General features: G+C 71.9%; 62 protein-coding genes and 1 tRNA gene (2 of these 63 running past the window's edge). 39 read left to right on the plus strand and 24 right to left on the minus strand.

Annotated features, from left to right (window positions below; all coding sequences use genetic code 11):
- On the minus strand, positions 1-669 hold the 5' portion of the coding sequence (gene nucS / locus ACGFK0_RS24250) for an endonuclease NucS (protein WP_358465711.1). The gene continues 12 nt to the left of window position 1, outside the view; 669 of the gene's 681 nt are visible here — the first part of the coding sequence; the start codon lies at positions 667-669; the stop codon falls past the left edge of the window.
- Positions 670-866: 197 nt separating this feature from the next.
- Here nucS and ACGFK0_RS24255 point away from each other — a divergent pair, with 197 nt between their 5' ends.
- A complete protein-coding gene (locus ACGFK0_RS24255) occupies positions 867-1058 on the plus strand; it encodes a hypothetical protein (RefSeq protein WP_392908419.1) in 192 nt (63 codons plus the stop codon).
- Positions 1059-1194: 136 nt separating this feature from the next.
- Positions 1195-1581, plus strand: a complete 387-nt coding sequence (locus ACGFK0_RS24260) for an SCO5389 family protein (protein ID WP_392908421.1) — start codon at positions 1195-1197, stop codon at positions 1579-1581.
- A 64-nt stretch (positions 1582-1645) separates the two neighbouring features.
- Here ACGFK0_RS24260 and ACGFK0_RS24265 read toward each other — a convergent pair whose 3' ends face one another.
- Positions 1646-2656, minus strand: coding sequence for an LLM class flavin-dependent oxidoreductase (locus ACGFK0_RS24265; RefSeq protein WP_392908424.1), 1011 nt, complete (start codon positions 2654-2656; stop codon positions 1646-1648).
- Positions 2657-2710: 54 nt separating this feature from the next.
- Between ACGFK0_RS24265 and ACGFK0_RS24270 the strand changes: the two genes are divergently transcribed.
- The 4 genes from ACGFK0_RS24270 (at position 2711) to ACGFK0_RS24285 (ending at position 6287) form a co-directional block, all read left to right on the plus strand.
- Complete coding sequence (locus tag ACGFK0_RS24270; protein WP_392908426.1) at positions 2711-4285, plus strand: 3-hydroxyacyl-CoA dehydrogenase family protein; 1575 nt, start codon at positions 2711-2713, stop codon at positions 4283-4285.
- A gap of 14 nt (positions 4286-4299) precedes the next feature.
- Entirely contained in the window at positions 4300-4614 is a 315-nt protein-coding gene (locus ACGFK0_RS24275; RefSeq protein WP_392908428.1) for an ATP/GTP-binding protein, read from the plus strand.
- Positions 4615-4656: 42 nt separating this feature from the next.
- Positions 4657-5379 carry an alpha/beta hydrolase gene (locus ACGFK0_RS24280; RefSeq protein WP_392908430.1) on the plus strand — a complete coding sequence of 241 codons (723 nt, stop codon included), beginning with the start codon at positions 4657-4659 and terminating at the stop codon, positions 5377-5379.
- A gap of 116 nt (positions 5380-5495) precedes the next feature.
- On the plus strand, positions 5496-6287 hold the full coding sequence (locus ACGFK0_RS24285) for an alpha/beta fold hydrolase (protein WP_392908433.1): 792 nt from the start codon (positions 5496-5498) through the stop codon (positions 6285-6287).
- A 15-nt stretch (positions 6288-6302) separates the two neighbouring features.
- Here the strand turns inward: ACGFK0_RS24285 and ACGFK0_RS24290 are convergent, their stop codons facing one another.
- The 3 genes from ACGFK0_RS24290 to mce form a co-directional block, all read right to left on the minus strand.
- Complete coding sequence (locus ACGFK0_RS24290) at positions 6303-7754, minus strand: AI-2E family transporter (protein WP_392908435.1); 1452 nt, start codon at positions 7752-7754, stop codon at positions 6303-6305.
- 148 nt (positions 7755-7902) lie between these two features.
- Positions 7903-9237: a DivIVA domain-containing protein gene (locus tag ACGFK0_RS24295; protein WP_392908438.1), complete on the minus strand. Its 1335-nt coding sequence runs from the start codon at positions 9235-9237 to the stop codon at positions 7903-7905.
- A gap of 341 nt (positions 9238-9578) precedes the next feature.
- Complete coding sequence (gene mce, locus ACGFK0_RS24300; protein WP_392908441.1) at positions 9579-10001, minus strand: methylmalonyl-CoA epimerase; 423 nt, start codon at positions 9999-10001, stop codon at positions 9579-9581.
- 107 nt (positions 10002-10108) lie between these two features.
- On the opposite strand from mce, the gene ACGFK0_RS24305 reads away from it, so the two are divergent.
- Complete coding sequence (locus ACGFK0_RS24305; protein ID WP_392908444.1) at positions 10109-11308, plus strand: acetyl-CoA C-acetyltransferase; 1200 nt, start codon at positions 10109-10111, stop codon at positions 11306-11308.
- Positions 11309-11332: 24 nt separating this feature from the next.
- On the opposite strand, the gene ACGFK0_RS24310 is transcribed toward ACGFK0_RS24305, so the two are convergent.
- Complete coding sequence (locus ACGFK0_RS24310; RefSeq protein ID WP_392908447.1) at positions 11333-12037, minus strand: DUF4230 domain-containing protein; 705 nt, start codon at positions 12035-12037, stop codon at positions 11333-11335.
- Positions 12038-12159: 122 nt separating this feature from the next.
- On the opposite strand from ACGFK0_RS24310, the gene ACGFK0_RS24315 reads away from it, so the two are divergent.
- Positions 12160-12474: a DUF3817 domain-containing protein gene (locus ACGFK0_RS24315; protein ID WP_392908449.1), complete on the plus strand. Its 315-nt coding sequence runs from the start codon at positions 12160-12162 to the stop codon at positions 12472-12474.
- Here ACGFK0_RS24315 and ACGFK0_RS24320 read toward each other — a convergent pair.
- Positions 12417-13940 carry a hypothetical protein gene (locus ACGFK0_RS24320; protein ID WP_392908451.1) on the minus strand — a complete coding sequence of 508 codons (1524 nt, stop codon included), beginning with the start codon at positions 13938-13940 and terminating at the stop codon, positions 12417-12419. The two genes, ACGFK0_RS24315 and ACGFK0_RS24320, sit on opposite strands and share 58 nt — an antisense overlap.
- Positions 13933-14877 (minus strand): ATP-binding cassette domain-containing protein, encoded by a 945-nt coding sequence (locus ACGFK0_RS24325; protein WP_392908454.1) that lies wholly within the window; start codon positions 14875-14877, stop codon positions 13933-13935. The genes ACGFK0_RS24320 and ACGFK0_RS24325 overlap by 8 nt, the downstream gene beginning before the upstream one ends.
- A 375-nt stretch (positions 14878-15252) precedes the next feature.
- Here ACGFK0_RS24325 and ACGFK0_RS24330 point away from each other — a divergent pair, with 375 nt between their 5' ends.
- The 3 genes from ACGFK0_RS24330 to ACGFK0_RS24340 all read left to right on the plus strand — a co-directional run bounded on the left by ACGFK0_RS24330 (position 15253) and on the right by ACGFK0_RS24340 (position 18010).
- Positions 15253-16209 carry a tetratricopeptide repeat protein gene (locus tag ACGFK0_RS24330; protein ID WP_392908457.1) on the plus strand — a complete coding sequence of 319 codons (957 nt, stop codon included), beginning with the start codon at positions 15253-15255 and terminating at the stop codon, positions 16207-16209.
- Between the two features lie 96 nt (positions 16210-16305).
- Complete coding sequence (locus ACGFK0_RS24335; protein ID WP_392908833.1) at positions 16306-16494, plus strand: cytidylate kinase family protein; 189 nt, start codon at positions 16306-16308, stop codon at positions 16492-16494.
- A gap of 112 nt (positions 16495-16606) precedes the next feature.
- On the plus strand, positions 16607-18010 hold the full coding sequence (locus tag ACGFK0_RS24340; RefSeq protein ID WP_392908460.1) for an NAD-dependent malic enzyme: 1404 nt from the start codon (positions 16607-16609) through the stop codon (positions 18008-18010).
- 69 nt (positions 18011-18079) lie between these two features.
- On the opposite strand, the gene ACGFK0_RS24345 is transcribed toward ACGFK0_RS24340, so the two are convergent.
- Complete coding sequence (locus tag ACGFK0_RS24345; protein WP_392908462.1) at positions 18080-18721, minus strand: hypothetical protein; 642 nt, start codon at positions 18719-18721, stop codon at positions 18080-18082.
- Between the two features lie 169 nt (positions 18722-18890).
- On the opposite strand from ACGFK0_RS24345, the gene ACGFK0_RS24350 reads away from it, so the two are divergent.
- The 4 genes from ACGFK0_RS24350 (at position 18891) to ACGFK0_RS24365 (ending at position 22690) form a co-directional block, all read left to right on the plus strand.
- Positions 18891-19466: a YqgE/AlgH family protein gene (locus tag ACGFK0_RS24350; protein ID WP_392908465.1), complete on the plus strand. Its 576-nt coding sequence runs from the start codon at positions 18891-18893 to the stop codon at positions 19464-19466.
- A 10-nt stretch (positions 19467-19476) separates the two neighbouring features.
- Positions 19477-19737, plus strand: coding sequence for a DUF3039 domain-containing protein (locus ACGFK0_RS24355; protein ID WP_392908468.1), 261 nt, complete (start codon positions 19477-19479; stop codon positions 19735-19737).
- Between the two features lie 349 nt (positions 19738-20086).
- On the plus strand, positions 20087-20911 hold the full coding sequence (locus ACGFK0_RS24360) for a zinc metalloprotease (protein WP_392908471.1): 825 nt from the start codon (positions 20087-20089) through the stop codon (positions 20909-20911).
- Between the two features lie 36 nt (positions 20912-20947).
- Positions 20948-22690, plus strand: a complete 1743-nt coding sequence (locus ACGFK0_RS24365; protein WP_392908835.1) for a DEAD/DEAH box helicase — start codon at positions 20948-20950, stop codon at positions 22688-22690.
- An 81-nt stretch (positions 22691-22771) separates the two neighbouring features.
- Here ACGFK0_RS24365 and ACGFK0_RS24370 read toward each other — a convergent pair whose 3' ends face one another.
- The 3 genes from ACGFK0_RS24370 to ACGFK0_RS24380 all read right to left on the minus strand — a co-directional run bounded on the left by ACGFK0_RS24370 (position 22772) and on the right by ACGFK0_RS24380 (position 25289).
- A complete protein-coding gene (locus ACGFK0_RS24370) occupies positions 22772-23293 on the minus strand; it encodes a gluconokinase (RefSeq protein ID WP_392908474.1) in 522 nt (173 codons plus the stop codon).
- Between the two features lie 2 nt (positions 23294-23295).
- A complete protein-coding gene (locus ACGFK0_RS24375) occupies positions 23296-23877 on the minus strand; it encodes an isochorismatase family protein (RefSeq protein WP_392908477.1) in 582 nt (193 codons plus the stop codon).
- A 92-nt stretch (positions 23878-23969) separates the two neighbouring features.
- Positions 23970-25289 carry a nicotinate phosphoribosyltransferase gene (locus ACGFK0_RS24380; protein WP_392908479.1) on the minus strand — a complete coding sequence of 440 codons (1320 nt, stop codon included), beginning with the start codon at positions 25287-25289 and terminating at the stop codon, positions 23970-23972.
- 134 nt (positions 25290-25423) lie between these two features.
- On the opposite strand from ACGFK0_RS24380, the gene clpS reads away from it, so the two are divergent.
- From clpS to ACGFK0_RS24450, 14 genes are all read left to right on the plus strand, one after another.
- On the plus strand, positions 25424-25720 hold the full coding sequence (clpS, locus tag ACGFK0_RS24385; protein ID WP_131979896.1) for an ATP-dependent Clp protease adapter ClpS: 297 nt from the start codon (positions 25424-25426) through the stop codon (positions 25718-25720).
- A 21-nt stretch (positions 25721-25741) separates the two neighbouring features.
- Positions 25742-26269 (plus strand): DUF2017 domain-containing protein, encoded by a 528-nt coding sequence (locus ACGFK0_RS24390; protein ID WP_392908481.1) that lies wholly within the window; start codon positions 25742-25744, stop codon positions 26267-26269.
- A gap of 134 nt (positions 26270-26403) precedes the next feature.
- A complete protein-coding gene (locus tag ACGFK0_RS24395) occupies positions 26404-27324 on the plus strand; it encodes an MEDS domain-containing protein (protein WP_392908483.1) in 921 nt (306 codons plus the stop codon).
- Positions 27325-27351: 27 nt separating this feature from the next.
- The gene (locus ACGFK0_RS24400) at positions 27352-28203 is read left to right on the plus strand and encodes an MEDS domain-containing protein (RefSeq protein WP_392908485.1); all 852 of its coding nucleotides are present in this window, start codon (positions 27352-27354) and stop codon (positions 28201-28203) included.
- The gene (locus tag ACGFK0_RS24405) at positions 28200-29177 is read left to right on the plus strand and encodes an anti-sigma factor RsbA family regulatory protein (protein WP_392908487.1); all 978 of its coding nucleotides are present in this window, start codon (positions 28200-28202) and stop codon (positions 29175-29177) included. The genes ACGFK0_RS24400 and ACGFK0_RS24405 overlap by 4 nt, the downstream gene beginning before the upstream one ends.
- A 44-nt stretch (positions 29178-29221) precedes the next feature.
- Positions 29222-29641: a Mov34/MPN/PAD-1 family protein gene (locus ACGFK0_RS24410; RefSeq protein ID WP_392908489.1), complete on the plus strand. Its 420-nt coding sequence runs from the start codon at positions 29222-29224 to the stop codon at positions 29639-29641.
- A gap of 65 nt (positions 29642-29706) precedes the next feature.
- Positions 29707-29841, plus strand: coding sequence for a hypothetical protein (locus ACGFK0_RS24415; RefSeq protein ID WP_392908491.1), 135 nt, complete (start codon positions 29707-29709; stop codon positions 29839-29841).
- Positions 29842-29934: 93 nt separating this feature from the next.
- Positions 29935-30207: a MoaD/ThiS family protein gene (locus ACGFK0_RS24420; protein ID WP_392908493.1), complete on the plus strand. Its 273-nt coding sequence runs from the start codon at positions 29935-29937 to the stop codon at positions 30205-30207.
- A gap of 21 nt (positions 30208-30228) precedes the next feature.
- Positions 30229-31176: a PLP-dependent cysteine synthase family protein gene (locus ACGFK0_RS24425; RefSeq protein WP_392908495.1), complete on the plus strand. Its 948-nt coding sequence runs from the start codon at positions 30229-30231 to the stop codon at positions 31174-31176.
- Positions 31177-31302: 126 nt separating this feature from the next.
- On the plus strand, positions 31303-32094 hold the full coding sequence (locus tag ACGFK0_RS24430; RefSeq protein WP_392908497.1) for a thioesterase family protein: 792 nt from the start codon (positions 31303-31305) through the stop codon (positions 32092-32094).
- Between the two features lie 153 nt (positions 32095-32247).
- Positions 32248-33087 (plus strand): glutamate racemase, encoded by an 840-nt coding sequence (gene murI, locus ACGFK0_RS24435; protein ID WP_392908499.1) that lies wholly within the window; start codon positions 32248-32250, stop codon positions 33085-33087.
- A gap of 30 nt (positions 33088-33117) precedes the next feature.
- On the plus strand, positions 33118-33867 hold the full coding sequence (locus ACGFK0_RS24440; protein WP_392908501.1) for an MBL fold metallo-hydrolase: 750 nt from the start codon (positions 33118-33120) through the stop codon (positions 33865-33867).
- A 133-nt stretch (positions 33868-34000) separates the two neighbouring features.
- Positions 34001-35776, plus strand: a complete 1776-nt coding sequence (locus ACGFK0_RS24445) for a prenyltransferase/squalene oxidase repeat-containing protein (protein WP_392908503.1) — start codon at positions 34001-34003, stop codon at positions 35774-35776.
- A 5-nt stretch (positions 35777-35781) separates the two neighbouring features.
- Entirely contained in the window at positions 35782-36609 is an 828-nt protein-coding gene (locus tag ACGFK0_RS24450) for an inositol monophosphatase family protein (RefSeq protein WP_392908505.1), read from the plus strand.
- Here ACGFK0_RS24450 and ACGFK0_RS24455 read toward each other — a convergent pair.
- Both ACGFK0_RS24455 and ACGFK0_RS24460 read right to left on the minus strand, forming a co-directional pair.
- On the minus strand, positions 36606-37322 hold the full coding sequence (locus ACGFK0_RS24455; protein WP_392908507.1) for a hypothetical protein: 717 nt from the start codon (positions 37320-37322) through the stop codon (positions 36606-36608). The genes ACGFK0_RS24450 and ACGFK0_RS24455 overlap by 4 nt on opposite strands.
- A gap of 27 nt (positions 37323-37349) precedes the next feature.
- Complete coding sequence (locus tag ACGFK0_RS24460) at positions 37350-37865, minus strand: hypothetical protein (RefSeq protein ID WP_392908509.1); 516 nt, start codon at positions 37863-37865, stop codon at positions 37350-37352.
- A gap of 90 nt (positions 37866-37955) precedes the next feature.
- On the opposite strand from ACGFK0_RS24460, the gene rph reads away from it, so the two are divergent.
- The gene (gene rph, locus ACGFK0_RS24465) at positions 37956-38675 is read left to right on the plus strand and encodes a ribonuclease PH (RefSeq protein WP_392908511.1); all 720 of its coding nucleotides are present in this window, start codon (positions 37956-37958) and stop codon (positions 38673-38675) included.
- The gene (rdgB, locus tag ACGFK0_RS24470) at positions 38672-39283 is read left to right on the plus strand and encodes an RdgB/HAM1 family non-canonical purine NTP pyrophosphatase (protein WP_392908513.1); all 612 of its coding nucleotides are present in this window, start codon (positions 38672-38674) and stop codon (positions 39281-39283) included. Before rph ends, rdgB begins: the two co-directional genes overlap by 4 nt.
- Before the next feature lie 8 nt (positions 39284-39291).
- Here the strand turns inward: rdgB and ACGFK0_RS24475 are convergent, their stop codons facing one another.
- The 4 genes from ACGFK0_RS24475 to ACGFK0_RS24490 form a co-directional block, all read right to left on the minus strand.
- Positions 39292-40206 carry an anti-sigma factor RsbA family regulatory protein gene (locus ACGFK0_RS24475; protein WP_392908515.1) on the minus strand — a complete coding sequence of 305 codons (915 nt, stop codon included), beginning with the start codon at positions 40204-40206 and terminating at the stop codon, positions 39292-39294.
- Positions 40206-41132 (minus strand): MEDS domain-containing protein, encoded by a 927-nt coding sequence (locus tag ACGFK0_RS24480; protein WP_392908517.1) that lies wholly within the window; start codon positions 41130-41132, stop codon positions 40206-40208. The genes ACGFK0_RS24475 and ACGFK0_RS24480 overlap by 1 nt, the downstream gene beginning before the upstream one ends.
- Before the next feature lie 79 nt (positions 41133-41211).
- Complete coding sequence (locus ACGFK0_RS24485; protein ID WP_392908519.1) at positions 41212-42180, minus strand: anti-sigma factor RsbA family regulatory protein; 969 nt, start codon at positions 42178-42180, stop codon at positions 41212-41214.
- Positions 42181-42341: 161 nt separating this feature from the next.
- Positions 42342-43001, minus strand: a complete 660-nt coding sequence (locus ACGFK0_RS24490) for a TetR/AcrR family transcriptional regulator (RefSeq protein ID WP_392908521.1) — start codon at positions 42999-43001, stop codon at positions 42342-42344.
- Positions 43002-43077: 76 nt separating this feature from the next.
- Between ACGFK0_RS24490 and ACGFK0_RS24495 the strand changes: the two genes are divergently transcribed.
- Entirely contained in the window at positions 43078-44661 is a 1584-nt protein-coding gene (locus ACGFK0_RS24495; RefSeq protein ID WP_392908523.1) for an MFS transporter, read from the plus strand.
- Positions 44624-44708, plus strand: a tRNA-Leu gene (locus ACGFK0_RS24500). Before ACGFK0_RS24495 ends, ACGFK0_RS24500 begins: the two co-directional genes overlap by 38 nt.
- 55 nt (positions 44709-44763) lie before the next feature.
- Here ACGFK0_RS24500 and bcp read toward each other — a convergent pair.
- Complete coding sequence (bcp, locus tag ACGFK0_RS24505; protein ID WP_392908525.1) at positions 44764-45231, minus strand: thioredoxin-dependent thiol peroxidase; 468 nt, start codon at positions 45229-45231, stop codon at positions 44764-44766.
- Positions 45232-45369: 138 nt separating this feature from the next.
- On the opposite strand from bcp, the gene ACGFK0_RS24510 reads away from it, so the two are divergent.
- Positions 45370-45693 (plus strand): DUF3618 domain-containing protein, encoded by a 324-nt coding sequence (locus tag ACGFK0_RS24510; protein ID WP_392908527.1) that lies wholly within the window; start codon positions 45370-45372, stop codon positions 45691-45693.
- Here ACGFK0_RS24510 and ACGFK0_RS24515 read toward each other — a convergent pair.
- The 5 genes from ACGFK0_RS24515 to ACGFK0_RS24535 all read right to left on the minus strand — a co-directional run bounded on the left by ACGFK0_RS24515 (position 45644) and on the right by ACGFK0_RS24535 (position 50199).
- Positions 45644-45964, minus strand: a complete 321-nt coding sequence (locus ACGFK0_RS24515; protein WP_392908529.1) for an anti-sigma factor family protein — start codon at positions 45962-45964, stop codon at positions 45644-45646. The two genes, ACGFK0_RS24510 and ACGFK0_RS24515, sit on opposite strands and share 50 nt — an antisense overlap.
- 15 nt (positions 45965-45979) lie before the next feature.
- Positions 45980-47272, minus strand: a complete 1293-nt coding sequence (locus ACGFK0_RS24520; protein WP_392908531.1) for a glycoside hydrolase family 4 — start codon at positions 47270-47272, stop codon at positions 45980-45982.
- Positions 47269-47946 carry an SIMPL domain-containing protein gene (locus tag ACGFK0_RS24525; RefSeq protein ID WP_392908533.1) on the minus strand — a complete coding sequence of 226 codons (678 nt, stop codon included), beginning with the start codon at positions 47944-47946 and terminating at the stop codon, positions 47269-47271. The genes ACGFK0_RS24520 and ACGFK0_RS24525 overlap by 4 nt, the downstream gene beginning before the upstream one ends.
- Positions 47947-48023: 77 nt before the next feature.
- Positions 48024-49208, minus strand: a complete 1185-nt coding sequence (locus ACGFK0_RS24530; RefSeq protein WP_392908535.1) for an amino acid deaminase/aldolase — start codon at positions 49206-49208, stop codon at positions 48024-48026.
- Positions 49209-49263: 55 nt separating this feature from the next.
- Positions 49264-50199 carry an alpha/beta hydrolase family esterase gene (locus ACGFK0_RS24535; RefSeq protein WP_392908537.1) on the minus strand — a complete coding sequence of 312 codons (936 nt, stop codon included), beginning with the start codon at positions 50197-50199 and terminating at the stop codon, positions 49264-49266.
- Between the two features lie 225 nt (positions 50200-50424).
- Here ACGFK0_RS24535 and purU point away from each other — a divergent pair, with 225 nt between their 5' ends.
- The 5 genes from purU to ACGFK0_RS24560 form a co-directional block, all read left to right on the plus strand.
- The gene (gene purU / locus ACGFK0_RS24540; RefSeq protein ID WP_392908539.1) at positions 50425-51273 is read left to right on the plus strand and encodes a formyltetrahydrofolate deformylase; all 849 of its coding nucleotides are present in this window, start codon (positions 50425-50427) and stop codon (positions 51271-51273) included.
- Positions 51274-51418: 145 nt separating this feature from the next.
- Positions 51419-52033 carry a DUF6286 domain-containing protein gene (locus ACGFK0_RS24545; RefSeq protein ID WP_392908541.1) on the plus strand — a complete coding sequence of 205 codons (615 nt, stop codon included), beginning with the start codon at positions 51419-51421 and terminating at the stop codon, positions 52031-52033.
- 1 nt (position 52034) lies between these two features.
- Positions 52035-52592, plus strand: a complete 558-nt coding sequence (locus ACGFK0_RS24550; RefSeq protein ID WP_392908543.1) for a hypothetical protein — start codon at positions 52035-52037, stop codon at positions 52590-52592.
- A 454-nt stretch (positions 52593-53046) separates the two neighbouring features.
- A complete protein-coding gene (locus ACGFK0_RS24555; protein WP_392908545.1) occupies positions 53047-54663 on the plus strand; it encodes an ATP-binding protein in 1617 nt (538 codons plus the stop codon).
- Positions 54660-54955: the 5' end (the start) of a response regulator gene (locus tag ACGFK0_RS24560; RefSeq protein WP_392908547.1), read on the plus strand. Its footprint extends 376 nt past the window's final position; the window shows 296 of its 672 coding nt (coding positions 1-296); it begins with the start codon at positions 54660-54662; its stop codon lies beyond the right edge, outside the window. Before ACGFK0_RS24555 ends, ACGFK0_RS24560 begins: the two co-directional genes overlap by 4 nt.

A 54955-nucleotide genomic window follows, 5' to 3' on the forward strand; every position in this document is an offset into this window, starting at 1 on the left:
GCCCTCGTGTTCGATGCCGCGCAGCGCGTCGTAGTCGAGGGTGACGCAGTCGATGCCGCGGTCGGTGGCGAGGACGCGGGCCTGCGGCCTGATCTCCTGCGCCGCGAACACGCCGCGGACGGGCGCGAGGTGCGGGTCGCGGTTGAGCAGCTCCAGGTAGCGGGTGAGCTGCTCGACGCCGTCGATCTCGCCGCGCCGCTTGATCTCGATGGCGACCGTGGCACTGCCCTCGTCCCGGCAGAGGATGTCGACGGGGCCGATCGCGGTGGGGAACTCCCGGCGGATCAGCGACCATCCGTCCCCGAGCGTGGTGATGTGCTCGGCGAGCAGCTCCTGCAGGTGCGCCTCCACGCCGTCCTTCTGCAGGCCCGGGTCCACGCCGAGTTCGTGGCTGGTGTCGTGCAGGATCTCCTCGATGGTGAGGATGAGCCGCTCACCGGACTTGCCGTGCGTGACCGTCCAGCGGGCGATGGCGCCGTTGTCCTCGTAGCTCTCCTCGCGCAGCGAGCAGGGCGGGTTCATCCAGTTGAGGGGCTTGTAGGCGCGGTCGTCGGCGTGGACGCTGACGCTCCCGTCCGACTTGATCAGGATCAGGCGGGGGGCCATCGGCAGGTGGGCGGTGAGCTTGCCGGCGTAGTCGACGCTGCACCGGGCGATAACGAGACGCACGCCGCCCAACTTTAGCGGCGCGGCCGGGCGCGCGGGCCGGATCGGCCGCGGACGGCGAGGGCGGCGACGGTGGCGGGTCGCTAAGGCGGGACGGCCGCGGATCTAAGGCGTCGTGCCGATGTGGGGGCGGACGCCTTAGGACGAACCTCTTGGATGTCGGGCCCGTCCGTGGGCCCGGAATCCAAAGAGGAGGGGCCGTGTACCACCACGACATCATGCAGTCGATCATGCGGGAGCGGGCCCGTGAGATGCGGGCGGAGGCGCGGGCCGCAAGGGCCGGCCGGCTGGCGCGCCTGGCCCGCGAGTTCTGGGCCGACCAGGCCGAGCGCGGCGCGGCCCGCCCGGCCCGGCGGCGGCCGTCCGAGCACGGTGCGGCGCCCGCACGGTGACCCGCCCCCGGCCGGAGTGTCCGGCCGGGGGCGGCGCGTAGCGAAATGAAAATCTTTGTCAAGCCTGGAATTCTCCGGGCGTCGTGATTAGCGTCGCGTGTGGGAGTCATCCTCCGTCTGGCGAAAGGACCCCCGCATGTCTCTTGACGTGACCCCGGAACTCCTGGAGACGGCGCAGAAGGGCGAGGTCGGCGACGCGGCGTTCGTCGAATGCATCAGAACGTCCCTCCCGTACGCGTGGGACATGATCAGCGGGCTGGTGGCGCGGCTGCAGGTGGACGGCGGAGACTTCGCCGACAACCTGACGCCGCCGCCGGACGAGCAGGCCCGCGGTCAGCTGCTCCGCGTCCTCGCGAGCGACGCCATGCGCGGCACCCTGGAACGCTACTTCGGCGTCAGGCTCGCCTTCCAGAACTGCCACCGCGTGGCGGTCTTCCCGGCCGGCGAGTCGGACGCCCACCGGACGTTCGTGACGGCCCGCGAACAGATCCTCAACCAGTCCCCCGAACTCCGCGACTGCTGACCGCTTCGCCGACCTGCGGCGTGCCGCCCTTGAGAACGGCCTCATCAGGGCGACACGCCGCAGGTCAGCGTGTGGCGGCGCGGACCTTGGGGAGGACGTCGGCGCCCAGGCGGGCGATGTTGTCCAGGGTGGCGGCGCGGGAGCCGGCGGCTTCGACCAGCAGGATCAGGTGCCGGATTCCGGTGCGTTCGACGGTGGTCACGAGCGATTCCACGCAGTCGTCCGGTGAGCCGACGGGATGCAGATCGCACATGAGGCGCGTGTAGGCGACGGGGTCACGGGACGGCCGTGGACGGTCGTCGATGGGAACGTATCCCTCCAGCCCTGGGCCCAGCCAGCGCGGCATCTCGTCCATGAGGGTCTTCACGGCTTCTTCGCGTGTGTCGGCGACCTGGGCGACATGGGTGGAGATGTGCGGAGCCTCCGGGCGGCCGTGGCGGGCGACGGCGGCGGCCTTCTCGTCGGGTCCGACATGCATTCCCAGCAGCATCGGCAGGCCGCGTTCTGCGGCGAGCGCCTCGGTGGCGGGGGATGTGCACGCGACCGCCACCGGGGGCGGGGCAAGCGCGCGCGGGACGACCGGAACCTCGCGGAAGCGAAAGTGCTCGCCGGACCATGCGACCCGGTCCGAGCGCAGCCAGGACAGAAGAAGGTCGAGGGACTCGGCGAAGCCCTCCTCATAACGGGGGAGACCGGTGCCGAACACCTCCAGGTCCCGCCACGGCCCGCCGCGTCCGACGCCCAGGCGGAAACGGCCGCCGGACAGCAGCGACAGCATCGCCGCCTCCTCGGCCAGTGCCACCGGGTGCCGGGTGGACAGCACGCTGACCGCCGTCCCGACATGGACGCGGCCGGTGAGCGCCAGGATGTGCCCGGCGAGGACGGTCGCCGACGGGACGACCCCGTAGGACATGAAGTGGTGTTCGGCCAGCCAGACGTCGTCGAACCCGGCCCGTTCGGCGGCGGCGGCGGCTTCGACGGTCCGGGCCAGGGCGGCGGCGTCCCGCTGGGGACCCGAGCGGGAAGTTTCGTTGGGCGGGTGGCGGGTGGCGAGGAGGAAGATTCCGAGGCGCACGTCCCCGTCGTACCCGCCCTCGTGGGCGCGCGAGCGTTTTGGGAGACTGCCGTCATGACTGGTGGTTCGTTCAGCAGAGTCGGAGTCGTCGGACTGGGCACGATGGGCGCGGGCATCGCCGAGGTGCTGGCGCGCGGCGGCCTCGCGGTCGTCGGCATCGAGGTGAACCAGGACGCGCTGGAACGCGGGCGCGGGCACCTGGAAAGCTCGACCGGACGGGCCGTCAAGCGCGGCAGGCTCACCGAGGACGCGCAGCGCGAGATCCTCGGCCGGGTCGCGCTGTCGACCGACTTCGCCGACCTCGGCGACTGCGACCTCGTCATCGAGGCCGTCCCGGAGCGGCTCGACCTGAAGCGCAAGGTCTTCGCCGAACTGGACCGGGTGTGCCGGGACGACGCCGTCCTCGCCACCAACACCTCGTCGCTGTCGGTCACCGACATCGCGGTCACCACCGGACGTCCCACCAAGATCGTCGGGGTGCACTTCTTCAACCCGGCGCCCGTGATGAAGCTCGTCGAGGTCATCGCGACCGTCCTGACCGAGCCGGACGCCGTGACCCGCGTCGCCGGCCTCGTGGCGGGCCTCGGCAAGACCCCGGTGACGATCGGGGACCGCGCCGGCTTCGTCGCGAACCGGCTGCTGTTCGGATACCTGAACCAGGCCGCGTCCATGCTGGAGTCGGGGCACGCGACCCGCGACGACATCGACACCGCGATGAAGGTGGGCGCGGGCCTGCCGATGGGCCCGTTCACCCTCATGGACCTGATCGGCCTCGACACCTGCCTGGAGGTGCTCGAAGCGATCTACGCCGAGTCGCGCGACCGGCGCCACGCCGCATCCCCGCTGCTGCGCGAACTCGTCACCGCCGGGCTCCTCGGCCGCAAGACGGGCCGCGGCTTCTACACCTACGACACGTCCGCCGCCGAACCCGCGGCGGAGGCGGCCGGCGGCCCGAAGCCGGTCGTGGGCATCGTCGGCGTCGGCCCCCTCGCGGACGCGATCGCCGCGCTGTGCGACCGGGCGGGCGCCGAGGTCCGCGACTCCGCCGCCCGGTTCGCCGACTGCGACCTGATCGTCGAGGCCGCGGAGGACGCCGAGGCGGGGCGTGCGCTGCTGTCCGCCGCCGCCCAGGCCGCCAAGCCCGGTGCCGTGCTGGCCGTGACGTCGGTGTCCGGCCCGGTGATCGAGCAGGCGATGGCGACCGGCCGTCCCGCCGACGTCGTCGGCCTGCACCTGCCCGACCCGGCGGGCACGCTCGCCGAGGTCGCCGCCACGGTCGCGACCGACCCGCGGATCGCCGACCGGGCCGCGGACCTCGCCGGACGCCTCGGCCTCACCGTCGTGCGCTGCCGCGACCGCGCCGGCTTCATCGTGGACGCCCTGCGCTTCCCGTACCTGAACGACGCCGCGGCGATGCTCGGCGCCGGATACGCCGACGCCGACTCGATCGATGCCGCGATGACGCTCGGCTGCGGCTACCCGACGGGCCCGATCGCCGACCTCGACCGGCTCGGCCTGGACCGCGCGGTCACCGTCCTGCGCGCCCTGCACGCCGAGACCCGGGACCCGGCCCTGGCCCCCACCCCGCTCCTCACGGAACACGTGACCGCCGGAAGCCCGCTGTACTGAATATCCTCGAAGGCATGAGCCCCCGGAAGAATCGTCGTGCGCTGTCCGGACGTCCCTCGCGGGGCGGCGGGGGAGTGTGGGCGCAGGAGACCGAGGAGGGCCCGGACGGCGCATGGATCGTCCGGGCGATCTCCGGGGCCGCCGCGACGAAGGCGTACCGGTGCCCGGGGTGCGACCAGGAGATCCCGCCGGGCGTCGCGCACGTCGTCGCGTGGCCGGCGGACGACCGGGGCGGCGAGGACCGCCGGCACTGGCATCGCCCCTGCTGGCAGGCCCGCGGCCGGCGTTCGCCCCGCATCATGCGTTCGCGTGACGCGCCGCGCTTTTAGCCCTTGACCGGGGTTCGTCCCCGAAATGAACAGAGGAGAGCCATGGCGGAGATCAGGGCGGCGACGGTGCTGCCGGCGCGGCGCGAGGAGATCACGCTGCACACCTCCGACGGGCTGAAGCTGGTCGGTGAGATGGCGCTTCCCCTGGACCGGCCGCCGGTGGCGACGCTGGTGTGCCTGCATCCGCTGCCCACTGCTCAGGGCATGATGGACAGCCACGTCCTGCGCAAGGCGTCCTACCGGCTGCCCGCGCTCGCCGGTGTCGCCGTGCTGCGGTTCAACACACGCGGGACGACGTCGGCGCGCGGCACGAGCCAGGGCGAGTTCGGCGAGGGGGAGACCGAACGGTTCGACGTGGCGGCGGCGCTGGAGTACGCCGAGTACCACGATCTGCCGCACCCGTGGCTGCTCGGCTGGTCGTTCGGCACCGAACTGGCTTTGAAGTGGGGGCGTGACCCGCTGGTCGAGGGCGCGATCCTGCTGTCCCCGCCGCTGAGACGGGCGGGTGACGCGGACCTGGACGCCTGGGGCGCCGACGGACGGCCCGTCGTGGCGCTGGTCCCGGAGTTCGACGACTTTCTGCGTCCGGCGGAGGCGCGGGAGCGGTTCAAGCGCGTCCCGCAGGCCGAGGTGGTCGCGGTGGAGAACGCCAAGCACCTCTGGGTGGGCGAGCCGTACGTCCGGATCGTCCTGAACGAGATCGTCAAGCGGGTCGCTCCGACGGCGGCCCCGCTCCCCACTGAATGGGACGAACCGGGCGAATAACCTCATGCGGCCGATCGCGGCCACTCTCGTAACGCATGACCCGATAGCGGGTAACGATGGGCTTAGTGATCGCGTTCACGGCGGCCCGACCGGGACGCCGTGAGGAGGGACCGCCCATGACCGTGCAGCTGTACGCCAGGGATGTCGGAACCGGCACGCCACTCGTCCTGCTGCACGCCTTCCCGCTCTCCTCGGCGATGTGGCTCGGCCAGCGGGAGGGCCTCGCGAACCGGTTCCGCGTCATCACCCCCGACCTGCGCGGCTTCGGCGGTTCCGTGCTCGGCGACGACGAGCCGTCGATCGACGCGATGGCCGACGACGTCGCCGGTATGTTCCGGCGCCTCGGCGTCGGCCGGGCCGTCGTCTGCGGGCTGTCGATGGGCGGCTACGTGGCGATGGCGCTGTGCCGGCGGCACCCCGACCTCGTCCTCGGCCTGGTGCTGGCCGCCACCCGCGCCGCCGCCGACGCCGACGCCGTCCGGGAGGCCCGGCTGCGGCAGGCGGGCCGGCTCGAACACGACGGCACCACGCAGATCCTGGTGGACGAGGTCCTGCCCGGCCTCGTCGGACCCACCACGCTGCGCCAGCGCGCGCTCATCTACGGGCGCGTGCGCGGACTCGTCCAGGCCACCCCGCCGCACGCCGCCGCGTGGGCGCAGCGCGCCATGGCCGGACGCCCGGAGGCGTTCGGCACACTCCGCGGCATGCGGGTGCCCGCCCTCGTCATGATCGGAGACGAGGACGCGCTGGCCACCGAGGACGAGGCCCGCGCCATGTCCGACGCGCTGCCCAACGCGGAACTGCTGGTCATGCCGCGCGCCGGGCACCTGTGCGCGGTGGAGCAGCCGGACCTGTTCAACCAGGCCGTGGCGGAGTTCGCCGCCGCCCTGGCCCGCACCAGCCGCTGAGCGTTCGGCGGGTGGCTAGATCACCTCTTGCCGGGGCATGACGACCTCGCGGATCAGCAGTGAGATCGCCGCCGCCGTCGGGATCGCCAGCAGCGCCCCGACGACACCGAGCAGCGCCGCGCCGACCAGCGCCGCCACGATCGTCACCGCCGGCTGCACGTCCACCGTCCGTTTCATGACGCGCGGATACACCACGTAGTTCTCCACCTGCTGGTAGAGCACATAGAAGATCACGCAGGCGATGAGGTCCGTGGTGTCGCCGGTCAGGAACGTCACCAGGGACACCACCACCGCGCCGATCGTCGCGCCGACCAGCGGGATCAGGTCGGTCACCGCGACGATCAGCGCCAGCGCCAGGGCGTACTTCACCCCGAGGACCGACAGGAAGATGTACGACGTGACGCCCGCGATGAACGCGATCGTGAACTGCCCGGCGACGTACCCGCCGATCCGGTCGAGTATCTCGTCGCCCAGCAGCGCGACGCGCGCTCTTCGGGAGCGCGGGGCGAGCTGGTAGAAGAACGTCTTGATCTGCGGCAGCGAGCTGAGGAAGTACAGCGTCAGGATCAGGATCGTGATCGTCTGGAAGACGCCGCTGACCGCGACCTTGCCGATGCCGGTGGCGGTGTCGGTGAGGCTGTTCTGGAAGTCCGGGCTGTTGACGGCCTTCTCGGCGCGGTCCAGGAGCCCGTAGCGCTTGTCCCACTCGGCCAGCGTCTTGTTGTTCTGCAGCTGCTCGACGTACTCGGGGATGCTCTTGCGCAGCTCGGTGACCTGCTCGGTGACCGGCTGGACGAGTGAGGCGACGAAGCCCGCGAAGAAGAGGATCACGACGAGGAACACCGTCGCGACCGCCGCGCCGCGCGGGAACCCGAACTTGCGGAGCCGGTCGACCGCCGGGTTCAGGCCGACCGCGAGGAACATCGCCACCACGATCATCACGATCACGGACTTGGCGTTCGTCGCGGCCCGCACCAGCAGCCACGCGGTGATGACGCCGAGCGCGGCGGTGAACCCGAACACGAACGGGTGGGCCCGGCCGAGCGGCTGGCCGGGCCGCCCGAACGGGAACAGGTGGTCGACGCCGGCCTCGCGCCTGCGCTGCTCCACGTCGTGCGCCGGGTCGGGCGCGTCCGAGGCCGGTGGCGCCTTTCCCGGCGCCGGTACCGGAGCCGGGAGGTTGACGGGCGTGCCGGTGGCCGGGTCCCGCTCCCCGGACGGCTCGTCGATCTTCTCGGGCTTCAGCGCACCGCTGGGCGCGACGGCGTCCTTGCCCGGTTCTTCTGGTTCCCCCGGCCCGCCGGCCGTCGTGTCGTCGTCCGCGGTGTCGTCGTCCGCGGCGGTGTCGTCCGTCGTCGTGTCGTCGTCGGCGGGCGGGGTGGGAGCGGGGACCTTGCGGCCGGTCGCGGGACCGCCCTCGCCGGGTATCGCCTCCGGCCCGTCCTCGTGGGGGGTCTCGTTGGACACGCCGCTCTCCTCTTCCATCCTGCCGTGGTCATGCCGCACGCCGCGTCGCGGGCCTGGGCCGCGCTACAGGGTGAGACGACGGAAAGCCTAGAGGCGTTTCCGCTGCCTCTAGGCTTTCCGTCACGTTCGGGCCATTGTCAGATGACGGTCACTCCTGCCACCAGTCCTCGTCGTCCTCCTCGGACTTGGCGGCGGGGGCGGCCTGCTTGGCGGGCGCGGCCTTGCCCGCGGGCTGCTGCTGTCTGGGCTGCTCGGCCTGCTGCGCCGGGGCCGGCTTGGGCTCGGCCGCGGGGATCGCGGCCTTCTCCGGGGGCGCGGCCAGCTCGGCGTCGCCGCCCAGGTTCGGCGCGACACCGCCGATCAGCTGACGCAGCTGGTTGAGGTGGCTGGTGATGCTGTCGCGCTGGCGGGTGAGCTCGTCGACCTGCCGCTGCGCCGCCGTCCGGACGCGGTCGGACTCGGCCTTGGTCTCGGCGAGCAGCTGCTCGGCCTGCGCCTTGGCCTCGGCGATCACATTGTCGGAGTTCTTGCGCGCGTTGGCCATGAGCTGCTTGGCGTGCGAGTCGGCCTCACGCCGTGTCTGCTCGGCCTGCTGGGTGGCCTTGGCGGCCCGCTGCTCGGCGGACGCGGCGCGCTGCTCGGCCTCGGCGACGAGCTTCTGCGTGGCGGCCTGGGCATTGGAGTGCCGCTCGGCGTCCTGCCGGTCGGCCTCCTCGCGCCGGGCGGCCAGCTGGATCTCGAACTCGGCCTCGGCCTGGGCGCGCTGGGCCTCGCTCTCCTCCAGAATGCGCTGGGCCTGGGCCCGCATCTCGTCGGCCTGCCGCTTGGCCGTCGTGAGGATCTCGTCCCGCTCGCGCTTGGTGGACGCGCGCAGCTGCGCGACCTCGCGCTCGGTCGTGGTCCGCAGCTTGGCGATCTCGCGCTCGGCGCCGGCGCGCTTCTCGGCGACCTCGTGGTCGGCGGTGGCGCGCAGCTTGGCGACCTCGCGCTCGGTCGTGGAGGTCAGCTCGTCCGCCTCGCGGCGGGCGGAGGTTCGCACCTCCTCGGCCTCGCGCTCCGCCGCGCCGCGCATGTCGTCGCCCTCGCGCTGGGCGTTCGCGCGCAGTTCGGCGGCGTCGTTCTCGGCGGTGGCGCGCTGCTCGGCGGCATCGACCTTGGCCGCGGCCTTGATCTCGTTCGCCTCGGAGCGTGCGGCCTGCACGAGCTCGGTGGCCTGCTCCTCGGCGAGCCTGAGCAGCTGCTCGATGCGCGCGCCGAGACCGGAGTAGGTGGGACGTTCCTGCTCCTGCAGCTGACGATGGGCGTCCGACAGCTCTCGCTGCATGGCCTGTGTCTGCTCGCGGGTCTGCCGGACCTCGTTGTCGAGCGTCTTGATGTGCTCGTCGACCTGGTGCCGGTCGTAGCCGCGGAGCACCACGTCGAATTCGCGCGGGGGCGTGTCTTCAAAGAAGTTGCTGAGCTGGGCGTCGATGTCGGACTGCATGTGGCTCAATCCTGATGTGACGGGGCTACGGGTAGTTCCGGGGACCGGTTGATCGCCTGACATGACGGGCGCAGTGCCCCAGACCTCTTCCGGCGACTGAAGCGTACTCCGGACGCTGCCGTGTTGGGGGCTCATCTTGACGCGCTGCGTATTTTGTCCCTTTTGTGTACCTGACCTCCGCGTGGGTCGCCGCCCAGGTGCGGGCACCACAAATGCACCAGATGTGGCGCAACGGTCACACAGCGGCGGTCAGTACCCCGTCGTCGGCGACAGTGATATCGAACACGTCACGATCCGATCGCGCCCCTGCGGCGCCGCCGCTCGAAGATCACGCGCGTCCGTCAGCGCTTCTGGACGAGCTCGGTCAGGACGCCGTGGCAGTCCTTGGGGTGCAAAAAGTTGATCAAGGATCCCATGGACCCGTTGCGCGGCGCGTCGTACAGGACCCGGACGCCCTTGCCCGCGATGCCGGCCGCCTCCTCCGCGACGGTCCCGTCCGTCCCGAACGCGATGTGGTGCACGCCCTCGCCGTTCTTCGCCAGCCACTTGGCGACCGCCGAGTCGTCCCGGATCGGCTCGATCAGCTGCAGATAGCTCGCCGCCCCGTCCCCCGTCTCGTTGATCTTGAGCATGCACTCCCGGACGCCCTGCTCCTCGTTCACCTCGAAGTGCGCGTCGGTGAAGCCGTAGGTCGCCTTGTAGAACTCGACGGTGGCCTCCAGGTCATGACACGCGATGCCGATGTGGTCGATACGGGTCAGCATGGGCTTTCTCCCTACTCGGACGGCCAGGCGGGGGCGAACGGAACCGAACACGGTTCTCCTGGGTATGGTGGCAAACGTCGCCGCAGCACCACCCTGGAGGCCCCCTCATGACCGCCACGTCCGTGATCGTCGCCGGAGCGCGCACCCCCATCGGGCGCCTGATGGGCTCGCTGAAGGACTTCTCCGCGGCCGACCTCGGAGCGCACGCGGTCAAGGCGGCGCTGGAGCGCGCCGGGGTGTCCGGCGACCAGGTGCAGTACGTGATCCTCGGCCAGGTCCTGCAGGCGGGCGCGGGCCAGATCCCGTCCCGGCAGGCGGCCGTCAAGGCGGGCATCCCGATGAGCGTCCCGTCGATCACGATCAACAAGGTGTGCCTGTCCGGCCTGGACGCGATCGCGCTCGCCGACCAGCTGATCAGGGCCGGCGAGTTCGACATCGTCGTGGCGGGCGGGATGGAGTCGATGACCCAGGCCCCGCACCTGCTGCCCAAGTCGCGCGGCGGCTACAAGTACGGCACCGTCGAAGTCCTCGACCACATGGCCCACGACGCGCTGACGGACGCGTTCGACGGCATCGCCATGGGCGAGTCGACCGAGATGCACAACGCGAAGCTGAACATCTCGCGCGAGGAGCAGGACGAGTTCTCCGCCCGCTCCCACCAGCGCGCCGCCGAGGCCACCAAGAACGGCGTGTTCGACGACGAGATCGCCCCAGTGGAGATCCCGCAGCGGCGTGGTGAGCCGATCGTGTTCTCCGCCGACGAGGGCGTGCGCGGCGACACCACCGCCGAGTCGCTGGCCAAGCTGCGTCCCGCGTTCAGCAAGGAGGGCACGATCACCGCCGGCTCGTCCTCGCAGATCTCCGACGGGGCCGCGGCGGTCGTGGTGATGTCCAAGGCCAAGGCCGAGGAACTCGGGCTGACGTGGCTCGCCGAGATCGGCGCGCACGGCAACGTCGCCGGCCCGGACAACTCGCTGCAGTCCCAGCCGTCCAACGCGATCAAGCACGCCCTCGGCAAGGAGGGCCTGAGCGTGGACGACCTGGACCTCGTCGAGATCAACGAGGCGTTCGCCTCCGTCGGCATCCAGTCGATGCGCGACCTCGGCATCGGACCCGACAAGGTCAACGTCAACGGCGGCGCCATCGCGCTCGGCCACCCGGTCGGCATGTCGGGCGCCCGCATCGCCCTGCACCTGGCCCACGAGCTGAAGCGCCGCGGCGGCGGCGTCGGCGCCGCCGGCCTCTGCGGCGGCGGCGGCCAGGGCGACGCGTTGCTTATTCGTGTCCCGACCCGGCCGCTCGCCTAGCGGCTCACGACCGATCGGTGCGTCTTACTGCGGCTTGGGCTGGTGGACGGTGACCGTTGTGAAGCCCAGGGCCTTGAGCATGTTCTCCAGCATCGCCTTGGTGTTGGCGTCGGCGCGTTCCTTCAGGCCGCTCTGGGCGGCCGCCGTCTGGATCTTCTGGGCCGCCAGGACGTAGAACTGCTGCTGGTCGGCGGGGTTGCCGCTGAAGAAGTCGCCGAAGCGGTCGAGCAGGCCGCGTTCGGTGGCGTGGACGTAGCTGTGCTTCGGGTCGAGGTTGGTCTTCTCCAGCTGGGCGGGCGGCAGCGTGATGGTCGCGGACGTCCGGTCCGCGTTCACCTTGACGGCGCCCGAACCGAGCTTCGAGAAGTCCACGTAGGCGTCGACGGAGCCGTTCCCGACGAACAGGGTGCGCTCGCCGCGCAGCGACCCCGGCAGGAACTTGGCGTCCTTCTCCAGGTCTACGATGACCTGGAAGTTGCCGCTGGCAGCCTCGTAGCGGTGCAGGTCGCGGATGGACTTCAGCAGGACGGGCCCGCTGCGGTCCTTGGTCTCCACGCCGAACGGGTTCAGCCATCCGGGGAGACCGCGCAGTGCCTGCTGGGCCACGAGCACGACCGCGATGGTCGCGACGATGAGCAGGACCGGGGTGATCATCCCGCGCCGCGAAGCGCGGGACCGGACGGTGGACGCCTTGCGGGGTGCGTCGTTCTTCTGTTCCGGGCGAGCCATGTACGGGGGCATTCCCGGCAGGAACGTCTCGTACCTGGCGTGCCGGTTAGGTCGATGTGAGCGAAGCCATACCGTGGGGCGAAACCCCTGGCGGGGGCAGTTGCGTTGGGACGGGTGTGGACATGATTCGTGTTTTCCGCCTCGTCTCCATCGCCGAGGCGGCCTCCTTCCTCCTGCTGCTCCTGGTCGCGATGCCGCTGAAGTACGGTGCGGACGCGGAAGTGGGCGTGCAGCTGATGGGGCCGATCCACGGAGTCCTGTTCATGGCCTACGTCGGGATGGTCTTCCTCGTCCGTGAGGCGCTCCGCTGGGACTTCAAGCGCACGGTGCTGGCACTGGGCGCCGCCGTGCTGCCGGTCGCCCCGTTCCTCGTGGAGCGCTACTGGACCAGGCCCGCGAACTCGACCGCAGCGGGCGCCGCGCCTGCCGCGCGCTGACGGTGATGAACTTCTGCGTGGTCGCGGCCGGCTGGGGGTCCGCCGCGGCCGCGCAGAGGATGACCGGGCTCGGCCGGCCCGGCCGCGGGGCTTGGGTGTCCGCTGCGGCCGCGCAGAGGATGACCGGGCTCGGCCGGGCCGGCCGCGGGGCTTTCGGCTCGCGGTGACCTCGCGTCCTTCGCCGCGCGTCCGGAGTGCTTAGACTGCTCTGCCGGGCGGCGGGTCTTGCCGGTCCGGAAGTCGGCGGGGCCGAGCGAGCAGGCCCGGTAGTCGGCGAAGTTGAGCCGCAGCCAGGCGCGGCGCCGGGATTCGCTCCAGGACGCGAACCGGCGTGCCGCGCGGGTGTCGGCGATGACGGGAGGGACGTCGCCGAGAAGCCACGCGTCGACCAGCGCGCGGTAGCCGTTCGGCGAGGCCGCGCAGGCCCGGGCGTCTCTGAGGCTTCGGCTGATCTGCCGGACGGCCCGCGCCGCGTACCCGGGCGCGAGTTCCTCATCGAGATGGACGGTGGCGACGCCGTCCTCCACGGAGACGGGGGTCCCCGCGGGACGCTGCTCCACCTTCGTGAACGCGCCGGGGGTGTCGTTCAGGCGCGCGGCGAGGGGAGTGGCCGCCGCCATCAGCCGGGGCAGCGCGTCCCGCAGGGCGGGGTGGACGCACACGGTCAGCGGCCATTCCCTGCAGACCGGCGCCGCCGCCACGGGCGCGACCGTCCCGCCGGAGCCGTACAGGCCGTGCGTGGCGGTGACCGTCGCGGCCAGTGCAACCACAAGCGGGAGAACGAGCAGGAATCGCCGCGTCGCCCACATCACATAGCCGAGGATCAGCGCGGTGGTCAGGCCGACCGTCCAGGTGACCTGGTCGACGAGCACCTGCGGGCGCAGGGTGGTGAACAGGGCGATGTGGTCGAACGCCGCCGGGGGAAGCAGGCTCCACCACGACACGCCCGGGACGCGCAGCGCGGCCCACAGCGATGTCACGGCGAGGATCAGGGCGGCTGTGGCGCGGTGGGGGACGACGCGTCCGGCCAGGTAACCCACGACGACGTGCAGGACGAGTGAGCCCGCACCGGCGACGATGCCCATCGGGTGGGGATGCCCCGACTGGCCTTGGAGCAAGGTGACGGCGACGACCACGATCGTGACCGCGATGTAGGAGACCAGCGCGGCGGCGGACAGCAGCAGCAGGTCGAACAGCACACCGGTGGCGGGGGAGCGCGCGGTGAGGTCGCGCAGATAGTCGAGGGGACGTTCCCGTACCGCGGTCCAGGCGGCCAGTCCCGCGGCGACGGGGCCGAGGAAGCGGACCGAGTTGACCAGTGCGACGACGGTGTTGTCCCAGTACGCGACCGACGGGCACAGCGACAGCACGGCCGCCGCCGTCCCGACCGAGGTGAGGACCGGCACCGCGACCAGCAGTGCCGTGCGACGGGCGTCCAGCCGGAGCACCCGCCCCAGGTCAGACACCGGTGGCGCTCCCGGCGGGCGGCCGCCTCGCCCGCAGCCCCGTCAGCTGCGGCAGCGGCACGCTGGGCAGCGTCATCTGCGGCAGCGCCGGCCGCGCGGGCCGGCGCTCCGGGGGCACGAGCGAGGGCACCGGTTCCGCGGGTGCCACCGGATCCGCCGGGTCGGCGCCGCGGCGGTCGGCGGCGGTGCGGCCGCGGCGCGCCGTGGCGGACCGGGTGGGCTGTTCGGTCAGCCGGCCGCGTGCGAGCGTGAGGAGGCGGTCGCACCATCCGGTGAGCGTCCCGCCGGCGTCGGCCGTGACCATCACCGTCGGGGCGAGAGTGCGCAGCACCGGGATCAGTTCCGCCATGGCGGAGGTGAGCATGTGGTGCCCGGGGCCGCCGGCGCCGGTGGGCCACGGTTCGGCGGCGGCGCACAGTTCGCCGAACGGGTCGTCCAGGAACACCGCGTCGGGCTCGTGGACGCACGCGGCGGCGAGCCCGGCCCGCAGCCGGACGTCGGGCGGCAGCAGCGCCAGTTCGGTGCCGGCGGCCTCGGCGAGATCGAGCCGCCGCACCATGGAGCGCGCGGCGGACGCGCTCGTCCGCTTGTAGTAGGCCGCGTACTCGACGAACTCCCCGGCCGTCATGTGCTCCGCCCGGGTGAACCGCGCCGGCAGGTATCCGATCCGGGCGCGTGCGGCCCGCACGCCGGTGGTGTGCGCGACGTCGTGCCCGAGAATGTGCAGCACGCCGGCATTCGGCCTGCGCAAGGTCGCGAACGTGGCCAGCAGAGTGGATTTACCGGCGCCAGGTGGACCGGCCAGGCCGACCACGCCTTCGGGTACGCCGAAGGTCACCGGGCGCAGGAGCCACCGCCCCCCGCGGCGGACACCCATTCCTCGGGCCACGATCACGGAATGATCCGCGATCACAAGTTTCCCCCCATTGCTCGTCATGCGTTCGCGGCGGCGGGCTGCGAGCCCGGTGACCGGGTGCGCCGGTGGCCTCGGTCCCCCAACCCTGCCACGCGGTGCCCGCCGGGCCGGGCCGCCGTACGGCGGTTCCGGCGCGCCGGTCGCTTTTGCCGTGCCGCGATGCATCGACATCGTGACTATAACCGGGCTTGGTGATGGCTGCCAGCAATCTTTTTGCCTTTACGGCAGGACGCCTGGATTCTTTGCCCGCCGCACCCTAGGCGAGAATTCGAAAAGGCGGGCAATTGCCGAACTGGGCGCAGAATCGGGACGTGCCGGGCGTCCAGTGCGGACGCCGCGCTCCGCTGGGAGCGTACGGACGCGCGGTCGCACGCGCTCATGAGGCAGGATGGTCCCATGCCTTCTCGGGACTTTTCGTTGCACGGGGCCATCGATCTGGGGGCGCGCCAGTCGGCCGCCAGGAAGCAGCAGGAACGCCGGGCCCAGGGCGGCGGCGCGTCCGCCGGTGCGGGCGCCCCCGCCGGCCAGTACGTCGTGGACGTCACGGACGAGACGTTCAACACCGAGGTCGTGGAGCGGTCGCAGTCCGTTCCCGTCCTGGTGGACTTCTGGGCCGAGTGGTGCGGTCCGTGCAAGCAGCTCGGGCCGATCCTGGAGAAGCTCGCCACCGAGGCGGCCGGCAAGTGGGTGCTGGCCAAGGTCGACATCGACGCCAACCCGCAGCTCGGCGCGTACATGCAGCAGATGGGGGTGCGCGGCATCCCGTTCGTGGCGGCCGTCGTCGCCGGGCAGCTGCTGCCGTTCCTGAACGGCGCGGCGCCCGAGCCGCAGGTGCGCCAGGCCATCGACCAGCTCTTCGAGGCGCTGCGCAAGGAGGGCATCCTGCCGGACGCCCCCGAAGGCGAGCAGCCGGTCGCGGACGAGGCGGGGGCGCTCGCTCCCGACCCGGTGTACCAGCGGGCCGAGGACGCGCTGCAGCGCGGCGACCTGGACGGCGCCAAGACGGCCTTCGAGGACATCCTCGCCGCCGACCCGCGCGACGCCCAGGCCAAGCAGGGGCTCGCGCTGGTGGAGCTGAGCCTGCGGGTTCGGTCGCTGGACGCCGAGGGCGCCATCCGGGACGCCGGCGCGAAGCCCGGCGACGTCCAGGCGCAGATCAGCGCGGCCGACGTGGAGATGGTGTCCGGCCAGATGGAGCAGGCGTTCGACCGGCTGCTGACCGCGGTGCGCGGCAGCGCGGGCGACGACCGCGACGCCGCGCGCAAGCACCTGCTGTCGCTGTTCGAGCTTCTCCCGCCGGACGACCCGCGCGTCGCCAAGGCCCGCCGCTCCCTCCAGTCGGCTCTGTTCTGACCGGTTACGTGCCGGTCTGCCGGTTCTGATCCGTTCTGACCGAGGTCGAGACGGGCATGATCCGGATGTGAGCGCGGGCCGGGACGAGCCGCGCGGATCGGGACACCCGACCGTGATGTTGAGCGTATGCTCGATGACAACGACCGCGCCCGGACGGCCTACGTGAAGCACTTCTACGGGGCCGACCCCGCCGATCCGCGGCTCTACCACCTCGTGATCGACTCCACGGGGCTGCCCGTGCCCGCGACCGTCGAGCTGATCGTCGTCGCGGCGCTGGCGCTGTGAGCCGCGGGACGGTCCGGGCCGCGGCCCCCGGACGCACCGTCCCGGACGCATCGTCCCGGCCGGAGCGGCGCGCACGGGACATCGACGACCCGTAGCAGAGGGAGCAGTTGCCGTGGCGAGCGTGCCAAGCGTGTCGTACTCGATCACCGTCCGGCTGGAGGTCCCGGCGGGCGGCAGGGCCGTCAGCCAGATCACCCACGTCGTGGAGAACGCCGGCGGCATCGTCACGGCCCTCGACGTCAACACCGCCGGCCACGAGACGCTGCGCATCGACGTCACGATCGCGACCCGCGACACCCAGCACGCCGAGGCGATCTCCGGCGCGCTGGAGAAGATCGAGTCCGTCAAGATCCACAAGGTCAGCGACCGGACGTTCCTGATGCACCTCGGCGGCAAGATCGAGATGCAGTCCAAGGTGCCGCTGCGCAACCGCGACGAGCTGTCGATGGCCTACACGCCCGGCGTCGCCCGCGTCTCCCTCGCCATCGCCCGCAACCCCGAGGACGTCCGCCGGCTGACGATAAAGCGCAACAGCGTCGCGGTCGTCACCGACGGCTCGGCCGTCCTCGGCCTCGGCAACATCGGCCCGGAGGCCGCGCTGCCCGTCATGGAGGGCAAGGCTGCGCTGTTCAAACGGTTCGCCGGGATCGACGCGTGGCCGATCTGCCTCGACACGCAGGACACCGACGAGATCGTCCGGACCGTGCAGATCCTCGCCCCCGCGTTCGGCGGCATCAACCTGGAGGACATCTCCGCGCCGCGCTGCTTCGAGGTCGAGGCCCGGCTGCGCGAGCTGCTGGACATCCCCGTCTTCCACGACGACCAGCACGGCACCGCGATCTGCGTGCTCGCCGCGCTGACCAACGCGCTGCGCGTCGTCGGCAAGGACATCGGCTCCGTCCGCATCACGATGGCGGGCGCGGGCGCCGCCGGCAGCGCCATCCTGAAGCTGCTGATGTACGCGGGCGCCCGCAACCTCGTCGTCTGCGACGCGCTCGGCGCCGTCCACAAGGGCCGCGGCGACATGGACGACTCGCTCTGCTGGATCGCCGACCACACCAACGCCGACGGCTACTCCGGCGACCTGCGCGGCGCCGTCAAGGACGCCGACGTGTTCATCGGCGTGTCGGCCCCCGCCATCCTGAACGGCGGCGACATCGCCACGATGAACGACGACGCGATCGTGTTCGCCTTGGCCAACCCCGAGCCCGAGGTGTCACCGGACGAGGCGCGCGAGCACGCCGCCGTCGTCGCCACCGGCCGCAGCGACTACCCCAACCAGATCAACAACGTGCTGGCGTTCCCCGGCGTCTTCCGCGGCCTGCTGGACGCCCAGGCCGACATCGTCACCCTGGACATGCTCGCCGCCGCCGCCAAGGCCCTCGCCGAGGTCGTCACGCCGGACGAGCTGGGCCCCAACTACATCGTCCCCAGCGTCTTCCACCCGGACGTGAGCAACTTCGTCGCCGGCGCCGTCCGCGAAGCCGCCGGCGGCCGCCCCCGCACCGAAGCCTGATCGACGCAACGACCCCCGGCCACCAGAGCACGGCTCGTGACGGGGGTTCCAGCGGGTCGGCCCCCTGGGCTACTGAGACTTGTTCGGGAAGATCTGGTCGCGGCGGCGGGGCCAGATTCCGCCGTACCAGAAGATGATCGCGCCGGTGACGATGATGGCGACGCCGGTCGCGCCGCGCGCCCACAGGACGGCGTCGGGCCCGGTGTGGGGCAGTTCCTCCGGCGGGGTCTTGGTCGGCGCCGCGCCCGCCTTCTCGCAGTTCGCCTTCACCGTCTTGCTCTCGATCCGCTTGTTGGCCCAGGTGACGGTGATGCGGGTGCGGCGGTCCTCGCGGAGCTCGACGGCCACCGACCGGGTCGAATTAGCGCGGATCTCGCCGGGGATCGCGGCGGTGCCGTCGTTCTTCTCGACGCTGAAGTCCTCGTTCTGCTTCCCGGAGTTGCGGATCGTGACCTTCACCGTGCCGGCCGGGCAGGACACCGACCCGATCGAGGCCGTCACCGGCCGCGCCGGAGGCTTGGGCGACGGCGACGTCTTGGACGGGCCGGGCGACGGCGAGGTCGCCGTACCGGACGGGCTCGGGCTCCCGGACGTGGTGGCGGAGGTGGAGGCACGTGACTCCGGTGACCCCCAGTCGAACAGCATCGGGATCAGGAGGAGCGCCCCGATGACGAAGAACACGGCGGCGATGACGACCCTGGGCAACTGCACGCTGTCCTCCCCGGCCCGCCGGGCGCACACCAAGCGGGTGGCCGATGATGCTAGATCATTCTTAACCTAGGTCCTTGTGATGCCGATATCCCCATCGATAGGAATGCGTAACAGGCTAACGAGAAGGGGGACGTGCCGCCGGAGGTCCGCGCAACGCATGATGGAACCCATGGAAGACGGCATCAGGGTGGGGCTTCTGCTGGTGGCGACCCCTCAACTGGAGGATCCCAACTTTCGGCGCAGCGTCGTCCTGCTTGTCGAGCACGACGGTGACGGCGGCACGCTGGGCGTTGTCCTCAACCGGCCGACGGAAATTCCCGTCGACCGTGTGCTGCCGCCGTGGGCCGAGCTCGTCACCGGGCCGGCGGTGGTGTTCCAGGGTGGTCCGGTCGGGCTGGAGAACGCGTTGGCCCTGGCCCGCCTCCCCGGGGAGGACGAGCCGCTCGGATGGCGCGCCCTGGACGGCGGCGCCGAGGTCTCCCGTGTGGGTCTCGTCGACCTGGAGGCCCCTCCCGGTCTGCTGGCGGCCGAGCTGCTGCAGCTGCGGGTGTTCGCGGGCTACGCCGGATGGTCGGCCGGGCAGCTGCACGCGGAGATCGAGGACGGCTCCTGGTATCTGGTGCCGGCCGAGGCCGGGGACGTCTTCGCGGCCGACCCGGACCGGCTGTGGCAGGAGGTTCTGCGCAGGCAGGGCGGCGACCTGGCGTTCGTCTCCACTTTTCCCGAGGACCCGACGCTGAACTAAGGTGGACGACGTGAGTACGAAGATCCTTCCCGACGGCGACACCCAGACTGATGTCAGGCCCGACCTCTCGCACGGTGACGGCGACCATGAGCGGTTCGCCCACTATGTGAAGAAGCAGAAGATCACCGAGAGTGCGGTGACCGGCACGCCGGTGATCGCGCTGTGCGGCAAGGTCTGGGTGCCGAACCGGGATCCGAAGAAGTATCCCGTCTGCCCGGAGTGCAAGGAGATCTACGAGACCATGAAGCCGGGCGGCAAGGGCGACGAGTGAACGGCCGCTGAGAGGCGGCTGACGGCGCGCCGCCCGTTCCGGCGTGCGCGCGTGCGGTCCCGCGGTCGCGTTCCACCTCTGGGGTGTCCCCCTAGGAGACGCTGACTGCGGGACTTCGGTGTTTCATACATACGGGGGATGAATGCGGCGGTTGGCCGGGGTTTCGGTGTGCGCACTGTTGGTTACGGTGTGTGCTGTTCCAGGTTCGACGAGTGACCGGGTGCCGGTGCGGGCCGCTCCGGCGCCGGGACGGGCGGACGGATGCGTCCCGGATCCCGTCGCGCGAAGGGCCCATCCCGGAGCCCGGCCGCGCGACCGCGCCGATCTCGGCCATGACCAGGTCGTCTCCATGCTCGCCGATCTCCGGCGGACGCTCCTCGACCGCTTCGGCACCTCCGACGAACGGAACCTCGACTCGACGCTGCGCAGAGCGCGGCGCGTCGTCGTCCCGGTGCGGTTCCACGTCGTCCACAGCGGACGCAAAGGCAAGCTGTCCAAGAACGACATCCGCCGCCAGATCTCCACGCTGAACGCCGCGTACGGAGGCAAGAAGGGCGGCGCGGACACCCGCGTCAGGTTCCGCCTGGCCGGCTACGACCGCACCGACGAACCGGCCTGGTTCCACAACCCGCAGAGGTACGAGAGCCCGATGAAGCGCCGTCTGCGCAGGGGAGGGCGTCGCACGCTCAACATCTACACCGCCGCCGTGGGCACGGACGTGCTGGGCTTCTCCACGTTCCCCCAGGGGTACCGCGAGAACCCGCGCATGGACGGCGTCGTCGTCGACTACCGGAGCCTGCCGGGCGGGTCGTTCGGTCCGTTCGACCACGGTTACACGGCCGTCCACGAGATCGGGCACTGGCTCGGCTTGTTCCACACGTTCGAGGGCGGCTGCTTCTCGCCGGGGGACGGGGTGGCCGACACCCCCTACGAGGCGCGGCCGGCGGAAGGATGTCCTCACTCCCGGGACACATGCCCGCAGCGGGGGCGTGATCCCGTGCACAACTTCATGGACTACGCCCACGACACCTGCATGCGGGAGTTCACCGCAGGTCAGGGCCGTCGTATCCGGGCGGCCTGGGCCGCCTACCGGTCACGCAGGAGCGACCGCCGGACTGTGGAACCGGGCACAGCGGGGGCCACCGGGGCACGAACTGTCGGTGGGGCTCGGTAGCCTTCGATGACCGTGAGCACCTTCGCCGCATCGAGCATGCCTCCCGCCTTCCCCGAGCGGGCCGCCTGGGGGACGGCGTCGTCCCTGCGCGCCTGGCAGCAGCAGGCGCTGGAGGCGTACTTCGGAGTGGACGGCCGGCAGCCGGGCCCCCGCGACTTCCTCACCGTCGCGACGCCCGGTGCCGGTAAGACGACGTTCGCGCTCCGCCTCGCCCGCGAGCTGATGGAGCGCCGCGTCATCTCCGCGATCACGGTCGTGTGCCCCACGGAACATCTCAAGCGGCAGTGGGCGGAGTCGGCGTCCCGCGTCGGCATCAGGATCGACCCGGAGTACCAGAACGGGCAGGGGCCCGTCGGCAAGGACTTCCACGGCGTCGCCATCACCTACGCGACCGTCGCGGCGCGTCCCGCGCTGCACCGCAACCGCACCGAGTCCCGCAAGTCGCTGATCATCTTCGACGAGGTGCACCACGCGGGCGACGGCCTGTCGTGGGGCGACGCCGTCCGGGAGGCGTTCGACCCGGCGGCGCGGCGTCTCGCGCTGTCCGGCACGCCGTTCCGGACCGACATCAACCCGATCCCGTTCGTCCAGTACGACGAGGGGCCCGACGGCATCAGGCGAAGCCGCGCCGACTACACCTACGGGTACGGCCCGGCCCTCGCCGACGGCGTCGTCCGCCCGGTGATCTTCCTGGCGTACGCGGGGGAGATGCGCTGGCGCACCCGGGCGGGCGACGAGATCACGGCGACGCTCGGCGAGCCGCTCACCCAGGACCAGACCGCCCAGGCGTGGCGCGCCGCACTCGACCCCAAGGGCGACTGGATCAAGCAGGTCATCGCCGCCGCCGACCGCCGCCTCTCCGAGCTGCGCCGCGTCATCCCCGACGCGGGCGGCCTGGTCATCGCCACCGACCACGAGACGGCCCGCGCCTACGCCAAGATGCTGCGCGCCGTCACCGGCCAGGGCGCCACGGTCGTGCTGTCGGACGACCCCGGCGCGTCCAAGAAGATCAAGCAGTTCGGCGAGACCGACGACCGCTGGATGGTCGCGGTGCGGATGGTGTCCGAGGGCGTCGACATCCCGCGCCTCGCCGTCGGCGTCTACGCCACCTCCACCAGCACGCCGCTGTTCTTCGCGCAGGCGATCGGCCGTTTCGTCCGCGCCCGCCGACGCGGCGAGACGGCCTCGGTCTTCCTGCCGTCGGTGCCGACGCTGATGGGCCACGCCGCCGAGATGGAGACCGAGCGCGACCACGTCCTCGACCGCCCGGTCCGCGAGGACGGCCTGGACGACGAGCTGCTCGCCGAGGCCAACCGCGAGAACGACACGCCCGACGTCGGCGAGGAGCTTCCGTTCGAGACGGTCGAGGCGTCCGCCACGTTCGACCGCGTCCTGTACGACGGCGGCGAGTTCGGCATGCACGCCCAGCCGGGCTCGGCCGAGGAGGAGGAGTACCTCGGCATTCCCGGCCTGCTGGAACCCGAGCAGGTGTCGGCGCTGCTGCGCAAGCGGCAGGCGGAGCAGATCGCCGGGGAGCGCAGGCGCAAGACCGGCGACCCCCGCGAGGACCGCACCGCCGCCGAGGACATCGCCGCCCTCCGCCGCGAGCTCAACGGGCTCGTCGGCGCGTGGAACCACCGCACCGGCAAGCCGCACGGCGTCATCCACACCGAGCTGCGCGCCGCGTGCGGCGGCCCCGCCATCGCCCAGGCCAGCGCCGACGATATCCACAAGCGCATCGCCAAGATCCGCGAATGGGCCGCCAAACGCCGCCACTGACGTCCTCGGGGGCGAGCGCACGGCTGGCGTCGACACCGAGTTGGCCGAGAAGCTCGGCGGCAGCGACCCCTGTCCGTGCGGTCAGCGGGGGCCGGAGGCGAGGTTCAGGGCCTTCACGATGTGGGTCACCGTCTCGTCCGGGGTGCCGTCGATGGGGGCGGAGAGGACGTCCTCGTCCGGGGCGGGGAGTTCCAGGTCGGCGAACTGGGTGTCCAGGAGGTCGGCGCTGAAGTAGTGGCCTTTGCGGGCCCTCATGCGGGCGGCGATCATGTCGCGGTCGCCGTCCAGCAGGACCATCGCGACCTCGGGGCGGCCGCCCGCCAGCATGTCGCGGTATCTGCGCTTGAGTGCGGAACAGGTGACGATGCCGGGGCGGCCGGTGCGGAGGCGGTCGTCGATCCAGGCGGCGATGGAGCGCAGCCAGGGGAGGCGGTCGGCGTCGGTGAGCGCGTGTCCCGAGCTCATCTTGTCGATGTTGGCCTGCGAGTGGAACGCGTCGGCCTCCGCGTACTCCCAGCCGAGGCGTTCGGCGAGCATCGTCCCGATGGTGGTCTTGCCGCTGCCGGAGACGCCGGCGATGAGGATGACCTGGGGTTGCGTCATGGTCAGGCGGTCACCACCGGGGCGCCCGACAGGACGACGCCCTCCAGTGCCAGTTCGTCCAGGGCCCGGTCGACGGTGGGTTTGCCGACTCCGGCGGTGAGGTCGAGCAGGACGGTGGTGCGCAGCCCCGCGCGGGCGGCGTCCACGGCGGTGGCGCGGACGCAGTGGTCGGTGGCGATGCCGACGATGTCCACGGTGTCGACGCCGCGGGTGGCGAGCCAGTCCGCGAGGGGGATCTCGTCGTCGGAGAAGCCTTCGAAGCCGCTGTAGGCGGCGGTCTCGCGGCCCTTGCTGAACACGGCCTCGATGGGCGCCAGGGCCAGGTTGGGGTGGAAGTCCGCGCCCGGTGTGCCGATGACGCAGTGCGGCGGCCAGGTGTCGACGAAGTCGGGTTCGCCGGAGAAGTGGTCGCCGGGGTCGAGGTGGAAGTCCCGGGTCGCCACGATGTGCTGGTATTGGTCCCGGTGTCCGGTCATGTGCCCGGAGATGGCCGTGGCCACGTCCGCCCCGCCGGCGACGGCGAGTGAGCCGCCCTCGCAGAAATCGTTCTGCACGTCCACGATGATCAGAGCCTTCTTGCCCATGACCGCTCCCTGTACCGGTTTCCGTTCCGGAATCGCCCAGACGGCTTTTTGCCCAGACAACTGGGACGCTACCCCGTCCCGGCGGTTCGGGTTCAACTGCGCGGGCCGCCGTTGACGAACTCGGTGGGGACGGCGGGCTCGCCCTTGGAGAGTTGAACCGCCGTCGGCGGCAGTTCCGCGACCGCGCGCGCGTGGCGTGCCCTGGTCTCGGTGAGCGGTTCGCGTCCGACGACCTCGCCGTCGCGCACCAGCGGCACCTGCAGGACGCGGTCGCGTGGGCCGTGGGCCGGTTCCCCGGTGGACACGCTCTCGGCGTAGGCGACGCCGTGTCCGTCGACGCGGCGGACGGCCGTCTTGCGGCCGCCGCGGCTCGGCTTGCCGGTGGAGCGTTTCGCCACCGGGCGCATGGGGGCGTCGTCGTCGGGCCCGTCCGACCGGGCGACGAGTTTGTAGACGAGCGACGCCGTGGGGGCGCCCGAACCGGTCACGAGGGACGTCCCGACGCCGTAGCCGTTCACCGGCGCCGCGGCGAGGGCCGCGATGCCGAACTCGTCCAGATCGCCCGTCACCACGATGCGCGTGCCGTGCGCGCCCAGCGCGTCGAGCTGATCGCGGACGCGGCGCGCCAGCACTCCCAGGTCGCCGCTGTCGAGCCGGACGGCGCCGAGGCCCGGCCCCGCGAGGTCCACGCCGGTGCGGACGGCCCGTTCGACGTCATAGGTGTCGACCAGGAGCGTGGTGCCCTCGCCGAGGGAGGCGAGCTGGGCTTCGAACGCGTGCCGTTCGCTGTCGTGCAGGAGGGTGAACGAGTGCGCGCTCGTCCCGGCGGTCGGCACGCCGTACAGGCGGCCCGCCTCCAGGTTCGAGGTGGTCGCGAATCCCGCGAGGTAGGCGGCGCGCGCGGAGGCCACGGCGGCGCGCTCGTGGGCGCGCCGCGACCCCATCTCGATGATGGGGCGGTCCTGGGCCGCCTGCACCATCCGGGACGCCGCGGACGCGATCGCGCAGTCGTGGTTGAGGATCGACAGGGCGAGGGTCTCCAGCAGGACGGCCTCCCCGAACGTCCCCTCGACGACCAGGATCGGCGATTCCGGGAAGTAGCAGTCGCCCTCGGCATAACCCCAGACGTTCCCGGTGAAGCGATACTTCTCCAGCCATTGCAGCGTGGGCTCGTCCACGATGCCGTTCGCCGCCAGGAACTCCAGCTGCGCGGGCTCGAACCGGAACGCCTCGATCGCGTCCAGGAGCCGTCCCGTACCGGCGACGACGCCGTACCGGCGGCCGGCGGGCAGGCTCCGTGCGAACACCTCGAACACCGAACGCCGGCCGGCCGTCCCGCTGCGCAGCGCCGCCTGGAGCATCGTCAGCTCGTACCGGTCGGTCAGCAGCGCAGTACCGTCACCAAGGTCCACATTGGAACCCTAAGCCCACTGTGGGCACCATGGTCGTGTGAGCCGTCGCACCCGGACGGGGACGTGGCGCATAGCATCGGGTGCGGTGGGCGGACCGACTTCACGTGGAGAGGGGGAGACGCGGAATGAGCGCCATGAGCACGGCGCCCGCACCCGTCGAACTGGAGCGGCCGGACGTCGAGGAGGACGTGAGCGCCGACCGGCCCTGGCTGGCCATCGTCTGGAACGACCCGATCAACCTGATGTCGTACGTCACGTACGTGTTCCAGGCCGTGTTCGGCTACCCCAAGACCAAGGCCGAGAAGCTGATGCTCGACGTGCACCACAAGGGGCGTGCCGTCGTGGCCAACGGCACCCGCGAGGAGATGGAGCGGGATGTGGAGATCCTGCATTCCTACGGCCTGTGGGCCACCGTGAAACGGGACGACTGAGCCCGTGGGCGGAGCGATCCGATGAGTCATGTGGAGAAGACCCGCGAAGGCATCAGGGTGCGGCTGGAGGCCGAGGAGATCGCGCTCATGCGCGCCCTGATGGAGCAGCTGCTCGCGTTGCTGGGCGACGCGCCCGGCGGGGACGACGAGCTGGCCTCGATGGGCATCACCGAGAACGCCGCCAAGCCGGAGGACCCGGTCCTCGCGCGGCTGTTCCCGGACGCCTACCGCGACGACGGTGAGGCCGCGGGCGAGTTCCGCCGCTACACCGAGATGGGGTTGCGCGACGGCAAGCGGGAGGCCGCCGAGACCGTGCTGGCTTCGCTGGGGGGTGCGGGGCCCGTCGTCGTCCTGGACGAGAAGCAGGCGCAGGCGTGGCTGCGGGCGCTGAACGACGTCCGGCTGGCGCTGGGCACCCGGCTGGACATCACCGAGGAGTGGTACGAGGAGGCGGAGGCCATGGATCCGGACGACCCCCGCACGCCCATGTTCGCGGCCTACGACTGGCTGACGATGCTGCAGGACGGCCTCGTCCACGTTCTCTGGTGACCGTCCGGGACGTCCACACTCGGTCATAGCGGACATCACCGATTGTCGGGACGCCGATGCGGACGGTTGTTAGCGTGGTCTGCGGGGCGTTCAGGGCCCGTACCGGCGGGCCGGAGACCTGTTCGGAGGCCGCCATGTCCATAGTGGGCACCCGCGCGAAGCCGGTCGGCACGATGAGGCTGGGCGACCATCTCGCCCTGCTGTTCGACAACGACGAGGAGCGGCGGTCGATCATGGCCGCCTACGCCCGCGACGGGGTCCGTGCCGACCACAAGATCATCTACATCTCCGACGGCGTGTCCGCGCCGGACGTGCTCGGCTGGCTGCTCTCCGGCGGCGAGGACGTCGCCGGCCCCGACCCGGGGGACCGGCACGCCGATCTCGCCGCCGCGATGGAGGCCGGGCAGCTCGTCGTGCGGACCGCCGAGGAGACGTTCCTCGCGAGCGGCCGCTTCGATCCGGCGGAGAGCATCGAGCTGATCGCCACGGAGGTCGACCTCGCGTACGTCCAGGGCTACGCGGGCGTGCGGATCGCGGGCGAGGCGAGGTTCTCGCTGCGCCGCTGGCCGGGCACCGAGCAGTTCGGCGAGTTCGAGCAGATGCTCGACGACGCCTTCATGACCTCCGACGTGACGGCGATGGCGGTCTGCCAGTTCGACCGGCGCTGGTTCGACGACGCGCGGCTGGCGGAGGTGGAGACCCGGCACATGGGACGCGTCCGCGTCGACGACTACCACGACGACGGATCCCTGCGCATCACGCCGATCTTCAGCCCGCCCGGCGCCGAACTGGCCGGGATCATCGACGGGTCGACCCGTCCGGCCGCCGAGAAGGTCCTGGCGTCGATCACGACCCGGACGGGCCTGCTCTGCCTCGACCTCGGCGGCGTCACCGCCTGCGACGCGGACGGGCTGCGCCTGCTGACCGGCGCGGACCGTCCCGGCCGGGGCCACGGGCTGCTGCTGCGCAGCGTGCCGCCCGCCCTCCACGACCGCCTCCGCGACGAGGGCCTCGTCAGCACCCCGGGCATCTCCGTCGAATCCCGTTCACACTGACGGCACCGGCGCTCCCGAGGAGGTCGCATGGCTCCGGCGCAAGCCCGTCATCGGTCCGGCGAACCCGCCACGCCGATCGGTGAGATGCGGGCCGGCGATCATCTGTGCCTTCCCTACATCAACCATGAGGAACGGCACACCGTCCTGACGGCGTTCCTCAACGATGGCCTGCGCGCCGGGCACGCCTTGGTCTACCTGGTGGACGGCGAGCCAGCCGGCGCCGCCGCGGCACGGCTCCGCGACGGCTTCGGGGTCGCGCTCGGCGACGGCCGCCTGGTCGTTCTGCCCACCGCCGGGACCGACCTCGACGGCGTGATCGAGTCGGCCCTCGCGCGCGGCCACCCGGGGGTGCGGGTCACGGCCGAGGCGTCTCCCGCCCTGCGCGGCTGGCCCGGCACGGAGCGGTTCACGGCGTTCGAGGACGCCGTCCGCCGGGCCGTCGCCCGGCCGGGCCGTCCCGCGATGGCGCTGTGCCAGTACGACCGCCGCTGGTTCGCCGGCGACCACCTGCGCGAGGTGGGGGACCACCACGGCGGGCGGGCCGGCGCCGACGCCGTCTTCGACGACGGCGTGCTGACGATCGTCCCGCTGTTCGCGCCGCCGGGCCTGCGGCTGTCCGGCGCGATCGACGAGTCGACACTGCCCGCGCTGGTCGAGGCGCTGCGCGACTTCGACGACGCCGCGCACCTGTGCCTGGACCTGTCCGGGCTCGACTTCTGCGACCTGGCCGGCCTGCGCGTCCTGATCCGCGCCAACGAGACGAGCACCGTCCTCGACCGGCAGGTGATCCTGCGGTCGATGCCCGGCTGCGTGGAGCTGATGCTGCGCGTGTCCGGCTGGCACACCGCACCCGGAATCGTCGCGGAGGCGGCCGTATGACCGAGCCCGGCGCCCTGCGTTCCGGGGCTCTCACGCAGTCCGGTGGGGACGTCCTCGTCCACCGGGCACTGCTGTACGGGTCGCGGCACGAGTTCCTGCTGACCGCCGTGCCGTTCCTGCGCGCCGGGCGGCGCGCGGGCGACGCCGTCGTCGTCGCCGCCGCACCGCCGGTGGCGGCGGCCCTGCGCGGGCGGCTCGGGCCCGAGACCGCCGCGAAGATCGAGTTCATCGACGCGGCGGAGTGGTTCCGCGGCCCGATGCACGCGCTGGCCTCCTGCCACGACCGGGCCCGCGCCGACTGGTGGCCGCGCGGGCGGCTGCGGCTGCTGGCCGAGCCGGTCTGGGACGGCCTGACACCGCTGGAGACGCGTGAGTGGAAGCGGCACGACGCGCTGCTCAACGTCGTGTTCGCCGGCACGCCGACCCTGATCATGTGCGCGTACGACACGGCGGCGCTTCCCGGGCACGTCCTGGACGCGGCGGCGCGCACCCATCCGGAGCTGGCCGGCCCGGACGGGACGGCGCCCGCCGGGCGGTTCACCGGCCCCGCCGAGTTCTGCGCCGAATGCGACGCGGGCCCGCTGCCTCCGCCGCCGGCCACGGCCGCCCGCAGGTCGTTCGCGACGGGCGGGCTGCCGGCGCTGCGGAGCTTCCTGACCGCCGAGGCGCGCCGGCTCGGGCTCGCCGAGGAGCGCACGCTCCCGTTCGTGCTGGCGGCGAACGAGGTCGCCACCGGCATCGTCCGGGACGGCGGCGGGCAAGGCTCGCTGTGGGTGTGGGCGGAGGGCGGCGGGCTCGTCTGCGACATCACCGACCCGGCGCGCATCCTGACCGGCCGTTTCGCCGGCTACGAGCCGCCGGGCGGCCCGGGGCACGACGCCCAGATGTGGGCGGTCCGGCGGCTGTGCCACATCGTGGAGCTCCGCTCGGGTCCCCGCGGCACCCGGCTCCGCCTCCACGTCAAGCTGGCCTGAGGCCGCGGCCCGCGCGGGCCGCGGCGCCCGGTAGCCTTCGGATCATGCTGACGATCGAGCGTGCCCTGGTCGAGAAGATCGTCGCGCATGCGCGCGCCGACCATCCCGACGAGGCCTGCGGTGTCATCGCAGGCCCCATCGGCTCGGACCGGCCCGTCCGGTACGTCGCGATGGTCAACGCCGAGCGGTCTCCGACGTTCTACCGCTTCGACTCCCACGAGCAGCTCAAGGTGTGGCGCGAGATGGACGACCGGGACGAGGAGCCGGTGGTCATCTACCACTCGCACACCTCCACCGAGGCGTACCCGTCGCGCACCGACATCTCCTACGCCTCGGAGCCGAACGCCCACTACGTGCTCATCTCCACCCGCGAGGTCGACGACACCGAGTTCCGGTCGTTCCGGATCGTGGACGGCGAGGTCACCGAGGAAGAGGTCGCCGTCGTCGACGCCTACGACGCGTAGCGGCGGTGCGGGGCCGGCACGGGTCGGCAGGGGACGACCGTGTCGCGGCCGGTAAACTGGGCGGCATGTGGACGAGCGGGCACGGGACGGGCGGCGAGTCGCCGGCGGCTCGGCGCCGCGCCGGTTCCGCCGCGGTGCCCCCCGTGCAGAGCTTCCTGTTCGGGCATTCGCGCGCCGAGGTCGTCTACGACTGTCGCTGACGCGCTGATCCCGCCTGGAATCATCCCGCTCCCCGCCCGGTTGTGACCGCTGAGGGCGGGGAGCCCCCGTACGACTAGAAGGAGATCACCGCGATGGCGATCGAGGTCCGCATCCCGACGATCCTGCGCAACCTCACCGACGGCGCCAAGGCCGTCGAGGGCAAGGGCGGCACGCTGGACGAGCTGTTCACCGACCTGGACACGCGCCACGCAGGTCTGCGCGGCCGGCTGGTGGACGACAAGGGCCTGCGCAGGTTCGTCAACGTCTACCTCAACGACGAGGACGTACGCTTCCTCGGCGGCCTGGAGACGCAGGTCGCCGACGGCGACAGCGTCACCATCCTCCCCGCCGTAGCCGGCGGCTGAGCCGGGCTGGGCAGCGGCACCATGCGTTTCGACTCGCTGCTGGACTCGCTCGGCCGCACACCGCTGGTCGGCCTGCCGCGGCTTTCGCCGGGCGACGACGTCCGGCTCTGGGCCAAGCTCGAGGACCGCAACCCCACCGGCTCGGTCAAGGACCGTCCCGCGTTCTACATGATCGAGAAGGCGGAGAAGGAGGGGCTGCTCACGCCGGGCTGCACGATCCTGGAGCCGACGTCCGGCAACACCGGCATCTCGCTGGCCATGGTCGCGAAACTGCGCGGCTACGAGATGGTGTGCGTGATGCCGGAGAACACCTCCGCCGAGCGCCGCCAGCTCCTGGAGATGTGGGGCGCGCGGATCATCTTCTCCCCGGCGGCGGGCGGCTCGAACGAGGCCGTCCGGGTGGCGAAGGGGCTGGCGGAGGAGAACCCCGACTGGGTGATGCTCTACCAGTACGGCAACGAGGCCAACGCCCTCGCGCACTACGAGACGACCGGCCCGGAGATCCTGGAGGACCTGCCGACGGTGACGCATTTCGTCGCCGGGCTCGGCACCACGGGCACGCTGATGGGCGTCGGCCGGTTCCTGCGCGAGCGGGTGCCGGACGTGAAGATCGTCGCGGCGGAGCCCCGGTACGGGGACCTGGTGTACGGGCTGCGCAACATCGACGAGGGCTTCATCCCGGAGCTGTACGACGAGTCGGTGCTGACCACCCGGTACTCGGTCACGTCGGGGGACGCGCTGCGCCGCACCCGCGAGCTGCTGGAGCAGGAGGGCATCTTCGCGGGCATCTCGACGGGCGGCGCGCTGCACGCGGCGGCCGGGATGGCGGCGAAGGCGGTCAAGGCCGGTGAGCGCGCCGACATCGTCTTCGTGATCGCCGACGGCGGTTGGAAGTACCTGTCCACCGGCGCGTACGGCGGGACGCTGGAGGAGGCGGAGGCCCGCCTCGAAGGCCAGCTCTGGGCCTGACCGGGCCGGGGCCTGGGCGCGGCGAGGTTCTGCCCGGCACGGTAGAGTGCGTTTTCGAACGTGATTCTAGAATCGTGCCGGGCGGGTGGTACGCCCCGCCGCACGGCAGGACGCAGGAGTGTGCGGATGAGCGGATTCGGTGAGACGACCGCGGTCAAGCAGGTCGGAGAGGGCCGGTATGAGGCCGTCCTGGACGCCGGCTACACCATCGGCGAGGCGCTCAACGGCGGCTACGTCATGGCCGTCCTGGACCGCGCCGCCGTCGACGCCTCCCCGCACGAGCACCCCGTCTCGACCGCGGCGAACTTCCACCGGGTCAGCAGGCCGGGCCCCGCCGAGGTGATCGTGGAGCACCGCAAGACGGGCCGCACGGCCGCCGCGTCGCGGGTCACCCTCGTCCAGGACGGCCGCCCCGTCGTGGACGCCCTGATCACCACCGGCACCCTCGACGCCGCGGCCGAGCCCGCCTGGGCGGGCGAGGCGCCCCCGGCGATGCCGCCGCTGGAGGAGTGCACCGACTTCCGCCCACCGGCGGGCGGCGGCTTCGCCGACAGCGTCGACATGCGTTTCGACCGGTCCACGATGGGCTGGCTGGACGGGCAGCCGACCGGGCGCCCCGAGGTGCGAGGCTGGTTCCGGCATCGCGACGACTACGCGATCGACGCCTACTCCCTCGCGCTCGCCGTGGACGCCCTGCCGCCCGTCGCACTGAACCTCGGTGCGCAGGGCTGGGCCCCGACCGTCGAACTGACCTGGCACATGCGGGCCGTACCGGCGCCCGGCTGGCTGGCCGTGCACGGCACCGGCCGGCTCCTCGCCGACGGCTGGTTCGACGAGGAGGTCGAGGTCTGGGACTCCACCGGAAGGCTCGTCGCCCAGAGCCGGCAGATCGCCAGGGTCCCCCGCACCCGTTCGTGAAGCGATCCTTTTCCCGCCTCCCGGCGTTTCGGCCCGCTTCGCGTCCGGATCACGCGCACACGGCGTGAACTGGACGGTTTTCCGGCATGTGACGGTGTGATGTCCAACGCATGACGTACCCGCGCGGGGCCTTCTCGCTTAGCCTTGTGCACCATGTCAGCAGCATCCCGGGGGGACGGCCTCCCAGACGCCCCCATCGGGATCTTCGACAGCGGTTTCGGCGGGCTCACCGTGGCACGCGCCATCCTCGACCAGCTGCCGAACGAGCCGATCGTCTATCTGGGGGACTCGGCCCGCCAGCCGTACGGGCCGCGTCCCATCGCGGAGGTCCGCGCCTACGCCCTGGAGATGCTCGACCGGCTCGTCGACGAGGGCGTGAAGATGCTGGTGATCGCCTGCAACAGCGCCAGCGCCGCGATGCTGCGCGACGCCCGGGAACGCTACGACGTCCCGGTGGTCGAGGTCATCAACCCCGCCACCCGGCGCGCGGCCCGCGCCACGTCCAACGGACGGGTCGGGCTGATCGCCACCGAGGCCACCGTGAACAGCCGCGCCTACGACGACGCGTTCGCCGCGGCCCCGCACATCGAACTGGTCAGTGCGGCCTGCCCCCGCTTCGTCGAGTTCGTCGAGGCGGGCGTGACGATGGGCGGGGAACTGCTGGAGGAGGCCCGCGGCTACCTCCGCCCGATCGTGGACGCCGGATGCGACACCCTCATTCTGGGCTGCACCCATTACCCACTGCTGACCGGCGTCATCTCGTATGTCGTGGGAGACGGGGTCACACTGGTGTCAAGCGCCGACGAGACCGCCAAGGACGTGTATCGCGTGCTCCACGATCGGGGGCTTTCCCGTGCCGAGGCGACGCCCCGGCCGCGGCACCGGTTCCGCGCCACCGGGGACCCCGCCGTCTTCGCCGAACTCGGCCGCCGGTTCCTCGGGCCGGAGATCGATTCGGTGGAGACCGCTCCCAACAAAGCGCTGACGACCTGATTCCTCGGGGACACGAAGGAGGAGTTGAGCGTGCGGGTCACTGTGATCGGCTGCTCCGGCAGTTTCCCTGGGCCGGACAGCCCCGCGTCCAGCTACCTGATCGAGGCGGACGGCTTCTCCATGCTCCTCGACATCGGCAACGGTTCGATCGGCACCCTTCAGCGCTACCACGGCGTGCTGGACATCGACGCCATCTGCATCACGCACCTGCATCCCGACCACTGTCTGGACCTGACCGTCTACTGGATCGCGCGGACGTACTGTCCGGACGGTCCCGCCCCCCGCATCCCGGTGTACGGCCCCCATGGCACGGCCGAACACATGATCAAGGCGTACGAGCTCGACCCCAACCCGGGGATGACCGAGACCTTCGACTTCCGGATCTTCGAGCCCGATCCGATGACCATCGGCCCCTTCACCGTGACGTCCGCGCTGATGAACCACCCGGTCGAGGCGTACGGACTGCGCGTCGAGCAGGGTGGCAAGGTCCTCACCTACTCCGGCGACACCGGTCACAGCGACTCCCTCGTCCGGCTCGCGGACGGCGCGGACCTGTTCGTCTGCGAGGCCGCGTTCGCGCAGCGTCCCGGGCTCCCGCCCGACATGCACCTGACCGGTGGCGAGGCGGGGGAGCACGCGCTCCGCGCGGGTGCCGCCCGGCTCGTCCTCACGCATCTGCTGCCGTGGAACGACCCGGCCCAGACCCTCGCCGAGGCGAAGGCCAGCGGCTTCCGCGGCCCGATCGAGCTCGCCGAGGTCGGAACGGTCTACGACCTCTAACGCCCCCGCGTGTCCGCCGCCGGGACTGTGCGCAATCGCACAGTCCACCATGTGGCGACATGAAAGCATGACCGCGGACATCTGAAGCGGCGCACGCTCCCGCGAGCGCCGGGGCCGATGCGCGGGAGTGGTCGTGAGCAACGGGGCAGCCCAAGGGGAGTACGCGCCATCGGAGGACCGGGTCCCGTGGCTGGAACTGATCCTCTACGCGGAAAGCAGAGACGGCTTCGTCGTCCAGGCCGACGGGGCGGACATCGCCCCGCTGCGGCTTCCGGTCGAGGGGACACGCCGTCGCGGGCCGGACGACGGGGACGGCCTCGGGGCCATGGTCACCCGGGCCGCCAAGGACCGGTTCGGCCTAGAGGTCGACTACCTCGGGCTGCTGGCGGCCGAACCCGGGGCGCGCCGACCACGGCTGACCGTCTGCGCGGTCGTGCGGGGGCCGCAGGAATTCTCACGGACGGGGACCGGCGGCCGCATCCTGTCGATGGCGGATCTGGAGTCTCGCGGCGGGGAGGTGGCCCGTGCCTCGCTGTTCGCGACCGCGCTCAGCTGGTACCGCGCGTCCGTTGTGGCGCGTGGACTGCCGCTCCGGATGCGGCAAGCGATCGACAAGTCGCTGCTCTATCTGGAGAACCACCGCTCGATAGAGGACGGCCGATGGGGCTGGAACCTCTACATGGACGGACTGTCCCTCGGTCTGCTCTCCACGGCCGAAGGAATTCTTGCGCACGTCCACGCGGGCGTCACCGGCGACCAACTGAGCAAGCCGGTGCGGTCACTGGAGGGTATGCAGAACCGTGACGGCGGGTGGCAGGTCCGCAAGTCCCTCGTCGGCGCACACTCCGACCGGTCCCTCACCGAGAGCACCTGCGCCGTCCTGTGGGCCCTGCACGCCATGGGACGCTCGGACTCCGACCCGGTCGTCGCCGCTGGCCTCGGCTGGCTCGAGTCGCTGCAGCGGGACGGCGGGTGGCCGTCCGCGGCGCCGGTCGACGGCGCCGCGCCGGACCTCCAGGTGTTCCCGACCACGTGTGCCGTGCGCGTGCTGGCGCGCTACGGCCGCAGCGACGCCGCCAGGGGCGTCGCATGGCTGCGGGCCGCGCAGCACGAGGACGGTGGCTGGGGCGCCCTGCCCGCGGTCGCCGGACGGACGCAGAGCTCGTCCGCCGCCTATACCGCGTACACGGTCGTCGCGCTGCTCACCGCGGGGGTCGCGCCGAACGACCCGGCCGTCCGACGGGCCGTCGCGTATCTACGCACGTGCTTCGACCCCGGCAGGGACGAGCCATGGGAGGGGACCGCGCACACCTCCTTGATCGATCCGCGAACCTCCGCCCGCCTGGACTTCCGGCACTTCGCCACACCTTGGGCGCTCGCCGCGCTGGCGATGGCGGGCGCCGACCTCAGCGACCCTGTCATCCTCACCGGCACCGACAGGCTGCTCAAGCTGCAGGACCCGGATGGCGCGTGGCGGTGTTCGCTGACTCCCGGCTCGCGGGTGATGTGGGCCACGCATGACGCGCTCTACGCGCTTCGCACGGTCATGGACACGATGCACGGTGATGTGGAGCCGGTCGCCATGGAGCCGTACCGTTCCCGGGAGCGTGCCGCCCTGGAGAGTTGCGCGGAGGAACTGCTGACCGGGCAGGACCAGGCGCCGGCGGTGAACCGGCGACGATGGCTTCACACGGCGTGGCTGTCCGCCCTGACGGTCGTCGTGGCGCTCGTGACGCTGAACCAGCTCAACGTCTTCGACGACCTGCTGACCTCCTCGAAGACCGACAAGGTCTGGGCATGGCTCGCGACACTCTCGGTCACACTGCTCGTAGCTGTGGCGCCGAACGTCGTGGGCGAGGAGTATCGGCTGTGGAGGAGCAGGCGCACCAGGCGGCTCACGGGAGGCTGAGTGTCGTGTCCGAGTCTGAACCGTTCCCGGACGGCGGCTGGAAGCGGGAGGGCACGGTCGCACTCGGCTGCGCCCGGGCGGCCGGTGCCTACCTGCGTGCGCGGTTCGGACTTCCCGCGGAGAAGCGCTACCGGGGGGATCACGACGTCCAGCTTCGCGTGGACGTCGAGGCTCAGCGGCGCATCATCGCCACCCTGGCCGAGGAGTTCCCGGGGCACGGCGTCCTCGCGGAGGAGGGAGCCGCACCAGAATGGCCTGACACCGAGTACGTCTGGGTGGTCGACCCGCTCGACGGGACCAACAACTTCGGGTACGGCATCGCGCACTGCGCGGTCGCCATCACGCTCTTCCGATGGGAGCGGCCCGTCCTCGCGGTCGTCGTCGACCCACTGCTGCGGCGGGAGTTCGTCGCCACGGAGGTGTCGCCGCCTGGGACGGTGCCACCGTGCCCGCCGGTCCCGTTGCGACGGTCCACGGTCTCGCTGGTGACCAACTACTCGGCGGCCGGACGTGTCTGGGGCGACCACATACGCGAGGTGCTCGGGGGACGCTGCAAGAGAACCGTGTCGATGTGGGCGCCGGCGCTGGATCTGGCCTTGATCTCGGCAGGGCATCTCGACGGCATGATCTGCCATGACGGCGGCCTGCTCGACGTCGGCGGCGGAATGCTGCTGGTCAGCGCGTCGGGCGGGCATGTCCTGGACCTGTCGGGTGCCCCGCTCACGGCGCACGGCTCCATGTACGGCAGGCCCGTGTCGTTCGTCGCCGCCCGAAGCGAGAGGCTGGCCCGCGAGTTGCTGGAGTGCGCGAGGTCCCCGCAGGTCGCGCTCTAGGCGGACACGGCGGCGGCCAGTTCGTCGACGAGCGTCTCCAGCAGAAGCCGCAGCGCGGGTTGCGAGAACCCGGGGCGGGGGAGGGGCTCACCCGTGGTCAGTGATTCCTCCGCGAAGACCAGGACGGTGGAGTCGGGCCGGTGCGGTCCCTGCAGGACGAGGCTCATGGTGAGCCGTCCGGGAGGGTTCGACACCCGGTGGAAGACGTCGGACGTGAGCGTGTACGACGAGCCCGCGCTGAGATGCGCGTCGAAGGTGCGGGACAGGCCGCGGTGCCCGAGTGGTTCCAGCGCGTAGACGGTGGCGCCCCGGTCGGAGGCGTAGCCGTAGGAGTGGAAGGCGGGGCCACCGGGGTCCGGGGTGAACTCCTGGAACCGGTAGCCGCCGAGAAGGATCACCGATGAGAAGTCCCAGCGGTGATTGTGGATATTCTCGACCCCGCTCTCCCGCGTCAGTTCGCTCCACACGTGCAGGCGGAGCTGGTAGCTGTCGCCCGCGAGGAGAACGATCTTGTGGAAGCCGTTGGGGTGCCGGTACGAGCCGGCCCGCACGGCCTCCAGCCACTGCTCGTCGCGCAGTGCGCTGCACAGCAGTTCACGTGTGGCGCCCGGGTCGGCGAACGGCAGCAGCGCGGCGTGCAGCCGGGGTCCGGCCTGCCCGTCGGGTGGCCCAAGGGTCTCCGAGAGCCGTGCCGCCAGTTCGTAGCGGGTCATGAAGCCTCCAGCGGAACGGCCGCCGTTTCAGCCGAGTGCGATCACGGCGTTGGAGAACGCCGGCTCTGCGGTGACCTCGCGGTCGATGACGAGAAAGTCGGGAAGGGTGAAGCTCTGCTCCAGGCTCTCGACCTGAAGTTCGAGCAGATTGCAGGCGCGGCTGGCGGGCCGGTGGATGTCGTCCAGTTCGAAGAACTGGCCATTCCAGTGGAAACAGCGCCGGCTCTTGGCGATGATCTCCCGGCGCATGTCCCGGGTCAGGCGAAGTTCCTCGTACTCCTGTGCGGCCAGTTCCCGTTCTTCGACCTCCCGCACGCCGTCGGACAGCCGGTGCAGCCGCGCCAGACGGTAGTCGGAACGGCCGGACCGTACGCCGCGGCGAATCCGCAACTGGTCGCCGTCCTCGACTTTCAGGTAGATCTGCTCGTACTCGATGAGGTCGGCATCGCGCAGAATCGGATGAGACCAGTCGGGGGCCGCACCGAGCAAGAACTTGCGTTCGATTTCCACAGGCATGCTTTGAAGCCGCTCACTCGCCGTCAATGGGTCATCTGCCAGAGCATCCCATCGAGGCTCGGGTGTCAACCGGTGGTAAGCCAGGCCTGACGGCGCGCTGCCGCTAGGGTGGAGCGCATGTCTCGCCCCGATGATCGCGCGTCCGACCAGCTCCGCCCCGTCCGCATCCAGCGCGGATGGCTCGACCACGCGGAAGGGTCGGTACTGGTCGAGTTCGGTGCGACACGGGTGCTGTGCGCCGCGTCCGTGCAGTCGTCGGTGCCCCGGTGGCGGCGCGACAGCGGCCTCGGCTGGGTCACCGCCGAGTACGCGATGCTGCCCCGAGCCACCAACACCCGCAACGACCGCGAGTCCGTCAAGGGGCGGATCGGCGGACGCACCCACGAGATCTCCCGGCTGATCGGGCGTTCCGTCCGGGCGTGCCTCGACTTCAAGGCGCTCGGCGAGAACACCGTCCAGCTCGACTGCGACGTGCTGCAGGCCGACGGCGGCACCCGCACCGCCGCGATCACCGGCGCGTACGTGGCGCTCGCCGACGCGGTGAGCTGGATGCGCGAACGCAAGCTCCTCAAGGGCGACCCGCTCATCACCTCGGTGTCGGCGATCAGCGTCGGCGTCGTGGACGGCGAGGCCCGCCTCGACCTGTGCTACGAGGAGGACTCCGCGGCCGGCACCGACATGAACGTGGTCTGCACCGGCGACGGCCGGTTCGTCGAGGTGCAGGGCACCGCCGAAGGCGCCCCGTTCGACCGCGCCGAACTGGACGCGCTGCTCGACCTCGCGGCCGGCGGCTGCGCCGAGCTGACCCGGCTTCAGGCGCAGGCCCTCGCCCGATGACGCGGATCGTCCTGGCGACCCGCAACGCGGGCAAGATCGCCGAGCTGCACCGGATCCTCGGCGGCCTCGACGCGGCCGGTTTCGACGTGGTCGGCCTCGATGCGTTCCCCGGCGCCCCCGACGTGCCCGAGACGGAGCTGACGTTCGAGGGCAACGCGCTGCTGAAGGCCCGCGCGATCGCCGCGTTCACCGGCCTGCCCGCGGTCGCCGACGACTCCGGCCTGTGCGTGGACGCGCTGAACGGCATGCCGGGCGTCCTGTCCGCCCGCTGGTCGGGCCGGTTCGGCGCCGCCACCGGCGACCGCGACGCCGCCAACCTCCAGCTCGTCCTCGACCAGGTCGCGGACGTCGCCGACGGGCAACGCGGCGCTGCGTTCGTGTGCGCGGCCGTCCTGGTCGTCCCAGGCGGCGCCGAGCACCGCGTCGAGGGACGGATGCGCGGCACCCTGATCCGCGAACCGCGCGGCACCGGTGGCTTCGGCTACGACCCGATCTTCGTCCCGGACGGCGAGTCCCGCACGACCGCCGAAATGGCCTCCGGCGAGAAGGACGCCATCAGCCACCGCGGGAAGGCCTTCCGCGCCCTCGCCGACATCGTGGCGCGCTGAGCCCGGAGTCAGCGAACGCGCAGTCGGATGAAGGTGCCGTCCCGGCCTGTTCGGAGTTCCATCAGGTCGACGAGGAGGCGGACGGTCCACAGGCCGAAGCCGGGCTGGAGTGCCGTGTCCGGTGGGATGAATCCCGTCAGCGGGCCGGGGCGCCAGAAGCCGTGGTCGCCGATCTCGCAGACGAGGTCGCCGCCGTCCTGCCATATCCAGAGGCCGATCGGCGGTGTGCCGTGCTGCAGCGCGTTGGCCGCGGCCTCGTTGGCGGCCGTGACGAGGTTCCGCGCGGACTGCTGGGCCAGGCCGTGCCTGCCGGCGCGTTCGCCGATGAACGCCCGCAGCGCGTGCAGGTCGTCGCCTTCGATGGGAAGGTACTCCGCGGTGCGGGGACGGTCGAAGCGCAGGCCGCGGTCGCAGCCGGACCCGAACGTCTCGGGGTCGACGTACTCGTCGTTCGGGCCGTTGTGCCCTGGGGCCAGCAGCAGCGGGTGGGTCCGCCTGGCCTGCGCGACGATTCCGGGCGGCAGGGTCGCGGTGTCGTAGGGGCACAGCGCCCGCGCCCCCGAACCCCGGAACACCACGTTGATGAGGGACTCGTAGCGGATCCACTCCAGGGTCTGCCGCTCGTCCCAGCCGTCCCAGAAGGGTTCGGCGAGTGCACACAGGCTGCGCGGAGCGTTCTGCTTCACGACGGTCTGGTAGTCGCGCAGGGTGTGGACGGGATGCCGGTAGAACTCCGCCGAGTCGTGGTACTGGATGGGTAGGTCGCGCGGCGGGAGGACGTCCCGGAGCGCGGTCAGGTTGGGTTCGCGCACCACGGCGATGACGGCCTGGTCCTTCTCCAGCCCGGATTCGAGGTACGGCACGGTGACCGACAGGAACTCGTCGATTCCGCGGTACAGGAAAGCCTTGTGCTCCAACGCCATCAGGTGCTGCCCTCCGTGCCCGGGAGCGTCCGTTCGCCGCCGCGGGCCAGGCCCGGCAGCCGGTGCCAGCCGACCATCTCGATGACGTTCTCCACGTCGGGCGCCAGGTGGTCGAGGACCAGCGGCTCGCCGGCGGGGAGCCCGGTCGCGTGCCGGGCCAGCAGGTGCAGGCCGCCGAGGTCGATGAAGCCGAGCCGGGACAGGTCGAGGTGCACGCGGCGCCGTTCACCGCTCACCTGCGCGAGCTTCTCGGCGAACACGGCGTGCCGGGCGGCGTCCAGCTCGCCCTCGACGCGCAGGCCGTCGGGCTCGAACGTGCGCACTATCTTCAGGATCCCGTCATCGAACTCGGGGTTCACTTCCACGAGGACCTCATGTGTGTCGCGGAGGGCGTCGAGCTCGTCGCGCGGGCACGCGTGCCGGTCGATCTGGCAGATCGCCATGGCCATCGTGCTCGGCGAGACCGCGTTGCCGACCCGGTGCTCGCAGCCCAGCATCCGGCCGAGGTCGGGCGGGCCCGGGCGGTTCACCAGCCAGCTGTAGTCGGTGGTGATGCGCACGGCGCGGAAGCCCTGGTCGAACGCCTCGCCGACCTCGCGTGCGAGGGTGTCGAGCATCATGGCGGGCTCGAACTCGCCCCGCCGGTCGAGGCAGGCGTCCCGCCGCGGGATGACCCGCAGCTGGCCCGTCCTGCCGTAGGCGTCCACGTCGATCCGGTGCCGGGGGCCGAGGCCGGGAAGCCGCTCGGCCGGGGCGTCGGTCAGGTACACGACCTTCTCACTGGTCCGCAGGGCCTCCTGGACGAACGGCCCGATGACCCGGTCGCGCTCCTCGAAGCCGCGGTAGGCCAGCCAGCCGTGATCCCCCGGCCGCACGTCGCTGACGGGACGGTTGGCGAACCAGGGGGTCTCCCGCTCGCTGATCATGGAGCCTGCCCATCGAGGTCGGTGGTGTGTTCAGCGTACGCCGCGGCGGAGGTATTGGAAGCCCAACGCATGGAAGCCCTCACTGTCCGTTCGGAGGGGCGGGGATCGTGATCCTCAGCCGGACGACGCTGCCGCGGTCACCCGTCCTGATCTGCACGGTCGAGCACAGCAGCCGTACGGCCCACAGCCCGAACCGGCTTCCCGGCGCGGTGCCCGCGGGGCGCGGCGGGACGAGCCCGTGCCCGGTGCCGGCGGCCCACCGCCCTTGGTCGGCGACCTCGCAGACGAGGGCGGGGTCGCCGCCGGACGTCTCCGTCCACATGCGCAGGACGATGGGCGGCTCGCCGTGCCGCATCGCGTTGGTGACGACCTCCGTGACCGCGACGAGGAGCCGCTGGAGGTCCTCCTCCGGCAGCGGCGTCTGCCGCGCGTACTCGGTGACGTATGCACGCAGCCAGTACAGGTCGGCCTTGTCGAATTTCAGGGTGTCGGCGCCGGCCGGTGGACGCGGCAGCGGCTCGCGGTCGCACTGCGCGCAGTAGGCCCACGGGTCCAGGTATCCGGGGTTGGGCAGGGGCCGCCGTCCGCGCACGGTCTCGGGGTGGGTCTTGCGGGCGGCCGCGACGATGCCCGCCGGGAGCGTGGCCGAGTACGGGCACATGAGCGACGCGCCGGTGCCGCGGAACGCGACGTTGACGACGGCCTCGATCCGCTGCCATTCGGCGATCTCCAGCGGTGACCGCGCCGACCATGCCGGTTCCCCGAGGACGCGCAGGCGGCGCCCTTGCCGGGCGGTCTCGTCGGCTGCGCTCAGGCAGTCCGCGAGGGTCCGCGCCGGGTGCGTGTACCAGGCCGCCGGTTCGCTGAACTCGACGCCGGCGCCGGCGGGGCCGAGCGCGTCGCGCAGCAGCATCTCCCGCCCGGTCCCGCACACGGCGAGGACGCGGTCACCGGCGTCCAGCCCGTCCAGCAGGAAGGGGAGGGCGCCGTCGAGGAACTGGTCCGCTCCGTCGTAGGGCAGCAGACGATGCGTGAAGGAAGCGTTCACGACGGTTCCCCGCGGGCTGGCGATCATGGCGTCACCGACTGTGTCGACGGCCTGACCCGCCAAGCCTAGGCCGCCCGCCCCCGGCCTGCCGAGACCGTTTCTCAAATGGTGCCGTGGGAATCGCGGCGCCGTTGTCCGCAATGGCGGCGCGGGCGTGTCCCTTACCCGGCCCGGCCGTGTGGCGCCCGCCCGGCCATGTCCGCCGTCCGGTGCAGGGCCCGGCGCGGCGGCCCGTACAGGACGGCGCGGAGCCCGGGCGTGAGCCGCGCGAGTAATTCATCGCGCGGCATCGATGCGACGGGTTCCACGCCGAGGATGTAGCGCGTGAAGATCACCCCGGCGAGCTGCGCGCCGAACACGCCGGTGCGGTTCCGGGCATCGGGGCCGCCGACGTGGTCGGCGATGCGGCCGAGCAGCTCGTCCTCGACGATGTCGCGCACCAGCCGGGCGAGTTCGGGGTCCTGTGTCGCGGCCCGCACCATCAGCACCAGCGGCCGGCCCAGTTCCGGGTCGTCCCACGCGGTCAGCAGGGCGCGCAGGACGCGTTCGGGCAGCGTCACGGGATCGCCGGGCAGCGCGCCCGCGAGCACCTCGGGCGGATTGGCGATCAGCCCGAGCACGGCGCCGAACAGGCCCTTCTTCGATCCGAAGAAGTAGCTGATCAGTGCGGCGTCCACGCCGGCCTCGGCGGCGATGGAGCGCATCGTGACGGGCCCGTAGCCGTCGGCGAGGAACCGGCGGCGGGCCACCGCGAGGATCTCCTCGCGGGTGTCGGGGCTGCCGCGCCGCCGGCCGCGCGAGGCCCCGGATTTATTCATCATGGTTGAAATATAGTCCGGGCGGCGGTCGGATTCGAGGTGAGCGAACAGAAACCGAGCACGTCCAAGGAGGCTCACCATGGCCGCCCCTCCAGCGGGAGGCGGGACCGTCCATCGCGCGGTGCTGCCGACCGTGATGCTGTCCCTCGCCACGGTCGTGTCCGCCGTGGCGTCCCTCAACACCGCGATACCGTCCATCGCCCGCGACACCCGCGCGGGGCAGACGGAACTGGCGTGGATCATCGACGCCTACGCGCTCGTCTTCGCCGCGCTGCTGCTGCTCGGCGGCGCCGTCGGCGACCGATACGGGCGCCGCCGCGCCCTCGCCGCCGGGCTCATCGTGTTCGGCGCGGGCTCGGCCGCCGCGGCGCTGGCCGCCGACCCGACCTGGCTGATCGCGATGCGCGGGGTCCTCGGCGTCGGCGCCGCCCTGGTCATGCCCGCCACCCTGTCGACGATCACGTCGACGTTCCCGGCCGAGCAGCGCACCCGCGCGGTCGGCGCGTGGGCGGGCGTCGCCGGCGCCAGCGCGATCTTCGGGCTGCTCGCCTCGGGCGCGCTGCTGGAGGCGTGGTCGTGGCGGTCGGTCTTCGTGCTGAACGTCGTGCTGGCGGTGATCGCACTCGCCGCGACCCTCGCGGTCGTCCCCGAGTCCGCCGAACCGGACGCGCCCAAACTGGACCTGACCGGCGCCGCCATCACCGTCGCCGGGCTGGGGATCGGCGTCTACTCCATCATCGAGGCGCCCACGGAGGGCTGGACGAGCGTGCGGACCCTGGCGGGACTCGCCGCCGGGACCGCCATCCTCGCGGGCTTCGTCGGCTGGGAACTGCGGCGGCCGAACCCGCTGCTGGACCCGCGGCTGTTTCGCATCCGGCCGTTCTCCGCGGGCGCGCTGTCGATCACCCTGCAGTTCTTCGCCTTCTTCGGGTTCATCTTCATCGTCCTGCAGTACCTGCAGCTGGTGAAGGACGAGAGCGCGCTGGTCGGGGCGCTCATGCTGCTGCCGATGGCGCTCACGATGATGCCGTTCGCCCGCGGCGCCGCACCGCGGCTGGCCGCCCGTCTCGGCGCGCCCCGCGTCATCACCGCCGGCCTGTTCCTGGTCAGCGCCGCGCTGCTGATCCTCTCCCGGCTCAACGAGACCAGCTCGTACTGGCTCCTGCTGACGGGCCTGCTCCCGCTCGGCGCCGGCATGGGACTGGCCATGACCCCCGCGACGGCCGCGATCACCGACGCGCTGCCCCCGGACAAGCAGGGGGTCGGTTCCGCGATGAACGACCTGGCCAGGGAACTCGGCGGCGCACTCGGCATCGCCGTCCTCGGCAGCATCCTCCAGTCCGGCTACCGCGCGAACCTGAGCCTTGAGGGACTGCCGGGCCCGGTCGCGGAGCAGGCGGAGTCGTCCCTCGCGCTGGCCCTGAGAGCCGGCCCGCAGGCCGCGGAGCAGGCCCGCGCGGCGTTCGCGGACGGCGTCCAGTCGGCGATGCTGACCGCGTCGATCGCCCTTGCCGTCACGGCCGTCGCCGTCGCCGCCCTGTCCCGCGCGCACCGCCCCGCGGCAGGGGAATCCGTTGCCGGGTCCACCGGTCGGAACGCTAAGCTGAACGCGCCTGAAGGCACCGGCGGGCGTGGCGAAACCAGGTATACGCGGCAGGTTTAGGTCCTGTTGGTGGCGACACCGTGGGGGTTCGAATCCCCCCGCCCGCACCTCGAACGCGAAGAACCGGCCAGCGCGGCGCGGGCCGGTTCCGCGTGCGGCGGGCTAAACCCCGAGGTCGCGGCGGAGGCGCTCCACGTGCCCGGTGGCCTTCACGTTGTAGTACGCCTTCTCGATCCTGCCTTCGGCGTCGATGAGGAAGGTGGAGCGGATCACGCCGACGACGACCTTGCCGTACAGCTTCTTCTCCCCGTACGCGCCGTAGGACTTCAGGACCTCGGCGTCCGGGTCGGACAGCAGCGGGAAGGTCAGGCCCTCCTTCTCCCGGAACTTCGCCAGCTTGGCCGGCTTGTCGGGCGAGACGCCGACGACGGTGACCCCGGCGGCCTCCAGTTCGCCGAGGCTGCTCTCGAAGTCGACAGACTCCTTGGTGCAGCCGGGCGTCATGGCCGCCGGGTAGAAGTAGAGGATCACGCGCCTTCCGCGCAGCGAGGCCAGCGACACCGGGGACGCGTCGGCGTCGGGAAGCTCGAAATCGGGGGCGACATCGCCCGGCTGCAGCCGCTCGGACACCCTGGCCCGCCTTTCGCTCGGATGGTGGCTCCAACCGTACCGTCCGGGGTACGCCCGGCGGCCGGGGGGAAGACCTGCCAGACTGTTCGGATCATGCTTCGCAGGACATGGTCTCGCCCCACACGATAAGGACACGGCATGGCTGACAGGCCCAGCGACCCGGAAGGGCTGGAGAAGTACATAGAGCGCAACGTCCAGGAGCTCGCACGCAACGTCGACGAGCTCTCCGACCGGGTCCATCCGAGGAAGGCCGCGAAGCGGGGCGCCGATCGGCTGAAGGAGGAGGCGGGTCAGGTCGTCAGGTCCGTCGGCGCGCTGGTGCGTCCGTCCGCGGACGCCAAGGCCGCCGACGACGAGGAGGCCGGGGGCGGGCTCGACAAGCGCCTGGTGCTGGCCGGTGTCGGGGCCGCCGTCACCGTGACCGCCCTGGTCCTCTGGAACCGTAGGCGCAGACGCCGCTGAGCCCCGTCAGGGAGGCGCCGGTCCGCGGTCTGCGGCCGGCGCCTTTTCGTGTCGTGACTCCGCCCCTGCGTCCGGGGGCGGCGGGGCCGGGGCGCTGCGGGAGGCTGTAGGCGAGGAGTTCGGCGACGACGCGCAGCTCGGCGAGTTCGGCGCGGCACGGCGGGCAGCCCCGCAGATGCGCCGACAACTCGTCGGCCTCGGCGCCGGGCAGCCGTCCGAGGGCATAGACGCCGAGGCCGATGCGGTACTCCCCGCAATCCGTTCCTCCCACGACCTGGGGTACGGGTCAGGGGCCTGTCCCGTTCACTCGGGCGAACTGGGGGAGGTGCTCGCGGTGCGCGGCGAGGCCCTCGTCCAGGATCTTCTCGGCGGTGTGCTTGCTCCGGACGAACGGGTGCGCCATCAGGGCCTGCAGGGCGGTCCGGCGGTCGCCGGTGACGGCGGCGTCGGACGCGAGCCGCTCGTAGGCGTGGATCGCCTGGGTGAGGCCGCGCACCGGTCCGGGGAGAGGGCCCATCGTCAGCGGGACGGGGCCGGAGCGTCCGACGAGTGAGGGGACCTCGACGATCGCGTCCCGTTCCAGGGACGGGATCGCGCCGTTGCTGCGAGTGTTGACGATCATCCGGCGGCCCTCGTCGCGGTGCAGGGCGCAGATGACGTCCACGGCGAACTCGCCGTGCTCGCCGCCGCCGCGCTCGCGGGACGGGTTCGGGTCGGACTTCCCGGACTCGGCGGTGACCTGCTCGTAGTAGGCGGGGAGCATGGCGAGGATTTCCTGCGCGCGGGTCGTGCCCTTCTTGCGCAGTTCCTCGACGACGTCGTCGTGGAAGAAGTAGTACTTCGCATAGGAGTTCGGCAGGAAGCCGAGCGTCTTGGCGAGTTCGGCCATGCGGGACGGGTCGCGCCACGGTGTCGCGCCGCCGCCGGGGACCTCCATCTCGTCCAGCAGTAGCGGGACGTCGAGGTCGTGGCCGTCGAGCCGGAGCCGCTGCGCCCACGTGGCGTGGTTGAGGCCGATCCAGTCGGCCTCCAGCCCGTCGGACGGCAGGCCCAGCAGTCCGGCCCACATCTCGGTGTCGCCGATGGCCTGGTCGCACAGCCCGATGATGCGCGCGCCGGTCGTGCGGGCGACGGCGTCGGTGACGATGTTCGTGGGGTTGGTGTAGTTGACGATCCAGGCGCCCGGGTCGGCGGCGGACGCGATCTCCAGCAGGACGGGAACGGAGCGCAGCGCCATCAGGAACCCGCCCGGCCCGGCGGTCTCCTGCCCCACGACGCCGTGCCTGAGGGGGATCGACTCGTCCAGGTGGCGCGCGGCGAGCCCGCCGGGGCGGAACGTCGTGAAGACGTAGGACGCGCCGTCCAGCGAGGCCTTGAGGTCGGTGTGCGCGGAGACGGTGATCGCGGCGTCCCGGGCCGCGAACATGTTGCGCGCCAGCCGCGTCATGACCACCAGGTGCGCGGTGTCGATGTCGTAGCAGGACACCTCCGTGCCCGCCAGGTCGCCGGCGCGGTGCAGGATGCCCCGGATCACGCCGGGCATGTAGCCGCTGCCCGCCCCGATGATCGCGATCTTCACCGGGGCTCCAGGTTCGGCGGCGACACGGTGAAGCGGGCCTCGACGGCCGCGCGGACGATCTGCGTCGCGGGCTCCAGGTCGATCGGCTCGGGCTCGTCGGGCGCGTCGCCGAGGCCCCGCCCGTACGCGGCGGCCAGCGCGACGGGGGCGCCCGAGTCCTGGTGCCGGCCGAGCCCCTCGTCCGACAACTCGACCAGGCCGGTGAGCCGGGACCCGAGCGCCCCGGCGTAGCTGCGGGCGCGCTCGACGGCCTCGTGGGCGGCCTGCCGCGCGGCCCGCCCGTACACCTCGCTGTCGCGCCGCAGCTCCCAGTCGGGGCCGTTCACATAGGTGCGCTCCAGGTCGCCGAGCCGGGTGACCAGCTCGCCGAGGACCCCGAAGTCCGCGACCGTGATCTTGATCCAGACGGTGCCCCGGTAGGCGCGGATGTCCCCTTCGCGCCGCTTGTACTTCAGCAGCGGCGTGATCGACAGCCCGCCCGTCTCCAGCTTCTCCACGGCCTCGCCGTAGGACTTGACCAGGTCGAGGCAGCGCTGGTTGCGCTCGGTGAGCCGGTCGAGTGCCGTGCGCCGGTCGGATTCCTGCGACTGGACGTGCACCGACAGCCGCGCGATCTCCGGTTCGGCCTCCAGCACCGCCTCACCGCGAACACTGATCATGGGAGCGTCGCTCATGGCCCCAACCTAAACGCTCGCCCCCCGAACCTCAGCCCCCGGAGCACCCGCGGGGGGTCGAAGGGGGTCGCCTCCCATCACAGGAAGGTTCGGCCCTCGCCCCGGTACGTGGGGACGGTGCGGACGACCTCGTCGCCGTCGATCAGGTGCAGGGCGGCGAACCGTTCGCACAGCTCGCCCGCCTTGGTGTGCCGGAACCAGACGCGGTCGCCGATGGACAGCAGGTCGGCGGAGCGGCCGAGCAGCGGTGTCTGCACCTCGCCGGCGCCCTCGTTGGCGTCGTAGGACAGGCCGGTCGGCAGGTACGGCTGGGGCAGGCGGACGGTGTCGCCGGGGCCGGAGGCGAGGTAGCCGCCGCCGAGGCAGGTCGCGACGCCGGGCGCGGGGCGCCGGACGACCGGCAGGGCGAACAGCGCGGCGGGACGTCCGCTGAAGTTGGAGTACTGGTCGAACAGGTGCGGCTGGTAGAGGCCGGAGCCGGCGGCGACCTCGGTGACCGCGCGCTCGGCGGCGGTCTTCTCCACGCTGCCGGTGCCGCCGCCGTTGACGAACTCCAGCTCGGTCAGCTCGCGGAGGGCGCGGACGATCGCGGCGCGGCGGCGGGCCAGCTCGATCCGGGACCGCTGCTGCATGGTGCGGATGACGCGGCCCCGCGTGGCGCGTCCGGGCGGGACGTCCCCGACGCCGGCGATCTGCGACTCGTAGGCCATGACCCCGGCGAGGTCGAGCGACGGGCGCTTGAGGATCACCTCGGCGAACGCGCAGACCTGGGCGGGGGTGCGCAGGGGGGAGCGCAGCGCGCCGATGCGGACCCGTCCGGCCAGGGGACGGTAGGACGCGTCGATGTCGATGCAGACGCGGACCCTCCGGTCGCGGGCGGCCGACTCGATCAGGTCGAGGTGGTCGGTGGAGTCGACCATGAGCGTGATGGCGCGGGAGGCGGCGGGGTCGGCGGACAGCGCGGCGATGGCCGTCCGGTCGGTGGTGGGGTAGGCGACGAGGATGTCGTCGCTGACGCCCTCGGCGGCCAGCCAGAGCGCCTCGGGAAGGGTGAAGGCCATGATCCCGGCGAAGCCGTCCATGGCGAGGACGTCCTCCAGCAGCGCCCGGCAGCGCACCGACTTGCTGGCCACGCGGATCGGCTTGCCGGCGGCGCGGCGGACGAGGCCGGCGGCGTTGGCGCGGAAGGCCGCAAGGTCGACGACGGCGAACGGCGCCTCGATCCCGGCCGTCGCTGTGTCATAGCGGTCCCGGAGGTTCATGCTGGCCAGACTGCCACAGGACCGGTGAATGTGAAAACCTCTCACGTAACGTCGGTCAGCCGGCGCGCGGGTGGGACGCGAAGAAATCCCAGAGCATCGCGCTCGCCTTGTCGGGCCACTGGTGCCCGCCACCCTTGATCTTGCAGAAGGCCACCGCGACGCCCCGGTCGCCCTTGCCGGTGCTCTCGCACACGGTGTCGTCGGTCAGCGCCTCGACCGGCTCGCTCGCCTCGGGCAGCCCGGCGACCCGGCGCCAGAAGTCGACCGCCTCCGACACGGGCGGGAACGGCCGCCGGTCGTTGAAGTCGCGGTTCCCGCCGCCGTTGAACGGCACGCTGCCGTCCGCCGTCCCGTGGAAGATCATCGCCGAGACGGGCCGGCCGGGGTCGCAGTCGGTCACCAGCGCCCCCTCCACGACCCCGATCGCGGCGACCTTCCCGGGCTTCTCGCAGGCCATCCGGTACGCCATCCCGGCGCCGTTGGAGAACCCCGTGACGTAGACGCGGTCCGGGTCGGCCAGCCCGGCGCCGGTGAGCTTGTCGATCAGCTTGGTCAGGAACCCGACGTCGTCCACGTCGCCGATCTTCGCCGCGCCGCAGCAGTCGCCCGCGTTCCACGTCGTCATGACGCCGTTCGGATAGGCGACGAGGAAACCGTTCTCGTCCGACAGCCGGTTGAAGCCGGACAGGTCCTCCATCTTGCCCATGGTGGCGAGCCCGCCGTGCAGGGCGATGACCAGCGCGGGCGGGTCGGCGGGCTTGCCGCCCTCCCACGTGCCGCCGGTCACCTTGGACGGGACGTGCAGCAGGAACTCGCGGTGCCCGATCGTCCCCACATCGATCTTCTGCTTGTGCGTGCCCTGGGAGGTGGGGATGCCGTCCACCTTCGCCGGCCGCCCGCCCTCCCCGCCCGCGCCCTCGCCCCCGGTCTCGTTCGTGCAGCCCGCAAGGACGAGGGTGATCGCCAGGACCACGAGCAGGATTCGCCGCATGGAAGCAAAACTAACCTCAAATCAGGTCCACAAACTACTCATCAGTAGTGATCGGGGTGATGTCCAGGCGTGTGCCCGTGAGCGGCACGGGACACGCCGCCGCACCCGTCTCGGCCGGGACGGCGGCGAGACGGGCGGGTGGCGCGTAAGCTCGAAGGGACCCGCCCTGAGCTGCCGCGTCGCGCCAGGGCCCGCCCCGTCCCCACCGCGACAAGAGTGAGACCGTTGAACGAATATGTGCTGACCCTGTCATGCCCCGACCGGCCCGGCATCGTCGCCGCCGTCTCGGGGCTGCTGGCCGAGCGCGGCTGCAACATCCTGGAGAGCCAGCAGTTCGGCGACGGAGACTCCGGCACCTTCTTCATGCGGGTGCAGTTCGCGGTCCTGGACGACACCGACCCGGACGAGCTGCGCGGCGCGTTCGCGTCCCTGGTGCCCGAGCTCGGGCTGCAGTGGCGGCTTCGCGCGCTGGCCGACCGCCCGCGCGTCCTGATCATGGTGTCGAAGGGCGGGCACTGCCTGAACGACCTGCTCTACCGGACGCGGTCGGGGCTGCTCGACATCGACATCGTCGCGGTCGCGTCCAACCACCCCGACCTGCGGCCCCTCACCCAGTCGTACGGGATCGACTACCACCATCTGCCCGTCGGCTCCGGCGGCAAGGCCGCGCAGGAAACCGAGATCCTGACGCTGGTCGAGCACTACCGCGCCGACCTCGTCGTCCTCGCGCGGTACATGCAGATCCTCTCCGACGACTTCTGCGCCAAGCTGCCCGGCGCGATCATCAACATCCACCACTCGTTCCTGCCGAGCTTCAAGGGCGCCCGCCCCTACCACCAGGCGCACGCGCGCGGCGTGAAGCTGATCGGGGCCACCGCCCACTACGTCACCGCCGACCTGGACGAGGGCCCGATCATCGAGCAGGAGGTCGCGCGCGTCGACCACACCCACAGCCCCGAGGAACTGGTGGCCGTGGGACGCGACGTCGAATGCCTCGCCCTCGCCCGCGCGGTCCGCTGGCACTCCGAGCACCGCGTCCTGCTCAACGGGGACCGGACGGTCGTCTTCCGCTGACCTGTTCCACCGGCCGGCGCGTTCCGTCCGGCGCGTTCCGTTCGGCCGACGCGTGAGATGTCGGCATGGCGAGTTTCACTCCACGTGACAATGCCTCACCATGGGTGACGATGTCGGTCGTGCCGATTGGCTCACGGGGGTGGCCATGACGGAGACGCTGGTCAAGGACCTGATCGAGGAGGCGCAGAGCAGGCGGCAGGCGCGGCGGCTCGCCGTCCGCGAGTTCCGGCCGCGCCGCGCGTTCGCCGGGGTCGCCGCCGCGCTGCTGGTGACCGTCGCGGGCGGGGTCGCCGCCATCGAACTGCTGGCCGCCGCGCTCGGCTCCGGCGTCCATCCCGTGCCGGGGGTGGCCGTGATCGCGGACGCGCTGCGGCGGCTCTCCTGGCGGGACCCGGACGTCCTGCTGGGGTCCGGCGCGACCGCCTTCCTCGGCCTCGCGTTCCTGCTGGCCGCGCTGCCCGGCCGCCTGCGCGGCATCCCGCTGGCCGGCTCCGACCCGCGCCAGGCCGGCGCCGTCGGGCGCGCCGCCCTGCGCCGGACGGTCGCGGACGCGGCGCTCGACGTCCCCGGCATCGAAAGCGCCCGCGTCCGGGGCCTGGGGCTCTTCCGCAGGGGCCTTCTCGTCAGGGCCGTCACCGACTACCGCAACCCGGCCAACCTCGCGGAACTCGTCCACCTCGCAATCGACGCCCGGCTGGACCGGATAGAGCCGATGCACCGGCCCCAGGTCGACGTCCGGCTCGGCTGGCGAAGGGACTGACATGAAGATCGCGATAGCGGTGCTCGGGGCGGTGCTGTTCGCGTGCGGCGCCACGGCGTTCGCCGCCGGCCTCGGCGCGTTCGGCGCCGTGGCGGAGCGTCCGCTGCTCGACCCGGCGCCGGCCCGGTTCGCCGCCGACCACGGCTGGTTCCTGCCGGCGGCCGCCGGCATCGCGGAGATCCTGGCGCTCGCCGGCCAGTTGTGGCTGGTCGTCCAGGCCCGGTACGCCGTCCACCAGTGGTGGCCGGACGTCGACCCGCAGACCCGCGTCCGCGCCAGGGCCGCGGCCGGCGACCTGGCCCGGGCCGCGCGCGAACTGCCCGGCGTCCACGCCACCCGGGTCCGGCTCACCGGCACCGCGGACAAGCCCCGGCTGCTGCTGAAGGTCGCCTGCGCCGGCGACACCCTGGTCGGCGAGGTGTACGGGGAACTGGGCGCGGGCCCGGTCGAACGCTACCGCCGCGCCGTCGGCATGCCCGACCTGCCGGTGGTGATCCGCTTCCGCCCCGACCGCCCGCGGCCGGGGAGACGCCGCCGCCCGCAGCCCGAGGCCGCCTGACCGGACGCGGGCCGCCCGGCGTCGGAGGCGGGGTGACGCCGACGCCGGACGGCCGCCCCCGAGATCGTTCACCGGCGCGTTGAGCTGCGGCGCGCCGCCTTCGTCGGCGGATTTCGGAAGGACGGCACGCCGCAGGCCGGCGCAGTGCACCCGGTGGACGAAAACCCGGGCGGTGCGTTCGCGGTACACGGGGCGGCGCCCGTCCGGGAGCCCGTGCCCTTGCGGGCGCGGATCCCGGACGGGCGCCCGCGCCCTCGGCAGACGCCCATGTGCCGGCGGAGCGGGCACATGCACACGGCGGGCGCCTGCGCTGGGGGGAGGGGCCGCGCAAGTCGGAAGCGAATGGTCGGTGGGGGACTGAACGCTGTGCACCCGTCACTATGCGAGTTCTGATGCGGGCGGTCACCCTTGTGTACATTTCGTTCACGGTGGGTCCGAGACGAAAGGTGCGCGTGTGCGGCGTCCCGGATGGACGGTTCCCGGCAACTGGAGCCTGGCGCGGCAACTGCTGGTGCTGCAGGCCGCGATCGTCGGGCTGCTCGTGGCGGCCGGCGCGACCATCGCCTACCTGGACGCCGGCCGGTCCTCGGACGACGCCGCGACGCAGACCGTCACGGCGGTCGCGCAGAGCATCGCGGACGCGGACAACGTCCGTACCGCGGTCGCGTCGCCCGACCCCAGCAGCCTGCTGCAGCCGTACGCCGAACGCGTCCGCCACGACACCGGCGTCGACTTCATCACGATCATGAGTCCGGCGGGGATCCGCTACACCCACCCGAACCCGTCCCGGATCGGCGGGCACTTCGTCGGCAACACCGGGCCCGCCCTCGCCGGCCTGACGTTCACCGAGACCTACACCGGCACGCTCGGCCCGTCCGTCCGCACCGTCGCACCCGTCTACGACGGCGGCAAGATCGTCGCGCTGGTCGCCGTCGGCATCACGATCCGCGTCATCTCCGCGGAGCTGCGGCAGCGGCTCCTCTACCTGGTCGGTGTCGCCGCCGCCGTCCTGGCGGTCGGCGTGGCCGGCAGCTACCTGGTCGCCGCCCGGCTGCGCCGCCAGACCCGCGGCGTCGCGCCCGGCGAGCTGCGCGAAATGTTCGAGTACTACCAGGCGATCCTGCACACCGTCCGGGAGGGCCTCCTTCTCCTGGACCGGTCGGGACGCGTCGTCCTCTGCAACGACGCCGCCCGGGACCTCCTCGATCTGAACCCCCCGAAAGTGCCCTCGGCGGAACTGCGGGGACGGCTCGTCACGGAGCTGGGCCTGCCGGACGAGCTGGTCGCCACGCTCGTCTCACCGGAGCCGCGCTCCGACGAGATCCACGTCGCCGACACCCGCGTCCTCGTCGTGAACACCTCACCCGTCCGGTCGCGGGACCGGGCGATGGGCAACGTCGTCACCCTGCGCGACCACACCGAGCTGCAAGGGCTGACCGGTGAGCTCGACACCGTGCGCGGGTTCGCCGAGTCGCTGCGGTCGCAGGCGCACGAGGCCGCGAACCGCCTGCACACGGTGGTGTCGCTGGTGGAGCTGGGCCGCCCCGAGCAGGCCGTCGAGTTCGCCACCGCCGAGCTGAGGACCGCGCAGCGGCTCACCGACCGGGTCGTCGGCTCGGTGACGGAACCGGTGCTGGCGGCCCTGCTGCTCGGCAAGTCCGCGGAGGCGGGAGAACGCGGCGTCGACCTGGTCGTCACCGAGGACACCGTGATCGAGGGCGTGGCCGAGCCCCGCGACCTCGTCACCATCCTCGGCAACCTCATCGACAACGCGGTGGACGCCGCACTCGCGGGCGCGGACGTCCGCCCGCCCCGGGTGGTCGTCAGGGCCCGCAAGGACGACGGCGCACTCGTCCTGCAGGTGTCCGACAGCGGGCCCGGGGTGGACCCGGACGCCGTGCCCGAGATGTTCAGGCGCGGCTGGACGACCAAGACGTCCGGCGGGACCGTCGGCCACGGCCTCGGTCTCGCGCTGGTCGGGCAGGCCGTCCGGCGCCACGGCGGCGACGTCCACGTGGGGCACGACGCCGGCGCCGTCTTCACCGTCCGGCTGCCCCTGGACCCGTCATGATCAGAGTGCTCGTCGTCGAGGACGACCCGGTCGCCGCCGAGGCGCACCGCTCCTACGTCGAACGCGTCGCCGGTTTCGCCGTCTCCGGCGTCGTCCACTCCGGGGCGGACGCGCTGCGGTTCTGCGAGCGCACCGGCGTCGACGTCGTCCTGCTGGACTTCTATCTGCCCGACACCCACGGCCTCAAGGTGTGCCGCGCGCTCCGCGCCGGCGGCTGCGACGTGGACGTCATCGCCGTCACCTCCGCCCGCGACCTGGCCGTGATCCGGTCGGCGGTGTCGGTCGGCGTCGT

This window comes from Spirillospora sp. NPDC048823, from assembly GCF_043198445.1.
Classification (GTDB): Bacteria; Actinomycetota; Actinomycetes; order Streptosporangiales; family Streptosporangiaceae; genus Spirillospora.

Coding starts and splice junctions, on each gene's coding strand:
- ACGFK0_RS24370 (WP_392908474.1), bottom strand. CDS start 23,293: ATGACGCAACCCCAGGTCATCCTCATCGCCGGCGTCTCCGGCAGCGGC.
- ACGFK0_RS24395 (WP_392908483.1), top strand. CDS start 26,404: ATGTCCATAGTGGGCACCCGCGCGAAGCCGGTCGGCACGATGAGGCTG.
- ACGFK0_RS24550 (WP_392908543.1), top strand. CDS start 52,035: ATGAAGATCGCGATAGCGGTGCTCGGGGCGGTGCTGTTCGCGTGCGGC.
- ACGFK0_RS24530 (WP_392908535.1), bottom strand. CDS start 49,208: ATGAACCTCCGGGACCGCTATGACACAGCGACGGCCGGGATCGAGGCG.
- ACGFK0_RS24545 (WP_392908541.1), top strand. CDS start 51,419: ATGACGGAGACGCTGGTCAAGGACCTGATCGAGGAGGCGCAGAGCAGG.
- ACGFK0_RS24475 (WP_392908515.1), bottom strand. CDS start 40,206: ATGGCGTTGGAGCACAAGGCTTTCCTGTACCGCGGAATCGACGAGTTC.
- ACGFK0_RS24260 (WP_392908421.1), top strand. CDS start 1,195: ATGTCTCTTGACGTGACCCCGGAACTCCTGGAGACGGCGCAGAAGGGC.
- ACGFK0_RS24510 (WP_392908527.1), top strand. CDS start 45,370: ATGGCTGACAGGCCCAGCGACCCGGAAGGGCTGGAGAAGTACATAGAG.
- ACGFK0_RS24360 (WP_392908471.1), top strand. CDS start 20,087: ATGCTCGCCGATCTCCGGCGGACGCTCCTCGACCGCTTCGGCACCTCC.
- ACGFK0_RS24490 (WP_392908521.1), bottom strand. CDS start 43,001: ATGATGAATAAATCCGGGGCCTCGCGCGGCCGGCGGCGCGGCAGCCCC.
- ACGFK0_RS24305 (WP_392908444.1), top strand. CDS start 10,109: ATGACCGCCACGTCCGTGATCGTCGCCGGAGCGCGCACCCCCATCGGG.
- mce (WP_392908441.1), bottom strand. CDS start 10,001: ATGCTGACCCGTATCGACCACATCGGCATCGCGTGTCATGACCTGGAG.
- ACGFK0_RS24375 (WP_392908477.1), bottom strand. CDS start 23,877: ATGGGCAAGAAGGCTCTGATCATCGTGGACGTGCAGAACGATTTCTGC.
- ACGFK0_RS24405 (WP_392908487.1), top strand. CDS start 28,200: ATGACCGAGCCCGGCGCCCTGCGTTCCGGGGCTCTCACGCAGTCCGGT.
- ACGFK0_RS24330 (WP_392908457.1), top strand. CDS start 15,253: ATGCCTTCTCGGGACTTTTCGTTGCACGGGGCCATCGATCTGGGGGCG.
- ACGFK0_RS24430 (WP_392908497.1), top strand. CDS start 31,303: ATGAGCGGATTCGGTGAGACGACCGCGGTCAAGCAGGTCGGAGAGGGC.
- clpS (WP_131979896.1), top strand. CDS start 25,424: ATGAGCACGGCGCCCGCACCCGTCGAACTGGAGCGGCCGGACGTCGAG.
- ACGFK0_RS24480 (WP_392908517.1), bottom strand. CDS start 41,132: ATGATCAGCGAGCGGGAGACCCCCTGGTTCGCCAACCGTCCCGTCAGC.
- ACGFK0_RS24410 (WP_392908489.1), top strand. CDS start 29,222: ATGCTGACGATCGAGCGTGCCCTGGTCGAGAAGATCGTCGCGCATGCG.
- ACGFK0_RS24350 (WP_392908465.1), top strand. CDS start 18,891: ATGGAAGACGGCATCAGGGTGGGGCTTCTGCTGGTGGCGACCCCTCAA.
- ACGFK0_RS24295 (WP_392908438.1), bottom strand. CDS start 9,237: ATGCAGTCCGACATCGACGCCCAGCTCAGCAACTTCTTTGAAGACACG.
- ACGFK0_RS24280 (WP_392908430.1), top strand. CDS start 4,657: ATGGCGGAGATCAGGGCGGCGACGGTGCTGCCGGCGCGGCGCGAGGAG.
- ACGFK0_RS24325 (WP_392908454.1), bottom strand. CDS start 14,877: ATGACGAGCAATGGGGGGAAACTTGTGATCGCGGATCATTCCGTGATC.
- ACGFK0_RS24415 (WP_392908491.1), top strand. CDS start 29,707: ATGTGGACGAGCGGGCACGGGACGGGCGGCGAGTCGCCGGCGGCTCGG.
- murI (WP_392908499.1), top strand. CDS start 32,248: ATGTCAGCAGCATCCCGGGGGGACGGCCTCCCAGACGCCCCCATCGGG.
- ACGFK0_RS24365 (WP_392908835.1), top strand. CDS start 20,948: ATGCCTCCCGCCTTCCCCGAGCGGGCCGCCTGGGGGACGGCGTCGTCC.
- ACGFK0_RS24275 (WP_392908428.1), top strand. CDS start 4,300: ATGAGCCCCCGGAAGAATCGTCGTGCGCTGTCCGGACGTCCCTCGCGG.
- rph (WP_392908511.1), top strand. CDS start 37,956: ATGTCTCGCCCCGATGATCGCGCGTCCGACCAGCTCCGCCCCGTCCGC.
- ACGFK0_RS24315 (WP_392908449.1), top strand. CDS start 12,160: ATGATTCGTGTTTTCCGCCTCGTCTCCATCGCCGAGGCGGCCTCCTTC.
- ACGFK0_RS24525 (WP_392908533.1), bottom strand. CDS start 47,946: ATGAGCGACGCTCCCATGATCAGTGTTCGCGGTGAGGCGGTGCTGGAG.
- ACGFK0_RS24455 (WP_392908507.1), bottom strand. CDS start 37,322: ATGACCCGCTACGAACTGGCGGCACGGCTCTCGGAGACCCTTGGGCCA.
- ACGFK0_RS24400 (WP_392908485.1), top strand. CDS start 27,352: ATGGCTCCGGCGCAAGCCCGTCATCGGTCCGGCGAACCCGCCACGCCG.
- ACGFK0_RS24495 (WP_392908523.1), top strand. CDS start 43,078: ATGGCCGCCCCTCCAGCGGGAGGCGGGACCGTCCATCGCGCGGTGCTG.
- rdgB (WP_392908513.1), top strand. CDS start 38,672: ATGACGCGGATCGTCCTGGCGACCCGCAACGCGGGCAAGATCGCCGAG.
- ACGFK0_RS24270 (WP_392908426.1), top strand. CDS start 2,711: ATGACTGGTGGTTCGTTCAGCAGAGTCGGAGTCGTCGGACTGGGCACG.
- ACGFK0_RS24420 (WP_392908493.1), top strand. CDS start 29,935: ATGGCGATCGAGGTCCGCATCCCGACGATCCTGCGCAACCTCACCGAC.
- ACGFK0_RS24390 (WP_392908481.1), top strand. CDS start 25,742: ATGAGTCATGTGGAGAAGACCCGCGAAGGCATCAGGGTGCGGCTGGAG.
- ACGFK0_RS24535 (WP_392908537.1), bottom strand. CDS start 50,199: ATGCGGCGAATCCTGCTCGTGGTCCTGGCGATCACCCTCGTCCTTGCG.
- ACGFK0_RS24425 (WP_392908495.1), top strand. CDS start 30,229: ATGCGTTTCGACTCGCTGCTGGACTCGCTCGGCCGCACACCGCTGGTC.
- ACGFK0_RS24285 (WP_392908433.1), top strand. CDS start 5,496: ATGACCGTGCAGCTGTACGCCAGGGATGTCGGAACCGGCACGCCACTC.
- ACGFK0_RS24310 (WP_392908447.1), bottom strand. CDS start 12,037: ATGGCTCGCCCGGAACAGAAGAACGACGCACCCCGCAAGGCGTCCACC.